Here is a 55,214-nt window from a genome sequence, read left to right as displayed (position 1 = left end):
TTCTCCGGCCGCGCGTAGACCCGTCGCTGGCGGTCGGCGAGCACCGCGTCGTCTTCCCAGCTGCCCTCCCAGAGCTTGTAGAGGACCTCCAGGTACTCGTCGGCGCGGTCGTAGCGGCGGTCGTGCTCGATCTGCGCGGACTGGCCCATGGCCTTGGCCGCGCTTTCCAGGTAGCCGGTGACGATGTTCCAGCCGATCCGCCCGTCGCTCAAATGGTCGAGGGTCGAGAGCCGCCGGGCGAACGGGTAGGGCGCCTCGTAGGTGAGGTTGGCGGTGACGCCGAAACCCAGGTGCTCGGTGACCCCGGCCATGGCCGAGACCAGCATCAGCGGGTCGTTCACCGGCAACTGGACGGCTTCGCGGGCGGTCACCTCGATGCCGCCCTGGTAGACGTCGTAGACGCCGAGGATATCGGCGATGAACAGGCCGTCGAACAGGCCGCGCTCCAGCAGCCGGGCCAGCTCGGTCCAGTGGCGCAGTTTGCGGTAGTCGCTGGAGCGGTCGCGTGGGTGGGTCCAGAGGCCGTGGTTGATATGGCCGACGCAATTCATGCTGAAGGCGTTTAGGAGAATCTGCTTCTTGCTCATGGCGGTTCCTTCGGCGTTCAGAGCGTGCCGCGGCGTGGCGGCAGGCGGCCGTTGAGGTAGTAGTCGCCGACCGCGTGGTACTTCCAGCGCACCGGGTCGTGCAGGGTGTGTACGCGGGCGTTGCGCCAGTGGCGGTCGAGACCGAGTTCGGCGAGACAGGCGCGGCTGCCGCCAAGCTCGATCAGCTTGCTGCCGGCCAGCAGGGCGACCTCGGTGGTCAGCGCGCGGGCTTCGGCGACGGCGATCGAGGCGGCCGCCACGCTTTCCGCGTCCGGCTCGGCGGTGGCCCGGTCGAGCACCCGCCCGGCACGCTCCAGCAGCGCTTCGGCGGCGTGCAGGCGGATCGCCAGGCGGCCGATCTCGTGGATGGTCAGTGGGTCGGCGCTGGCCTTGTCGACGCCGGAGTCGACCCAGGGCCGGGCGCGCTCGCGGACGAAACGCAGGGTGTCCTCGAAGGCGCCGCGGGCGATCCCGGCGTCGATCGCCGCGTGGAGGATCTGTGCCAGCGGGCCGACGGTGGTCGGGCGCTCGAAGGCGTCCTGGAACGAGACCACGTCCTCGGCGGCCACCGCTACCCGGTCGAACAGCGCCGAACCGCTGCCGGTGGTGCGTTGACCGAAGCCGGACCAGTCGTCGACGATTTCCAGCCCGGCGCTGTCGCGCGGGACGAAGGCCAGTTGCTGGCGGCCCTCGTCGTCCACCGCCAGGGTCGGCACCCGCTGCGCGTAGAGTGCGCCGGTGCAGTAGAACTTGCGCCCGTCCAGGCGGTAGCCGTCGCCGTCGGCGCGCAGGCGGGTACGGCGCTCGCTGGCGGTACGCGTGCCGATCTCGGCCAGGGCGTTGCCGAAACGCTCGCCGGCCAGGGCGGCGCCGAACAGGCGACCTTTCTGCGCCGGCGAGCCGTTCACCCGCAGCACTTCGAGGGCGTAGAAATGGTTCTGCGGAATCTGCCCCAGGGAACTGTCGGCGGCGCTGACGATCGCCACCACCTTCGCCAGGGTCACCCGCGAGACGCCGGCCCCGCCGTATTCGCGGGGCACCGCGATGCCCCACAGGCCGGAGCGGGAGAACAGTTCCAGTTCTTCCAGCGGCAGGCGCCGCTCGCGGTCGCGCTGGATGCTTTCGCGGGCGAACAGGGCGGCCAGCTCGCGGGCCGTTTCCAGGGCTTCGTCGTCGCTGCCGATGCGATGGGCAGCGGCCGTGGGATTGTCGCGCGTAGCGTGTGCGAGGCTCATCGGGCGCTCCTCAGATCCATGAGTGACGCGCCGGACGGGCGCCGTTCAGGTAGTAGTCGCCGACCGCGTGGACTTTCCAGCGCACCGGGTCGTGCAGGGTATGGGTGCGGGCGTTGCGCCAGTGCCGGTCGAGGTTGAACTCGGCGAGCGTGGCACGGCTGCCGGCCAGCTCGAAGAGCTTCTCGCTGGCGGCCAGGCTGATCTCGGTGCTCAGCACCTTGGCCTCGGCCACGGCGATCGAGGCGCGTGCCGCCGACTCGGCGTCCACCGGCCGCGCGGCCACTTCGTCGAGGACCTGGCCGGCCTTCTCCAGCAGGGCGTTGGCGGCGTGCAGCTCGATTTGCAGGCGGCCGACCTCGGCGATGCTGTAGAGCTCATCGCTGGCGCGTTCGACCTGGGCGTCGATCCAGGGCCGGCTGCGTTCGCGGACGAAAGCCTGGGCGTCGTCCAGCGCCGCCTGGGCGATGCCGGCGTCGATGGCGGCCTGGATCAGTTGCGAGACGGCGCCCTGGAGGCTCGGGATCTCGGCCAGCAGGCCGTTGTGGATCAGCATGTCGCCGGCTACCGGAACCTCGTCCAGCAGTACCGTGCCGCTGGCGGTGGTGCGCTGGCCGAAGCCGGACCAGTCGTCGACGATGCGCAGGCCAGGAGCGCCGCGCTCGACGAAGAGCATCACCGCGCGCTCTTCCTCGTCGATGGCCTTGACCGCCACCCAGTGGGCGAACAAGGCGCCGGTGGAGTAGAACTTCTCGCCGCTGACCCGGTAGCCGTCGCCGTCGCGACGGACCCGCGCCTTCAGCTCCAGGGTGTGGCGGGTATTGCGCTCCGGGCCGGCGTTGGCCAGCCGGCGGCCGTCGAGGGTGCCACGGAACAGCTTGCGTTTCTGCGCCGGGCTGGCGACGTTGTCGATCACGCTGAGCAGGCCGAACTGGTTCTGCGGAATCTGTCCGAGGGCCGGGTCGGCGGCACAGATGACACGGAACACCTCGGCCAGGGTCACATGGGAAACCTGCGCGCCGCCATGGGCGCGGGGAATGCCGATGCCGCCCAGGCCGAGGCGGGTGAAGAGTTCCAGTTCCTGCCAGGGCAGGCGTCGTTCGCGGTCGCGTAGCGCCGCTTCGCGACGGGCCAGTCCGGCTACCTCGTGGGCGGCCTGCAACGCCTGGGCGTCGTTCTCGATGAGGCGTGCCGGGAGTAGCCGGGGCGCCTGGTCACGAAGATCCTTGGGTGCGGTTTCGTCGGTCATGGTTCAGCCTTGCAGCGTGGTGGTTCCGCCAGCGGCATCGGTGTGGCGCGGCTCGCGGGTTCGGTGGTGCGGGTGGTACGCCTGGAGGAGGGAGGGGAAACAGGCGGTAACGACATGCTCGCTGGGCACCTCTGGCAGTTCGGATAGGTGGCTGGCGCGATCGCCAAGCCTCTGCCGGGTCTGTTTGCACAAGCCGTGCCGTTTGCTAATCCATAGAAAAATCAAAGATTTGGAGGTTTTCTCCAACAGTTTCTGCTGGTCCGCGGGCGCTGCCTGTTGCTCCGCTGTTGCCAGGGCAACAGTTACTGGCGGATTACAGCCGGATGCCGCGCGCCGGCGCCGTGCTGCTAGGGTGATAGGGTTTCGCGCGCGGCGGCCTGGCGCGCGTCCACCCACTCGGATCGTCGAAGGAACTCCCATGCAGAGCGCTAACGCTTCAGAACTCACCACCGACATCGCCGTGATCGGCGGCGGCGCGGCCGGCATCGGCGTGATCGCCAGCCTGCTGAAACGTTCGCCGGGGTTGCGTATCAGCCTGATCGAGCCGGCGGACACCCACTACTACCAACCGGGCTGGACCCTGGTCGGTGGCGGCGCCTACGCACAGGGCGACACCGCGCGGCCGATGGCCGGGCTGGTCCCGCCCGGCGTGGAGTGGTTGCGCACCCGCGTCGAGCGGGTCGACCCCGAGGCGCGCCGACTGTTGCTGGAGGGCGGCGACAGCCTGGAATACCGCAACCTGATCGTCTGCCCCGGCCTGCGCCTGGCCTGGGAGCGCATCGAGGGCCTGGAGGAGACCCTGGGGCGCAACGGCGTCACCTCCAACTACCGCTACGACCTGGCGCCCTACACCTGGGAGCTGGTGCGCGGCCTGCGCGGCGGCAAGGCGCTGTTCACCCAGCCGGCGATGCCGATCAAGTGCGCCGGGGCGCCGCAGAAGGCCATGTACCTGTCCTGCGACCACTGGCTGCGGGAGGGCGTGCTGCAGGACATCGAGGTCGAGTTCGACCTGGCCGGCGCGGCGTTGTTCGGTGTCGCCGATTTCGTTCCGCCGCTGATGGAGTACGTGCGCAAGTATTCGGCCGAGCTGGCGTTCAATTCCAACCTGGTGAAGGTCGACGGCGCGGCGCGCAAGGCCTGGTTCGAGGTGAAGGACGCCGACGGCAACACCAATCTGGCGGAAAAGGACTTCGACCTGCTGCACGTGGTGCCGCCGCAGCTGCCGCCGACCTTCGTCGCCGCCAGCGGCCTGGGCGACGCGGCCGGCTGGTGCGAAGTCGACCCGGCGACCCTGCAACATGTCCGCCATGGCGAGATCTTCGCCCTCGGCGATGTCTGCGGCACCGCCAACGCGAAGACCGCGGCGGCGGCGCGCAAGCAGATCGTGGTGGTGGCCGAGAACCTTCTCGGCCTGCGCAGCGGCCGTGGCCTGCCGCTGCGCTACGACGGCTACGGCGGTTGTCCGCTGACCGTCGAGCGCGGCCGGGTGGTGCTGGCGGAGTTCGGCTATGCCGGCAAGCTGCTGCCGACCTTCCCGCTGGAGCCCACCGCGGCCAGCCGCTTCGCCTGGCTGCTCAAGCGCCACGTACTGCCCTGGGTGTACTGGAACGCCATGCTCAAGGGCCGGGAGTGGCTGGCGCGGCCGGGGCGCTAGACCGGGCGGCAGCCCTCGGCCTGACCCTCCGCACGGCCGGCCTCAAAGCTCGTGGGCGAACGGCAGGTCCGGCCCCACCCGCGAGCAGGTGACCGCCGCCGCGCGGATGGCGAAGGCGAGCATCGCGTCGATCGCTTCCCGCGACAGCGCGGCTAGCCCGGCCGGGCTGTCGGCGTCGAGGCGGCGGAGGTAGGCGAGGGTCGCCGCCTGGAAGGTATCGCCGGCGCCGACCGTATCGCGCAGTGGCAGGGCGGTATCCGCCGGGCGACTCCAGCTGCCGTGGGTGCAGTGCACGCTGGCGCCGGCCCCGCCGTGGGTGACGAAGACCAGCCGGCAGCGCGGGTTCAGCCAGCCGCGGGCCACCTCGCCGGGGGCGCGGCCGGGGTAGAGCAGGGCCAGGTCTTCCTCGCTGGCCTTGATCAGGTGCGCATGACTGGCGAAGGCCTCGACCCGGCGCCGCCAGAGGTCGATGTCCGGCTGCGGGTCGAGGCGCACGTTGGGATCCAGGCTGACCAGGCGCCGGCCGCTCTCGCGCCGGACCAGCGCCAGCAGGGTGTCGGCCACCGGTGTCACCACCAGGGTATAGGAGCCGACGTGCAGCCCGCGTATCCGCCCATCCAGCGTCGGCAGGTGTTCCAGGCGCACCTGGCGGTCGGCGCAGTCGTCGCCGCGGAACTGGTATTGCGCCGAGCCGTTGGCGTCGAGGCCGACCATCGCCAGGGTGGTCGGGGCGTCGCTGGGCACCAGGAAGCCGCAGTCCACGCCTTCTTCTTCGAGCACCCGGCGCAGCCGCGTGCCCAGGTAGTCGCTGGACAGCCCGCCGAACAGCGCCGCCTCCACGCCCAGCCGGCGCAGGCCGACGGCGACGTTGAACGGCGAGCCGCCGGCGATCGCGGTGAAGCCCAGCTCGTTGCTGCGCGCAGCGCTTTCCAGGCTGAAGACATCGAAAAGGGCCTCGCCACACACCAGGTACATGCAGATCTCCAAAACGCCAGAAGAGGAAGGAAAGCGACCATTATCGCGGAGGCAGGTGCTCCAGGTAACGCCGGTAGGCCTGTTCGTAGGCCGCCTGTTGTCGCGCCTGGGGCTGGGTGCGGGTCGACTCGTCGAGCGCCACGCAGCGCCGGCACAGGGCTTCCAGGCTTTCACCGGCGCCGCTTTCGCGGCCCAGGCTCCAGGCCGCCTGGAGCGCCGCGCCAAGGGCGGCGGCCTCGGTCTGCCGCGGACAGACCAGCGGCAGGCCGAGCAGGTCGGCGAGCGTCCGCCGCCACAGCGGGTTCTTCGCCGCGCCGCCGACCAGGCGGATTTCCTCGCCCGGCAGGCCGCTGGCGCGCAGCAGGTCGAGGCCGTAGCGCAGGCCGAAGGCGGTGCCTTCGAGCACCGCCCGGCAAAGATTGGCGCGGCTCAGGTTGGCCGCGGTCATGCCATGCAGGCTGGCGCTGGCGTGCGGTAGCGCCGGAACCCGCTCGCCGTCGAAGAACGGCAGCATCAGCAGACCCTCGGCGCCGACCGGCGCCTGGGCGGCCAGCCGGGAGAATTCGTCGAGGTCGAGGTGCAGCAGGTCCTGTACCAGGCCGCAGGCGCCGGTGAGGTTCATCGTGCAGGCCAGCGGCAGCCAACCGCCGGACGAGGCGCAGAAGGTCGCCAGCTCGCCGTGCGGACTGACCAGCGGCCGCTCGGCATAGGCGGCCAGGGTGCCGGAGGTGCCCAGGCTGGCGGTGAGCAGGCCGGGGCGGATGTTGCCGGTGCCGATGGCGGCGAGCATGTTGTCGCCGCCGCCGCAGGCGACCCGCGTGTGGGGAGCCAGGCCGAGGGCGGCGGCCGCTTCGGGGCGCAGGTTGCCGATGCAGGCGCCGGGCTCGATCAGCTCCGGCAGCGCCGCCGCCAGGCGTCCGCCCGGCTCGACCAGCTCCAGCACGTCGCTGGCCCAGGTGCGCCGGCGCACGTCGAAGTAGCCGCTGCCGGAGGCGTCGCCCGCTTCGCTGCAGACGCGGCCGGTGAGCCAGTGGTTGAGGTAGTCGTGGGGCAGGAGGATGTGCGCGACGCGGGCGAACAGCTCGGGAAAGCGGCGCCTGCTCCAGAGCAGCTTGGACAGCGTGTAGCCCGGCGCGAGCACCAGTCCCAGGCGTTCCAGCGAGCCGGCCGGGCCGCCGAGGGCTTCCAGCAGCTCGCGGTTCTCCGCCGCGCTCTCGGTGTCGCACCAGAGCTTGGCCGGGCGCAGCGCCCGGCCCTCGGCGTCGAGCAGGAGCAGCCCATGCTGCTGGGCGGAAACCGCCAGGGCGCGGACCTCGCGGCCGTCCACCGCGGCTTCTTCCAGGGCCATGCGTACCGCGCTGGCCATGGCTTCCAGCCAGTCCGCCGGGTCCTGCTCGCGGCGTCCGTCGCGGCCTTCCGGCGGGCGCTGCGCGGCGCTGCCCAGGCCCAGCGTGCGGCCGCTGCCGGCGTCGAGCAGCAGCGCCTTGCTGCCTTGGGTGCCGCAATCGATGCCGAGGAACAATCCGTGCATGCGGCCCTCCGGAGTCATTCGCCGAGTACCTGGCGCAGGGTTTCGCTGACGCCGTGTCGGCGCAGGCTGTCGTAGAGCCGCTCGAAGGCCTCGACGAAGGCCGCCGAGGCCGGGATCGCCGGGCCGAACACGGTCTCCACGCCGAGCAGGCGCCGGCCCAGGCCGTGGCGTTCGGCAACCAGCGCCTGGCATTCGGCGGCGCGCGGATCGGGAATCGGGTAGCGTTCGCCATGCTCGTCGACCCCGCCCAGGTACAGCGCCCAGGCCGCCACCACCAGGGCCACCCGTTCCAGCGGCCGGCCGGCGGCGATCAGCCGATTGGCGGTGGGGACGATGAACTTGGGAAACTTCGACGAGCCGTCCGAGCAGACCCGTTCCAGTTGGTCGGCGATGGCGCGGTTGGCGAAGCGCTCGACCAGGCTGTCCTTGTAGCGTTCCAGGTCGATCCCCGGTACCGGTGCCAGCAGCGGGGCCACGTCGCGGTCCATGAAGGCCCGCACGTAGCGGCGCAGCAGCGGGTCGCCGAGGGTCTCGTGGACGAAGCGGTAGCCGCGCAGGAAGCCCAGGTAGGTGAGCGCCAGGTGGCTGCCGTTGAGCAGGCCGATCTTCATCTCCTCGTAGGGCGTGACGTCGTCGGTGAACTGCACGCCGACCTTTTCCCAGGCCGGGCGCCCAGCGCTGAAACGATCTTCCAGCACCCATTGCACGAAGGGTTCGCAGACCACCGGCCAGGCGTCTTCCACGTCGTGCCGTTGGGCCAGTTGGCGGCGGTGGGCGGGGCTGGTCATCGGGGTGATGCGGTCGACCATGGCGTTGGGAAAGCTGACGTGCGTCGCGATCCAGCGCGCCAGCCCCGGGTCGAGCCGTTCGGCGAAGGCCAGCAGCGCCTTGCGCGCCACCTCGCCGTTATGCGGGAGGTTGTCGCAGGACATCACGGTGAACGCCGGCACGCCTGTGTCGCGGCGCCGCCGCAGAGCCTCGCAGAGAAAGCCGAAGACCCCGCGCGGGGTCCGCGGGTTGGCCAGGTCGTGGCGCACCAGCGGCAACTCGGCGAGGAACTCGCCGCTGCCATCGTCGATGCAGTAGCCGCCTTCGGTGATGGTCAGCGAGACGATGCGGATGGCCGGCTCGGCAAGTTTTTCCAGCAGCGCCTCGGCGCCGTCCTCGGCGAGCAGCATGCCGCTGATGGCGCCGATCACGCGGACCTCGGTGTCCGGTTGGTCGCCCAGCTCGTAGAGGGTGTAGAGGTAGTCCTGGGCGGCCAGGGCGTCGTGCATGGCGCGGTCGTCGCTGCGCAGGCCGGCGCCGCAGATCGCCCAGTCGAGGGCTTCGCCGCGGTTCATCAGGGCGTCGGTGTAGGCCGCCTGGTGCGCGCGGTGGAAGCCGCCGACGCCGATGTGGACGATGCCCTGGCGCAGTTGCGCGGGGTCGTAGGACGGGCGGGCGACAGCGGTCGCCAGCAGGGGGAGGTGCTGCCGGTTGAGTTTCATCGGTGGGTTCCCGCTGGCGGCTTCAGGCCGCCTGTTGCAGTCGTTTGTCGAGGGCCTGGCCGTTGCTGTCGAACAGGTGGCAGTGCGCCGGATCGAAGCCCAGCTCCAGGGGGGCGCCGTAGTCCGGTGCGAAATCGCCGCGCACGCGCAGGGTGAGCATTTCCCCCGAGTCGGCGCGGACATGGCAGAAGCTGTCGCTGCCCAGGCGTTCGCTGACGTCGGCGGCGACCCGCAGCAGGCCCTGGAAGGCATGGCCCGGGCGGGCGATGTTCAGGTGTTCCGGGCGGATGCCGAGGGTCACCGGGCTGCCGGTGGCCAGCTCGCCGGCGCATAGCGGCAGGCCGACGCGCGCGCCGCATTCGAGGGCGACCTCGCAGCGCTCGCCCTGGTTGCGGCTGAGATGGCCGCGCAGGAAGCCCATCTTCGGCGTGCCGAGGAAGCCGGCGACGAACAGGTTGGCCGGATGGTGGTAAAGCTCCAGCGGCGAGCCGACCTGCTCGACGCGCCCGCCGTTGAGCACCACGACCTTGTCCGCCAGGGTCATCGCCTCGACCTGGTCATGGGTCACGTAGATCATGGTCGCCGCCAGTTCCTGGTGCAGCCGCGCCAGTTCCAGGCGCATCTGCACGCGCAGGGCGGCGTCGAGGTTGGACAGCGGTTCGTCGAAGAGGAATATCTTCGGGTTGCGCACGATCGCCCGGCCGATCGCCACCCGCTGCCGCTGGCCGCCGGAGAGCTGGCGCGGCTTGCGCTCCAGCAGCGCTTGCAGTTCGAGGATGCGTGCGGCGGCGTCGACCTTGGCGGCGACCTCGCGCTTGTCGACGCCGGCCAGGTCGAGGGCGAAGGAGAGGTTCCTGCGCACCGTCATGTGCGGGTACAGCGCGTAGGTCTGGAAGACCATCGCCAGGTCGCGTTTCGCCGGCGGGGTGTCGGTGATGTCCGTGCCGTCGAGGGCGATGCTGCCGCCGCTGGCCTCTTCGAGGCCGGCGATCAGGCGCAGCAGGGTCGACTTGCCGCAGCCGGAGGGGCCGACGAAGACTACGAACTCGCGGTCGCGGACGTCGAGGTCGATGCCCTTGATGATGGCCTGGCCGTCGAAGCCTTTCTGCAGGTTGCGGATCTTGAGATCAGCCATGGCGGAATACCTCCGTGGACGAAAGGATGGGGATGCGCTTCATTTCACGGCGCCGAAGGAAAGGCCGCGTACCAGCTGCTTCTGGCTGATCCAGCCGAAGACCAGGATCGGCGCGCAGGCGAGGGTGGAGACGGCCGAGAGCTTGGCCCAGAACAGTCCTTCGGGGCTGGAATAGGAGGCGACCAGGGCGGTCAGCGGGGCGGCGGCCGAGGAGGTCAGGTTGAGCGACCAGAAGGCCTCGTTCCAACACAGGATCAGCGACAGCAGCAGGGTCGAGGCGAGCCCGCCGCGGGCGATCGGCAGCAGTACGCGGACGATCTCCTGCCAGGTGCCGGCGCCGTCCAGGCGCGCTGCTTCGAGGATGTCCACGGGGATGTCCTTGAAGTAGGTGTACACCATCCAGACCACGATCGGCAGGTTGATCAGGGTGTAGACGATGATCAGCGCCAGCCGCGAATCGAGCAGGCCGAACTGCTTGGCCAGCAGGTAGATCGGCATCAGTACGCCGACCGGCGGAAGCATCTTGGTCGACAGCATCCAGAGCAGCGTGCGCTTGGTGTGGCGGGTCTCGAAGAAGGCCATGGAGTAGGCCGCCGGCACCGCGACGAGCATGCACAGGAGAGTCGCCGAGGAGGAGATCAGCAACGAGTTCCAGGCGTAGGCGAAGTAGTCGCTGCGCTCGTTGATGTGCAGGTAGTTCTCCAGGGTCGGCTGGAAGATGAACTGCGGCGGCGTGGCGAAGGCGTCGATCTCGCTCTTGAAGCTGGTCAGCAGCATCCAGAAGATCGGGAAGAACAGCAGCAGGGCGATGCCCCAGCAGAGCAGGCCGAGCAGGGCATTGCGCAGGCGGCGGGATTGCTTGAGTGTCAGCATGGCGGGTTCCTCAGCTGCGCTCGGTAAGGTTCTTGCCGATCATCCGCACCAGCACGATGGCGGCGATATTGGCGATCAGCACCGCGATCAGGCCCCCGGCCGAGGCCATGCCGACATCGAACTGCAGCAGCGCCTGGTTGTAGATCAGGTAGGCGAGGTTGGTCGATTCGTAGCCGGGGCCGCCGCTGGTGGTGGTGAAGATCTCGGCGAACACCGAGAGCAGGAAGATCGTCTCGATCATCAGCACCACCGCGATGGGCCGCGCCAGGTGCGGCAGGGTCAGGTGCCAGAAGATCGCCAGCGGACCGGCGCCGTCGAGGCGGGCAGCCTCCTTCTGCTCCTGGTCGAGGGACTGCATGGCGGTCATCAGGATCAGGATGGCGAAGGGCAGCCATTGCCAGGAGACGATGAGGATGATCGACAGCAGCGGATAGTGCGCCAGCCAATCCACCGGCTCGGCGCCGAACAGGCGCCAGACGGCGGCGAGGATGCCCGAGACCGGGTGGAAGATCAGGTTCTTCCAGAGCAGCGCGCTCACCGTCGGCATGATGAAGAACGGCGAGATCAGCAACACCCGCACCGCGCCGCGGCCGAAGAATTCGCCGGCCTCCAGCAGCGCGGCGATGAGCACGCCGAACGCCACGCTGATCGCCAGCACGCTGCCCACCAGCAGCAGGGTGTTCAGCGCGCCGGGCAGGAAGCCGGCGTCGGTGACGAAGAAGGTGAAGTTCTCCAGGCCGACGAAGGCATTCTCGCCGGGATACAGCAGGTTGTAGCGGATCAGCGAGAAATACAGGGTCATGCCCAGGGGCACGATCATCCACAACAGCAGCAGCGCCACCGAGGGGCTGACCAGGAGCCAGCCAGGGCCGCGCCGGCGGCGCTGGAGACGGCGGCGGGCGGGACGGGCCGGGAGCGGGGTATCGAGGGCCGAGGTGTTCATGGCGACTCCGTCTGGATCTTCAAGGACAAGCGCTCGAGCAGCGCCGCGCCGGGCGCGGCTGCGCCCGGCGGCGGACTACTTCGGATAGCCGGCGCGCTTCATCTCGCGGGCGGTGCTCTGCTGCGCGGCGGCGAGCGCCTGGTCGCTGCTCATCTGCCCGGTGAGGGCGGCGGAGAACAGCTTGCCGACCTGGGTGCCGATGGCCTGGAACTCGGGGATGGTGACCAACTGGATGCCGACATAGGGCACCGGCTTCAGCGTCGGATGGTTGGGATCGACGCGCTTCAGCGATTCCAGGGTGACCCGCGCGAACGGCGCGGCGGCCAGGTAGGCCTCGCTGTAGGTCGAGGCGCGGGTGCCGGGCGGCACGTTGGCCACGCCTTCCCTGTCCGCCACCAGCCTGCCGTACGCCTGCGAGGTGGCCCAGGTGGCGAAGGCCTTCGCCACGTCCTTGGCGCGCGAGCTGGCGGGAATCGCCAGGGCCCAGGAATACAGCCAGGAGGCGCCCTTGTCGGTGACTTCCCGGGGGGCGAAGGCGAAGCCGGTGGCGTCGGCGACCTTGCTCTGGCTCTTGTCGGTGACGAACGAACCGGCGACGCTGGCGTCCACCCAGATCGCGCACTTGCCGCTGTTGAACAGCGCCAGGTTCTCGTTGAATCCGTTGCTGGAGGCGCCGGGCGGGCCGTACCGCTTGAGGGTGGAGACATAGAAGTCGAGAGCCTTCTTCCATTCGCCGCCGCTGAATTCGGGCTGCCATCGCTCGTCGAACCAGCGTGCGCCGAAGGCGTTGGCCAGGGTGCCGATCAACGCCATGTTCTCGCCCCAGCCGGCCTTGCCGCGCAGGCAGATGCCGTATTGGCCCTGGTCCGGGCGGTTGAGCCTGGCGGCGAATTCGCCGAGCTGGGTCCAGGTCGGTTGCTCGGGCATCCGCAGCCCGGCCTGCTGGAACAGGTCCTTGCGGTAGTAGGTGATCGAGGCTTCGGCGTAGAACGGCAGGGCGTACAGCGTGCCCTTGACGGAGAGACCGTCGCGCACCGAGGGCAACAGGTCGTCCAGGGCGTAGTCGGCGGGCAGCCCGCTCATCGGCTCCAGCCAGCCCTTGGCGCCCCACAGCGCGGCTTCGTACATGCCGATGGTGAGCAGGTCGAACTGTCCGCCCTGGGTGGCGATGTCGGTGGTCAGGCGCTGGCGCAGGACGTTCTCTTCGAGCACCACCCATTTCAGCGAGATGTCCGGGTGGCTTTCCTCGAACACCTTGGACAGGCGTTGCATGCGGATCATGTCGTTGTTGTTGACCGTGGCGATGGTCAGGGTCTCGGCGCCCTGGGCCAGCAGGGGCAGGGCGAGGCAGGCGGCGGCCAGGCAGGCCTTGATCGAGTCGTTCATCGGTGAACTCCTCTTCCGGGCCGGCGGGCGGCGCGGAAGACATTATTGTTTTTGTGTCGCTCGCTGCCGATTACACAGGCGCGTCACGCAACCGACAAAGCCTCGACTGCACTTCGACCGATACTTTTTTGCACCGCCGGGGTGGGGCGCTGGAGGCTCAGAGCAGGTTCTGCTCGGTCAGCCGCTGGGTCACCAGGCGCCGGTAGCCGGTGGGCGTCATGCCCTTGAGCTGCTGGAAGCGCCGGTTGAAATTGGACAGGTTGCTGAAGCCCGACTCGAAGCACACCTCGGTCACCGGCAGCTCGCTGCGGGCCAGCAGCTCGCAGGACTTGCTGATACGCAAGCGGTTGACGAACTCGACGAAGCCGCGCCCGGCGGCCTGCTTGAAGAAGCGCGAGAAGTAGGTGGGGGTCATGCCCAGGTGGGCGGCGACCTGCTCCTGGGTGAGGTCCTGGGCGTAGTGCTGGAAGATGTAGTCCACCGCCCGGTTGATCCGTTCGACGTTGTGCTCGTCGGCCAGTTGCGAGGAAGTGACGGTAGAGAGCAACTGGTAGTCCTCGCATTCGGCGAGCTGTTCCATGAGGATAAAAAAGTATCCCAGGCGGGTCATGCCGCCGCTGTCGGCGATGCGTTGCAAGAGTCGCCGGCTTTCGCCGATCAGCGCCGGGTCGCGGAACTCGATGCCGTAGCGCGCCCGCGCCAGCAGCGGGGCCAGGCGGTTCAGCTCGGAGAATACGCCGCTGCCGTCCTCCAGCACCTCGTCGGTGAAGTTCACCAGCATGTCGCGCCGGGCCACCACCTCGTCGGGCTCCACCTGGCTGATCCAGTTGTGCGGCAGGTTGGGACCGGTGAGGAACAGGGTGTCGGGGGCGAAGTTGCCGATGTAGTCGCCGATGAATACCTTGCCGGAGCTGGCGACGATCAGGTGCAGCTCGTATTCCTTGTGGAAGTGCCAGCGCACCAGCGGGCTGGGGAAGCCGTGCTGGCGGTAGATCAGCGAATGGCCTTCGTGATCGTCCATCAGCTCGTAGGACGGATCGGTGACTTTGCTGGCTCTGGGCATGGGCGCGGGCCGACCGGGGGAACGAAGGCACATCCTAGCCCGAAGCGGCGGGGCTGTGCAGGGGACCACCCGCGAGCCTCGCTCCCCTGCGTGGCGCCGGGTGGCCGCAGGGGCGGGTAGCGGGCCGTGGCTCTATCCGCCGCCATCCGCTTCAACGCCGCGCCGTGACCTGCGGCGTGGCGCCGGGAACCGCCAGGTTCACCGCCTTCTCCTCGCGCGGCGTACCTTCGGGCACCCAGTCGTAGGCCACCGGCAGCGCGCGGTAGACCCAGTTGCTCCGGGCGTCGCCGCGCGGCGCCTTGCCGAAGTAGGGGCTGACGTACTCCCAGACGATCTCGCCGCCGGGCGTTACCTGGAAGAAGCGTCCGTTCTGCCCTTCGTCGATCAGCGTATTGCCGTTGGGCAGGCGCCGCGCGCTGCTGATGAAGGCGCTGTAGAAGGCCCAGCCGGGCTGCTGCGAGTCCTCGGCAGTGTATTGCCAGACGATCTGCTTCTTCAGCGGGTCGATTTCCAGTACCCGCGAGCCGGAGACCAGCCCGCGCTGTACCGAGGGGTAACCGGCGTCACCCTGGTTGTCGAACACCAGCAGGTTGCCGGCGCCCGGCAGGCCCTCGGGAATGAGGTGGGCGTCGTGCTGGCCACTGATCTGGTCCACCGGGCGCGGCAGCTTACGGGCGCTCTTCGGGTCGATCGGCGGAAGGTTCGGGCCGAGGCGCCAGACCACCTTGCCGCTGGCCTTGTCGACGATCGCTATGAAGTTGGCGTTGCGTGAGTCGAGCAGCAGGTTGTCCGGGGCGAAGCGCCGGTCGCCGGCAGCGTGCCAGCGGTTCTCGCCGAGCGGGGCGAGGTTGTTGATGTGCAGGTAGTCGGGGTTCTCGCTGGCCCGTACCCGCTTCAACTGGTCGGCGGTGAATCCGAATTCGTCGAGATGCTCCGAAGCGGTCCAGCTCCAGGCCAGCTTGCCCTGCGGCGTGACCTCGTAGATCACGTCATCGATTACCCGGGGCACGGCGAAGCCCTTCACCGCGTGGACCTTGTTCGCCAGCAGCAGGGTGTTGCCGTTGGCCAGCCGGCGCTGGTCGTGGTGCTGATGGGCGGCGCCGCCCGGCGCCTGGTCACCCCAGCGCCAGACCTCCTTGCCATCCCAGTCCAGCTCGCCGAGGGCCTGGTTGGCCAGGCCGTTGCCGGGCGAGGCCAGCTTGTCCGGAGCGGCCAGGTCGGCCAGTTGCAGCAGCACATGGCCGCGCTTGCCGCCGTTCAGGGCCGGGTCGATCACGGCGGCGGGGAAGCCGGGGTAGTCCCAGCGCTTCACCTCGTTGCCGTTCATGTCGATCAGGTGGGTCTTGCGGTCTGCGCCGCTGAAGATCACGTACTGGTTGAAGGCCTTCTGCGGGTCGTAGCGGGTCACTCCGGTGGGGTAGACGCTGGGCGCGGCATGGGCGCCGGCGGCGAGCAGCGCGGCGCTGAGCAGGAGCATCGGGAATCTGGGCATGGCGGGTTCCTCGGCGATCGGTTCAGAAGTCGTAGCGGGCGGTCACGCCCAGGGTGCGCGGCGTGCCGAGCACGCCGGCGTAGCCGCCGTTGGCGGAATTCCAGAGGCTGGTGAAGTAGGTCTTGTCGAAAGCGTTCTTCAGCCACAGGGACAGGTCCCACTGGCCGTCCCCGTAGTCGCCGCGCAGGCCGGCGGAGGCGTTGACCAGGGCGTAGCTGGGGATCTGTCCGTATGCGGAGTCGTCGATGGTGCCCACCGCCCTGGAGCGGAACGCGTAGCTGGCGGTGAGGTAGGGCTCCAGGCCATCGTCGAGCTTCCAGCGATACTCGCCATTGAAGTTGGCGATGTACTTCGAGGCACCGACCACCTGGTGCCCGCTGAGGTCGCAGGACGCCGGGGCGCCGGCCTGGAAGGCCACCTCGGGGGCGCACGGGGCGTTCTTGTAGGACAGGTAGCGAACGTCGTTGTAGGACGCATTGAAATTCAGGGTCAGGCCGCGGATCGGCAGGGCCGTCGCTTCGAACTCCAGGCCGCGCGAGCGCACATCGCCGGCATTGGTCAGGTACTGGGTGCGGTTGGCCTCGTCGTAGGCATTGGCCTGGTAGCCGTGGACCACGGTCCAGAACAGGTTGCCGTTGAGGATCAGGCGGTTGTCGAGGAGGGTGGTCTTCAACCCCAGCTCGGCATCGTTGGCGCGCTCGGTGCCAATCAGCAGCGAGTCGGCACCGGCGCTGGGAGCGCTGGCCACGGTCAGGTTGACGCCGCCGGATTTCTCGCCGTGGGACAGCGAGGCGTAGCCCAGAACCTGGTCGCTGAAGCGGTAGCTGAGGCTGAGCAGAGCGGACGGACTGACGCTGTGCAGGCCGATGTCGCCGCTGTCGTAGGCGCCGACCCTGCCGTTGCGCGCGGCCGCCGCCGCGCCGCTCACCGCGGCGCCGCCGAGCGGGGCGTAGCGTTCGACCCAGGCGGACTTTTCCTCGTAGGTGCCGCGCACGCCGGCGGTGAGGTCCAGGCGCTCGGTTAGGTGCCAGGTGCCCTGGGCGAACAGCGCGTAGCTGTCGGTGTCGATGTGCCCGCGACCGCGGGTGCTGACGTCGCTCAGGGCGCCGGCGGGGGTTCCGTTCCAGATGTCTGCCCTGGGCCCGTAGTCGGTGAAGGACTTGTTGTCGAGGTCCTGGCCGAAGTAGTAGGCGCCGAGCACGTAGTCGAAGAAGCCGCCGCTGGGCGAAGCCAGGCGGATTTCCTGCGACCACTGCTTGTCGCGCACCGAGACTCCGGCGTTATAGGCCGCCGGTACGTCCAGGCCGTCGTCGTTGCGCGGCGTGAAATCCCACCAGCGGTAGGCGCTGATGGAAGTGAGGGTGAAGTCGTTGGCCAGCTTCCAGTTGGCTTCCACCGAGGTTCCGCCCTGGAACACCGTGACCTGCTGGTCCGAGTCGAAGTTGACCTTGCGCCGATGGCCGTCCACCAGCGTCGCGCCGGCCGCGGCGGCGCGCTGTTCGTAGCGGTTCACGCCGTTCACCGTGGGGCCGCTGCTGAACAGGGTAAGGACACCATTGTCGGAGTCTTCCTCGTTGTAGTCGCCGATCCAGCGCAGGCTGAAGTCGTCGTTCGGCTTGAACAGCAACTGCCCGCGGAAACCCTGGCGTGCGCCGCCGTTGAGGGTGTTGCCGTCGTGGAGGTTCTTCACGTAGCCGTCGTCGCGGGTGCGGTAGGCCGACAGGCGCCCGGCGAGGGTCTCGCCGAGCGGTCCGGAAATCGTGCCCCTGGCCTGGAAGTAGCCGTCCTCGCCGCCGGATATCTCAACGCTGCGCTCCGGAGTGAAGCTCGGCGCACGGGTGCCGATGTTGATCACCCCGGCCGTGGTGTTCTTGCCGAACAGGGTGCCCTGCGGGCCGCGCAAGACCTCCAGCTGCTCGATGTCGAGAAGGTCGAACGAGGCCATGCCGGGGCGGCCGAGGTAGACGTTGTCGAGGTACAGCCCGACGCTGCCTTCCAGGCCGTCGCTGGCCGGGTTGTTGCCGAGGCCGCGGATCGACACGCTGGACTGGCGCGCGTGGACGTAGGCGACGTTGGTGCTCGGCACCAGTTGCTGCAGGTCCTGCACCCGGTAGATGCGCTGGCTCTCCAGGGTTTCGCCGCCGAGCACGCTCATCGCGGTGGGCACATCCTGGGAGTTTTCCACCCGTCGCCGCGAGGTCACCGTGACGGTCTGCAGGGTGGTGGCCGGCTGCGCCTGGCGCGCCTCTTCGGTGCCCGCGGGGGTGTCGTCGGCGCCGGCCAGTTGCGCCCCTCCGGCGCAGGCCAGGCAGATCGACAGGGGCAGCAGGCGACGGCGGAACGGTGCGCTGCGGGACGACGGGATGGAGCGGTACGCGGGTCGGCGATTCATGTGTGGGTCCTGGATGAAGGGGTGACTGCTAATTCCGTATGGTTATTTATTTATGTTTTATATTGCTTTTACGGAATAAGAGATTGCCTTTATAAAAAGCCCACGCCATCCCCGGCAATTGCATTCGCCCGATATTTTCCATGTAGAAAATGCATATCGATCTCCGCCAGCTCCGCCACTTCATCGCCCTTCACGAGCACCGCAGCTTCGTCGCCGCGGCGCTGGCGGTTAACCTTTCGCAATCGGCCTTCAGCCGCAGCATCCAGGCGCTCGAACACAGCGCTGGCTGCCGCCTGGTGGACCGCGCGGCCAAGGACCTGCGTCCGACCAAGCAGGGCCTGATCGTCCTCGAACATGCGCGCCGGCTGGTCAGCGGCGCGCACAACCTGGCCAACGAGATCGCCCTGTTCAACGGCCTGGAGGCCGGCGAACTGCGCTTCGGCGCCGGGCCGGCTCCCGCCACCTGGCTGGTGCCGCGTGCGGTGGGGCGCTTCAACGTGCGTTATCCGAAGGCGCGGGTGAGTTTCCAGGTCGAACACTGGCAGGCGCTGAACCGCCGCCTGCAGGCCGAGGAGTTCGAGTTCTTCGTCGCCGACACCCGGCATTTCGAGGCCGACCCGCAATACCGGACCTCGCGCCTGCGTCCCCGGCGCTGGCATTTCTGCTGCCGCGAGGGGCATCCACTGGCCGCTCGCGAGAGCGTTTCCGCCGAGGAGCTGTTGAGCTTCCCGCTGGCGACCAACATCAGCCCGCCGAACATCCGCAAGGTGCTGGTGGACCTCAGCGGGCGTCCCGACTTCCGCCCGGCCATCGAGTGCGAGAACGGCCATAGCCTGCTCGGCGTGGTTCTCGCCTCGGATGCCATCGGCATCAGCAGCGGCCTCGGCGACCTGGCGCCGCCGGGACAGGGAGGCCTGCGTCCGCTGCGGGTGCGCGAGCTGCCCGACGACCTCGACGAACTGCATACCCGCTACGGCATCGTCAGCCGCGCCGGCTACAGCCTGTCGCCGCTGGCGGAGGCGATGATCGACGAACTGAAGCGGGTCGACGACGCCACCTGAATTGCGTCGCACGCATGCCAACTATGTTCCGAATGCGCTTGCCGCCGGACGCGGCGGACCGCGAAATGAAGCGTCGTTTCCTTTTCGCGAGCCGTCATGAGCCAGCCCAAGCCGATCCGCAACGTCCTCTACATCATGTGCGACCAACTGCGTCGCGATTACCTGTCCTGCTACGGCCATCCCTATCTGCACACGCCGAACATCGACCGCCTGGCCGCGGAGGGCGTGCGCTTCGCCCGTGCCTATACCCAGGGCACCATCTGCGGGCCGTCGCGGATGTCCTCGTACACCGGGCGCTACGTCAGCAGCCACCAGGTGGCCTGGAACGCGGTGCCGCTGCCGCTGGAGGAGCTGACCCTGGGCGACTACCTGCGCGCCGCGGGAGTCCGCACCGCGCTGGTCGGCAAGACCCACGCCACGGCCAACCTGGAAGGCATGCGGCGGTTCGGCATCGATCCGGCCAGCGCGCGCGGCGCGGCCCTCGCCGAAGCCGGCTTCGAGCCCTACGACCGCAATGACGGGGTCTACCCGGATGACCCGGCCTTCGCCGACAAGCGCGAAAGCGCGCCCTACACCCACTACCTGCGGCGCCTCGGCTTCACCGGCGACAACCCCTGGCACGACTGGGCCAACGCCGCCGCCGGCGCCGACGGGGAAATCCTCAGCGGCTGGCGGATGCGCCATGCCGGATTGCCGACACGCTTGCCGGAGGCGCACAGCGAGACCGCCTATACCACCCGTCGCGCCATGGATTTCATCGACGAGCAGGGCGAGCGTCCCTGGTGCCTGCACCTGTCCTACATCAAGCCGCACTGGCCCTACATCGCGCCGGCGCCGTACCACGCGCTGTACCGCGCCGACCAGGTGCTCCCGGCGCTACGCGCGGCGCCCGGCGAAGAAAGCGACCACCCGGTGTACCGCGCCTTCCGCGAACATCGCGAGAGCCTCAATTTCTCCCGCGAAGACGTGCGCCGGCAGGTGATACCTACCTACATGGGGCTGATCCGCCAGGTCGACGACCAGCTCGGCCGGCTCTTCCAGCATATGCGCGCCAGCGGGCGCTGGGACGATACCCTGATCGTCTTCACCAGTGACCATGGCGATTTCCTCGGCGACCACGGCCTGGGCGAGAAGGAGTTCCTCCTCGAGTCGGCGGTGGGCGTGCCGTTGCTGATCCGCGATCCGCGCCCCGAGGCGGACGCCACCCGCGGCCGGGTGGAGGAGGCGCTGGTGCAGTCCATCGACGTACTGCCGAGCATTCTCGAAGCCTTCGCCGTCGAGCCCGCCAGCCATCGCATCGAGGGCCGTTCGCTGCTGCCCTTCGTCCATGGCGCGCCGCCGGCGGACTGGCGCCGCTACGCCATCGCCGAGTACGACTACGCCTTCCAGGCGCCGGCGCGGGAGCGCCTGGGCCGACCCATCGATGCCTGCCGCATGTACATGGTGCGCAGCGAGCGCTGGAAGTACATCGCCTACGACGGCTTCCGCGCCCAACTGTTCGACCTTGCCAGCGACCCCGGCGAATTGCGCGACCTCGGCGCCGACCCGGCGCATGCGGCGGTGCGCGAGGCCCATGCCGGGATGCTGTTCGACTGGCTGCGCGGGCTGAAGCGGCGGACTACCATCAGCAACGCGGAGATCGACCTGCGCGGCCAGGCGTTCCGCTACGGCGAGCCGGAAGGCGGGCGCCTGGTACCGATCGGTCTCTGGTGATCAGCGGCTGGCCTTGCGATAGGCCCCCGGCTGCTGTCCGGTGGCCTTGTGGAAGGCACGGGTGAAGGCGGCGGTGGACTGGTAGCCGACCGCCGCCGCGACCTCGGCGACGCTGGCGTCGGCGCGCAGCAGGGCGCAGGCGCGGTGCATGCGCAGGGCCAGCAGGACCTGCCCCGGCGACTGACCGCTGAGTTCGTTGAAGCGCTTGAAGAAGGCCGAGCGCGAGAGTCCGGTGCGTTCGGCCATTTGTTCCAGGCTCCAGGGCTGTTCGGGTGCCTCGATCAGCGCTTCCAGCAGGCCGGCGAACTGCGGCTGGCGTGCCAGTGCCACCAGGCCGCCGAGGGTCGGGTTGTCGAGCACCTGCTGGCGCAACACGTAGAGGAACAGCAGGTGGCTGAGGCGCTCCAGCAGAACCGGCGACGGCGCCGGCTGGCGGCGGCACTCGTCGACGATCAGGGCGAACAGGCGTCGCGCCGCGTCCAGCGCCGGATCGCCGGCGCGCAGGATCAGCCAGTCGGGCAGGGCGTCGACGATCAGCCCGGACAATCCCGAATGGAAGTGGAAGAACCCGCAGACCAGGCCGGCACCGTCCGCCGCGTTCCACTCCAGCGCCTGCATTTCGCCACGCGGCTGGCAGCGCGCGGCCTCGGCGGTGGCCTCGCTGGACAGGCGGAACTCGACGTCGCGCAGGAAGAACAGCGCGTCGCCGCTGTCCAGTCGCCAGCCCCGGGCGCTTCCGGCGACGTGCGCCCAGCAGTGTCCCTGCACCACCAGGTGGAAGCTGGCACGCGCCAGACCGTGGGTGGAGGCATGCCAGCCGCCGCAGTAGCGACCGACATGGAACAGGCTGGTGTCGACTTCGAGGCTGTCTAATAACCAATCGACAAGGGGGTTGGACGAATTCATCTAAGGGAAAGACTCAAGAGCAAGTGATAGCGACTTTAGAATATTGAATGGATTTCTTATTACCAAGAGACTTCTTCGACACCTCAACCACCGGAGTCGAAAGCATGTCACGCGTTCCCGTGCTCACCCTGGAAAACGCCCCCGAGGCGGCGCGTCCGTTCCTCCAGACCGCGCTGAACAACTCGGGTTATATCCCGAATCTGCTCGGCGTGCTGGCCAATGCGCCGGCCGCCCTGGAAACCTACCTCACCGTGTCCGGGCTGAACGCCAAGGCCAGCCTCGGCCTGCCCGAGCGGGAAGTGGTGCAACTGGTGGCGGCCACCACCCATGGCTGCGACTTCTGCGTTGCCGGGCACACCGCGGTGGCGCGCAACAAGGCGCGCCTGCCGGAGCCGGTGATCGAGGCCCTGCGCGCCCGCGGCGAACTGCCCGATGCCCGCTACGAAGCCCTGGCCGACTTCACCCGCGCGGTGATCGCCAGCCGCGGTGCGGTCACCGACGAGCAGTTCGAAGCCTTCCGCGCCGCCGGTTTCGACCAGGCCCAGGCCCTGGAAGTGATCCTCGGGGTGAGCCTGGCGACGCTCTGCAACTTCGCCAACGTGTTCGCCCGCACGCCGCTCAATGCCGAGCTGGAGCAATATCGCTGGACCAACCCGCAGGCCTGAGCCTGCGCTTGCCGGGCGGCATGCCGCGCCGGCGCAAGGAGTGACGACCATGCTTGACCCGACCCTGAGCGACTGGCTCGACCGCCAGGCCGACGCCCTCGACCGCGGCGACGCCGATCCCGCCGCGCTGCTGCCGCGCCTGGCCGCCGCCGGCGTGCTCGGCGTGGCGGTGGAGGAACGCCTCGGCGGCGCCGGCGGCACGCTCGCCGACGCGGTGGAGCGGGTGGCCGCAGTGGCGGCGCGCTCGCTGACCGCGGCGTTCGTCTTCTGGGGCCAGCGCGCCTTCATCGAGTACCTGTTGCAGAGTCCCAACCAGGAACTGCGCCAACGCCTGCTCGGCGACCTGCTGGCCGGCCGCCTGGCCGGCGCCACCGGGCTGTCCAACGCGATGAAGTTCCTCTCCGGGATCGAGGCGCTGCAGGTGGTGGCGCACGCGGAGGAGGCCGGCTGGCGCCTGGACGGTCGCCTGCCGTGGGTGACCAACCTGCGCAGCGGCGATTTCGTGGTGGCGGCGGCGATCGAACACGGGGAGGGCGGCAAGCCCTTCGTCCTGGCGATTCCCGAAGGACTCGCCGGCTTGCAGCGCTCGGCGGACCTGCGCCTGCTCGGCCTGCAATGCAGCAACACCGCCGCCCTCGATCTGCGCGCGGTGGCGGTCGGGCGCGACTGGCTGTTGCACGACGACGCCCGGCAGTTCCTGCCACGGGTGCGCCCGGCCTTCCTCGGCCTGCAATGCGGCATGGCCATCGGCCTGGCGCGCCGCGCACTGGACGAAGTGCAGCGGCACCTGGGCGGCAGTCGTTCGCTGCTGGATGGCGAGCTGGCGGCACAGCGCGAAACCCTCGACGGACACGTGGCGGCGCTGCACGCCGGACTGGCCAGCGGCGAGTTCGCCAGCCAGCCGGCACGCCTGTTCCGCATCCGCATCGGGCTCGCCGAAGCCGCCGCCAATGCCGTGCAACTGGAGTTGCAGGCCAGCGGCGGCAAGGCCTACCTGAGCGAGCACGGCGCCGGTTTCGCCCGCCGCTGGCGCGAGTCGGCGTTCGTCCCGATCGTTACGCCGAGCCTGGTGCAACTGCGCGCCGAACTGCAACGCCAGGCCGAGGCCAAGGCATGAGCGAGGCGCTCCTCGACGCTCGCGGGATCGCCCTCGGCTATCCGCGCGGTGCCGGCTGGCAGGCGGTGCTCGGCGATTTCGAATTGCGCCTGGGCGCCGGCGAGGTGGTCTCGATCCTCGGTCCCAGCGGCGTCGGCAAGTCCAGCCTGCTGCGCGTGCTGGCCGGCCTGCAGGAGCCGGCCGCCGGCAGCGTGCGGGTACTCGGCGAGCCCCTGCGCGGACCGCATCCGGGCGTCGCGGTGGCGTTCCAGGACCCCAGCCTGCTGCCCTGGCTGAACCTGGAGAAGAACGTCGCCTTCGGCCTCGATTTCGCCCGCCAGCCGCACCTCGACGCGGCCACCCGCCAGGCCCGCGTCGACCAGGCGATCGCCGCGGTCGGCCTGGAGCACGCCCGTGCCCGCTACCCGGCGCAACTCTCCGGCGGCATGGCCCAGCGCACCGCGCTGGCCCGCTGCCTGGCGCGGCAGCCGAAGGTGCTGCTGCTCGACGAACCTTTCGGCGCGCTGGACGAAGTGACCCGCGCCGACATGCAGCAGCTGCTGCTGCGGGCGATCCACGAGCGCGGCACCGCCGTGGTCCTGATCACCCACGATATCGACGAGGCCCTGCTGCTCTCCGAACGCATCCTGCTACTGGGTGACAGCCCGGCGCGGACCCTCGGCGAGTGGCGCATCGACCTGCCGCAGCCACGCGCGGAGCTGGTCGAGGAACTGGGCGCGTTGCGCATCGAGATCCTGAAAACCCTACGGCGGGCGAGCCGCACCCATGCCCATCCCATCGCTCAGCCGGAGGCCTCCCATGTGCCTGGACGACCCGACCCATTCCCGACGTGACATCCTCAAGCTCGCCGCGCTGCTCAGCGCTGCCGGCGCGTTGCCGCTGCTGAGCAGCCTGCAGGCGCGTGCCGCCGCCGAACCCGACGCGCCGGTGCGCATCGGCTACCTGCCGATCACCGACGCCACGCCCTTGCTGGTGGCCCATGCCAACGGCCTGTTCGAGGCCGAGGGCATCCAGGCCGAACGGCCGGTGCTGTTGCGTAGCTGGGCGCAGGTGATCGAGGCGTTCATCTCCGGCCAGGTCAACGTCATCCACCTGCTGTCGCCGATGACCGTCTGGGCCCGCTACGGCAGCAAGGTGCCGGCCAAGGTGGTGGCCTGGAACCACGTCGGCGGCTCGGGGCTCACGGTGGCTCCGGAGATCGCCGACGTGCGCCAGCTCGGCGGCAAGAGCGTGGCGATCCCGTTCTGGTACTCGATCCACAACGTGGTGTTGCAGCAACTGCTGCGCGACAACGGCCTGCGCGCGGTGAGCCGTGCGGTGGGCGCGGCGCTGGCCGCCGACGAGGTCAACCTGGTGGTGCTGCCGCCTTCGGACATGCCACCGGCGCTGGCCAGCAAGCGCATCCACGGCTACATCGTCGCCGAGCCGTTCAACGCCCTGGCGGAGAACCTCAAGGTCGGCCGGGTACAGCGCTTCACCGGCGATGTCTGGCGCAACCACGCCTGCTGCGTGGTGTTCATGCACGAACACGACCTGGAGCGGCGGCCGCAGTGGTCGCAAAAGGTGGTCAACGCCATCGTCAAGGCCCAGCTATGGACTCGCGAGCACCGCGCCGAGGCCGCACAGTTGCTGTCCAAGGCCGGAGCCAACCGCTATACGCCGCACGCACCGGAGGTCCTCGGCCGGGTGCTGGCGCCGGGCGCCGAGGAGCAGCAGGCCTATCTCGCCAGCGGCGCGATCCGCCACGCCGACTGGCAGGAGCGGCGCATCGACTTCCAGCCCTATCCCTATCCGAGCTATACCGAGGAACTGGTGCGGCGGCTGAAGGACACCCTGATCGAAGGCAATAATGCCTTCCTCGCCAGCCTCGATCCGCGCCAGGTGGCCAGTGACCTGGTGGACGACCGCTTCGTCCGCCAGGCCCTGGCAGAGGTCGGCGGGTTGCAGGCGTTCGGCCTCGCCGAGGGCTTCCAGCGCAGCGAGGAGATCAGCCCGTGAGGCAGACGCTGCGCCAGGGCGCGCTAGGCGTCGCCGGGCTGTTGACGCTGTTCGCCCTGTGGTGGCTCGGCGTGGCCCTGTTCGGCGCCGCCGACGGCCTTTCGGCACGCTTCTCGCCGCAGGCGACGTTGCTCAGCCTGGGTGAACTGCTGGAACGCCGCGAACTCTACGAGCACGTGCTGGTGAGCCTGAAACGGGTCCTGCTGGGCTTGTTCCTGGCGCTGCTGGTGGGAGTGCCGCTGGGGCTGCTGGTGGGCGCCTCGCGCAACCTGGAAGCGGCGACCACTCCGGCGTTCCAGTTCCTGCGGATGATCTCGCCGCTGTCGTGGATGCCCATCGCGGTGATGCTGATGGGCGTGGGCGACCAGCCGATCTATTTCCTGCTGGCCTTCGCCGCGCTCTGGCCGATCCTGCTGAATACCGCCGCCGGCGTGCGCCAGCTCGACCCGCGCTGGCTGCAACTGAGCCGCAGCCTCGCCGCCACGCCCTGGGAAACCCTGCGCCGGGTGATCCTGCCGGGCATCCTCGGCCATGTGCTGACCGGCGTGCGCCTGGCCATCGGCATCCTCTGGATCGTCCTGGTGCCCTGCGAGATGCTTGGCGTCAGCGCCGGGCTCGGCTACTACATCCTCGACACCCGCGACCGCCTGGCGTACTCCGAGCTGATGGCGATGGTGCTGCTGATCGGCCTGCTCGGCTACCTGCTCGACGCGGCGGCGCGCGGACTCTACCGGCGCTGGGCGCACGGGGCGCTCGGGTAGGACGAGGTACCGGTGCGCTGGCGGATAGCGCCGGGGCGCTATTCGCCCTACGGGGTTCGGGGCTCGGGGCTCGGGTGGGGCGGGCGAATGTGTTGATCCACCAACACTTGCCCAGCAGTTGCGCCCGCACAGCGACAGGGGCTTGCCACCTAGGCCTTGTCCGGCGCGGCCCCGCGGCCCGGCACGGGCTGTGCACGGGGTGCCGGATGCACAGGCAAGCCAAGGAGTCCCCATGCCGCGCGAAATCCGTCTCAACGCCTTCGAAATGAACTGTGTCGGCCACCAGTCGCCCGGCCTCTGGGCGCATCCGCGCGACCGCTCCTCGCAGTACAAGGACCTGGAGTACTGGACCGACCTGGCGCGGTTGCTCGAACGCGGCCGTTTCGACGGACTGTTCATCGCCGACGTGCTGGGCATCTACGATGTGCTCGACGGCAATGGCGACGCGGCGATCCGCCAGGCCGCCCAGGTACCGGTGAACGACCCGCTGGCGCTGATCACGCCGATGGCCGCGGTGACTCGCCACCTGGGCTTCGGCCTGACCGCCTCGCTGTCCTTCGAGCATCCCTATCCCTTCGCCCGCCGACTCTCGACCCTGGACCACCTGACCAAGGGCCGGATCGGCTGGAACGTAGTGACCTCCTACCTGGAAAGCGGCGCGCGCAACCTCGGTCAGCAGGCCCAGCTCGACCACGACCGCCGCTACGACTATGCCGACGAATACCTACAGGTGCTCTACAAGCTCTTCGAAGGCAGTTGGGAGGACGGCGCGGTGCTCCGCGACCGTCGCCGAAGGATCTTCAGCGACCCGGGCAAGATTCACGAGATCCGCCATGTCGGCGAGCACTTCCAGGTACCCGGCATCCATCTCTGCGAACCGTCGCCGCAGCGCACGCCGGTGCTCTACCAGGCCGGCGCGTCGAGTCGTGGCAAGCGCTTCGCCGCCGAGCACGCCGAGTGCGTGTTCGTCGCCGCGCCATCGAAGACCGTGCTCAAGCAGGCGGTCGCCGACATCCGCCAGCGCGTCGCCGAGGCCGGCCGCGATCCGCGCAAGGTACTGGTGTTCAACCTGCAGACGGTGGTGCTGGGCGAAACCGACGCCAAGGCCAGGGCCAAGTTCGACGAATACCGCGCCTTCGTCAGCTACGAAGGGGCCCTGGCGCTGATCTCCGGCTGGACCGGGATCGACTTCGGCCAGTATCGGCCGGATCAGGTGCTGCGGCACATCCACACCAACGCGATCCAATCGGCGGTGGAAGCGTTTTCCAGCGCCGATCCGACGCGCACCTGGACGGTCCGCGAGCTGGCCGACTGGGTCGGTATCGGCGGCTTCGGCCCGCTGTTCGTCGGCAGCCCGGCGACCGTCGCCGACCTGTTGCAGGAGTGGGTGGAGGACACCGACGTGGATGGCTTCAACCTGGCCTATGCGCTGGCCCACGAAACCTTCAGCGACGTGGTCGAATTGCTGGTGCCGGAGTTGCAGAAGCGCGGGGTGTACAAGACCGAATATGCGCCGGGGACTCTGCGCGAGAAGTTGTTCGGCGACGGCCCGCGTCTGCCGGATTCCCATCCGGCGGCCGGCTATCGCGACCTGCGGGCGCTCTGGGAGAAGGAGGCCGGGCGCAACGCGCTGCCGGCCTGACCTGGGCGGACGGCGGATGACGCCGGTGGCGATATCCGCCCCAGGGCCCGGGACGGCTCCTAGAGCCAGGCGTGCCGCGGTGGCTTCACCCCATTCAACTGGTAGTTGCCGATGGCATGGTATTTCCAGCGCACCGGGTCATGCAGGGTGTGGGTGCGGGCGTTGCGCCAGTGACGGTCGAGATTGAGTTCCTCCAGGGTCGAGCGCGTGCCGGCCAGTTCGAACAGCCGGTTGGCGGCGAGCAGGGCGGCTTCGGTGGTGAGCACCTTGGCCTCGGCCACCGCGATCGAGGCGGCGGCCACGCTCTCCTCGTCGGGGGCGGCGAGCGCCGCTTCGATGGCGTCGGCCGCCAGGTCGAGCACGGCTTCCGCGGCACGCACGCGGATGCGCAGGTCGCCGACCTGCTGGATGGTGTAGGGGTCTTCCCAGGCATGCTGCTGGTTGGCGTCTATCCATGGCCGCGCGTGGCGGCGCACCTGCTGCACGGTCTCGGCGAGGATGCCACGGGCGATGCCGGCGTCGATGGCGGCCTGGATGAACTGCGATACGGCGCCGGCGGCGGTGGGGCGGTCGAAGGCGCGGTGCACCGGGATGACGTGCTCGGCCGGCACCCGCACGTTGTCCAGGATGACGGTGCCGCTGGCGGTGGTGCGCTGGCCGAAGCCGGACCAGTCGTCGATCACCGTCAGCCCCGGCGCGTCGCGCGGGATGAACGCCAGGTGCGCGCGCTGCTCGGCGTCGAGGCCGACGGCCGGTACCCAGTGGGCGAGCAGGGCGCCGCTCGAATAGAACTTGCGGCCGTCGATGCGGAACCCGTCGCCATCCGCCAGCACTCGTGTCTGGAATTCGGCGACGGTACGGCTGTGGCGTTCGGAGAAGGCGTTGCCGAAGCGCACGCCGTCTAGCACCAGGCCGTAGAAGAAGCGTTTCTGCTCTTCGCTGCCGTCCAGGCGCAAATGGTCGAGCACCGCCAGGTGGTTCTGCGGTAACTGCGCCAGGGACGGGTCTACCGCGGCGATGGTCTTCAGTACTTCGGCCAGGGTCCGGTAGCCGACCTCGGCGCCGCCGTAGGCGCGCGGTACGCTGATGCCCCATAGGCCGCTCTGCGAGAAGGCTTCCAGTTCGGCCACCGGCAGCCGGCGCTGGCGGTCGCGCAGCGAGGCTTCCTCGGCGAACAGCCCGGCCAGTTCGCGGGCGACGCGGATCGCCTCGGCGTCGTCGGCGATGCGCCGGGCCGGGGTCCGTGGCAGCGGTTGCCGATAGGGATCGGCGGCGTTCTTTTCCAGTGCGCTCATGGCAACTCCTTGCGATGGGATGGGCGAGGTTCAGCGGGACGCCGTGGCCGGACCGCTGCCGATCTGCCAGACGTAGGGCGGCTCGCTGCCGTTGATCTCCCAGTCGCCGACGATCCGTTGCTTGTAGATCAGGGGATTGTGCGAGGCGGCGGTGCGCGCATTGCGCCAGTGGCGGTCGAGCTGCTTGCCGCGGCCGACGGCGGAAGCGCCGCTGGCGTCGAACAGCTCGCTGGTGGCCTGCAACACCAGTTCGGCGACGATCGCCTGGGCCTTGGCCGATTCGATCTCGGCGGCGATATTGGCCTCCTTCTCCGCCTGCGGGTCGCCTACGAAGCGCGCCAGGTAGGCGCGCTGGGCCGCTTCGGCGGCGCGCAGGGTGGCCGCCTCGGCGGCGTAGACGCGCGCGGCGATGCGCCCGACCACCTGCTGCACCTGGGGATCCTGGCTGACTCGCGGGGCATTGCCGTGGCTGTAGATACGGGTCCGCCCGCGCACCTCGGCGGCGACGTCGCGCAAGGCGGCGCGGCCGGTGCCGGCCAGCACCGCGAGCAGGACCAACTGGTAGAACGCGGTCTGGTACTTGAAGCGGCTGGCGAAGTCGATGAGGTTCTCTTCCTCCACCTCGGCGTCCTCGAACAGCGACGTGCCGCTGCCGGTGGTGCGCTGGCCGAAGCCGTCCCAGTCGTCGCTCTGGCGCACGCCGGGCTGGTCGGTGCGGATCGCCGCGATCACGTCGGCGCCGGTGTCGTCGCGCTGGGCATACAGATCGATCCAGTCGGAGAAGAGGCTGCCGGTGCTGTAGTACTTGCTGCCGTTCACCACCCAGCGACCGTCGTCCTTGCGCGAGACGCGGGTGAGCACTTCGCCCAGCCGTACCGAACCGACCTCGGTCCAGGCGCAGCCGACCAGGTCGCCCTCGACGAAGCGCCGCAGCCAACGGTCGCGGCCAGGGCCGGGCTCGGCATTGAGACGGTCCTCGACGAAGGCGAAGTGGCCGCGCAGGGCCTGGGTGATGTTGGAGTCGGCCTCGGCCAGTTCGATCAGCAACTGAACCAACTGCGGCAGCGAGGCGCCGGCGCCGCCGTGCTCGCGCGGCACGCGCACGGCGCCGAAGCCGGCCTGCTTGAGCCAGGCGATCGCCTCGTGGGGCAGTTCGCGTTGCCGTTCGCGCTCGACGGCGCCTTCGGCGATGCGCGCGAAGATCGGTCGGAAACGCTGGGCGAGCAGTTCGTAGTCGGCGCCTTCGGAGAGACTGGCGGCGGTGGCTTCGGGATGGACGCGGGCGTTCATGCGGACTCCTGGTAGGCAGCGGGGCCGTCCGGTCGACGGCTACCCTGGAGTCCGGGCCGTTGCACAGCCTGTGCCGACCCGCGCAGGCCACTGGTTGCGCGGGTTCGCGCGAGCAGGAGGTGTTGCCGGGGCGGCAGCCTGTTGCGCGGCTGCTGCCTGGCGGACAGTGGGTGAGGTGGCGGCAGGTCCCTCTCCCGGCGGGAGAGGGACAGGCGCTTCAGAAGATGTAGTCGGTGGTGAGGAAGTTCGACGCGCGGTTGCGGATGATCTCGCTGACCAGGGTCTTGTTCGCCTCGGTGTCGCGGGTCGCCACCAGGGTGCGGATGGAGAACACCCGCAGCGCGTCATGGACCGACAGGGTGCCTTCCGCCGAATTCTTCCGGCCGTTGAACGGGTAGCTGTCCGGGCCGCGCTGGCACTGGGCGTTGACGTTGATCCGGCCGACCTGGTTGGCGAAGGCGTCGACCAGCCGGCCGATCTGCGCCGGGTCGTTGCCGAACAGGCTCAACTGCTGGCCGTAGTCGGAGCGCAGGACGTAGTCGATCACCTCGTCCAGCTCGCGATAGGGCACCACCGGCACCAGCGGACCGAACTGCTCCTCGTGGTAGAGGCGCATGTCCGGGCTCACCGGACTCAGCAGAGCGGGGTAGAAGAAACTTTGCCGATGCTCGCCGCCGCCCGCATTGACCACTCGTGCGCCCTTGGCCAGGGCGTCGTTCAGCAGGCCTTCGAGGTAGTCGACCTTGCCCGGCTCCGGCAGCGGCGTCAGCGCCACTCCCGGTTCCCACGGCATGCCCGGCTTGAGGCTGGCCAGGCGCGCGCTGAACTTGTCGAGGAACGGTCGCAGCACGCTTTCGTGGACGAACAGGATCTTCAGCGCGGTGCAGCGCTGGCCGTTGAAGGACAGCGCGCCGGTGACCGCCTCGTTCACCGCGTTGTCCAGGTCGACCTGCGGCAGGACGATACCCGGGTTCTTCGCGTCCAGGCCGAGGGCGGCGCGCAGGCGGTGCGGGCGGGGGTGCAGCTTCTTCAGGTCGCTGGCGCCGGAATGGGTGCCGATGAAGGCGAACACGTCGACCTTGCCGCTGGCCATCAGCGCCGACACGGTTTCCCGGCCGCGCCCGTAGATGACGTTGATCACTCCTGGCGGGAAGCTGTCGCGGAAGGCTTCCAGCAACGGGCGGATCAGCAGCACGCCGAACTTGGCCGGCTTGAACACCACCGTATTGCCCATGATCAGCGCCGGGATCAGGGTGGTGAAGGTTTCGTTCAGCGGGTAGTTGTACGGCCCCATGCACAGCGCCACGCCCAGCGGAACCCGGCGGATCTGGCCGAGGGTGCCCTGTTCCAGTTCGAAACGGCTGGAGCGGCGGTCGAGTTCCTTCAGCGCTTCGATGGTATCGACGATGTAGTCGCAGGTGCGGTCGAACTCTTTCTCGGAGTCCTTGAGGTTCTTGCCGATTTCCCACATCAGCAGCTTGACCACCGCCTCGCGTTGCTCGCGCATCCGCGCCAGGAAGCGTTCGACGTGCTGGATGCGCTCGGCCACCCGCAGGTTCGGCCACAGGCCCTGGCCGTGGTCGTAGGCCCGCACCGCGGCGTCGAGCGCGGCGAGCGCCGCGTCGGCGTCGAGCAGCGGGGTGCTGCCGAGGATCACCTGGCGCTCGCCGTCGGCCTCGGCGAGGAATACCGGGCTGCGTACCGGCGCCAGCGGGCCGTCCCAATGTCGCAGTTGGCCGTCGACCAGGTAGTCGCGCTGCTCGATGGGGGCGTCGGGGCGGTACTGCTCGGGAATGGCGTCGAGGCTGGGAAACAGCGAATCGAGGTGGAGCGGGGCGGTCATGGCGGGTCCTCGAATGACGTGGATGAAAGGCGTGGGACTGTTGTAGCGCGGTCTGGATCGAAGGTAAATCGTTTCAGCAGGAAAACCGTCGCGCCCTTGCCGGAAATCAGCCTTTGCTCCCGCTTCGTGGGGGGCGGGAGCAAAGGCATGGCGCCGGCTGGCTTCAGGCGTCGGCGGTAGGCTCTTCGCGGGGCCGCGCCGGCGGTGGCTCAAGCAGTTCCTGCTGCTCGGCATAGCGCTGGCGGATATCGAAGTCGCGCGGCCAGCGCGAGGCTTCGTGGTCGGGGCGTTGCATTGGTTCGGTCATGGCTGAGCTCCGGTCGGGCTGGTGCTCAGAGCACCAGCGACAGCAACAGGATGAAGACCAGGCCGACCACGGAGAGGATGGTCTCCATCGCGGTCCAGGTCTTGAAGGTCTCGCTGACGCTCATGTTGAAGTACTGCTTGACCAGCCAGAACCCGGCGTCGTTGACATGGGAGAGGATCAGCGAGCCGGCGCCGGTGGCGAGCACCAGCAACTCGCGGTTGACGCCGGGAATCAGGTCGATCACCGGCACCACGATGCCGGCCCCGGTGATGGTGGCGACGGTGGCCGAGCCGGTGGCGATGCGGATCACCGCGGCCACCAGCCAGGCCAGCAGGATCGGCGAGATCTGCGCGTTCACCGCGAGATGGCCGATGACGTCGCCGACCCCGCTGGCCACCAGCATCTGCTTGAAGCCGCCGCCGGCGCCGATGATCATCACGATGGCGGCGGTCGGTGCCAGGCTCTGGTCGAGCAGCCTGAGGATCTTCTTCGAGTCGAAGCCACGGGCGTAGCCGAAGGTATAGAGCGCCACCAGCAGGGCCAGGAGCAGGGCGCTGATCGGATGGCCGATCATGTCCATCCAGGCGCGGAACGCGTGGCCATCGGGGAAGGCGACGTCGGCGAAGGTCTTCAGCAGCATCAGGAACACCGGCAGCAGCACGGTCGCCAGGGTCACGCCGAAGCTGGGCAGGTCCTGGGTCTCGGGCTCGTGGGCGATCTGCTCGACCAGTTCCGCCGATGGCGTGCCGGGTATGTAGCGCGAGACCAGCGCGCCGAACAGCGGGCCGGCGATGGCGGCGGTGGGCAGGGCGACGATCAGGCCGTAGAGGATGGTCTTGCCGATGTCGGCGCCGAACACGCCGATCGCCAGCAGCGGGCCGGGATGCGGCGGCACCAGACCGTGCACCGCGGAAAGGCCGGCGAGCAACGGGATGCCGATCTTGATCAGGGACACGCCGCTGCGCCGGGCGACGATGAACACCAGCGGGATCAGCAGGATGAAGCCGATCTCGAAGAACAGCGGGATGCCCACCAGGAACGCGGCGAGCATCATCGACCAGTGCACCCGCTCCTTGCCGAAGGCGCGGATCAGGGTGCGGGCGATCTGGTCGGCGCCGCCGGAATCGGCCATCAGCTTGCCGAGCATGGTGCCCAGGGCGAGGATCACGCCGACGAAGCCGAGCACGCCGCCGAAGCCGTCCTGGAAGGATTTGACGATCTTCTCCACCGGCATCCCCGAGGTCAGGCCGAGGAAGCCGGCGGCGATGATCAGGGCGATGAAGGGATGCACCTTGAAGCGGGTGATCAGCACGATCAGGCCGATGATGGTCACCAGGGCGTCGAGGAGCAGGTAGGCATCGTGTGACATGCCGAACATGGAGGGCTCTCCTTTTGTCGTTGTTCTACCGGAGTTGCTGTTTCATTGAAGCGCTTTTTCGGGGTAGCGCTATCTTTGTCGGACAAGCGAAAGACTTCAGGCGGCGGCGTGCTCCAGCCACCAGGCGTGGGCGGCCTGCGCCAGGCATTCCACCGGCAGGGTGGCGTCCAGGCGCAGGGTCAGGGGTTCGTCGAGCGGCGGCTCGAGGGCGGCGAACTGGCTGTCGATCAGGGTCGCCGGCATGAAGTGGCCGGGGCGCTGGGCGACGCGCTCGGCGGCGACCGCCGGGGTCAGTTCCAGGTAGACGATGCCGAGGCCGGGCACCGCGCGGCGCAATCGGTCGCGGTAGGCGCGCTTGAGGGCGGAACAGGTCAGTACCGGCAGCTTGCCGGCGGCCACCGCCTGGCGCAGCTGCTCGGCGAGGGTGTCCAGCCAGCCGGCGCGGTCGTCGTCGGTGAGGGGGATGCCGGCGCTCATCTTGCGGATGTTGGCGGCGGGATGGAAGCTGTCGCCTTCGATGCCGTGGGCGCCGCTGCGCTGGCAGAGGGCCTGGCTGACGCTGGACTTGCCGCAACCGGCGACACCCATGATGACCAGGGCTTGGAGGGGTGGATGCATGGAACACCTCAAGCGTGAGACAGCGCTGTCTTTGCGACCTGGAAAAAATCGCGCGAGCCTGGCTCCGCCTTCTTGTCGTTGTGGTCTGTCGAATCCCGCGCGGGCAGTGGCGGACAGGCCGCCTCAGGCGATTGCCCAGGTCGCGAGACAGCGCTACCTTAGTGCCTGGAATTTTGTTTGGCAAGCAGGCCACGATGAGCATCACCAAGAACGACAAGAACACGCGAACCACCGGACGTCCCACCCTCAACGAAGTCGCGCGCCGCGCCGGGGTCAGCCCGATCACCGCGTCGCGCGCGTTGCGCGGCGTCGCCAGCGTCGCCGAAGAACTGGCGCAGAAGGTCCGCGACGCCGCCCGCGAACTCGGCTACGTGGCCAACCCCGCGGCGCGCGCGCTGGCCTCGGCGCAAAGCCACAGCGTGGCGGTGCTGGTGCCGTCGCTGGCCAACCTGCTGTTCATCGAGACCCTCGAGGCGATCCACGCGGTACTGCGGCCGCAGGGCCTGGAAGTGCTGATCGGCAACTTCCACTACTCGCGCAACGAGGAAGAGGACCTGATCCGCAACTACCTGGCCTACCAGCCACGCGGCCTGCTGCTGACCGGCTTCGAGCGCACCGAGAGCGCCCGGCGGATGATCGAGGCCAGCGGCATTCCCTGCGTGTACATGATGGACCTGGACTCCGGCTCCGGGCTCAATTGCGTCGGCTTCTCCCAGTTGCGCGCCGGCGAGGCCGCCGCCGAGCACCTGCTGGCACGCGGCCGCAGGCGCCTGGCCTACATCGGCGCCCAGCTCGACCAGCGCACCCTGCTGCGCGGCGAGGGGTTCCGCCGCGCCTTGCAAAAGGCCGGCTGCTACGACCCGGGGCTGGAAATCCTTACGCCGCGGCCGTCCTCGGTGGCCCTCGGCGGCGAACTCTTCGTGCAGTTGCTGGCCAGCCAGCCGCAGGTCGACGGGGTGTTCTTCTGCAACGACGACCTGGCCCAGGGCGCGCTGCTGGAGGCCCTGCGCCGTGGGGTCAAGGTGCCGGAACAGATCGCCGTGCTCGGTTTCAACGACCTGCCGGGTTCGGACTGCACGGTCCCGCGCCTGAGCAGCATCCGCACCCCGCGCGAAGCCATCGGCCGGCGCGCGGCGGAGCAGTTGCTGGCGCTGATCGCCGGCAAGGAGGTGCGCGATAGCGCGCTGGACATGGGGTTCGAGCTGATGGCGCGGGAGAGCACCTGAACCCGCGGCCCGACGGTGCGGCCGTTCAGGGACATGTCGAGGGCTGGGCAGCGCCGCCGGGCGTAACGGCTTGCCGGGTAGGGCGGATAGCGCCGCAGGCGCTATCCGCCGTTACGCCGGGTTTCACGGCGGATAACCGCGAGCGGTTATTCGCCCTACGGGGGCGTGTCGAGGGCTGGGCAGCGCCGCCGGGCGTAACGGCTTGTCGGGTAGGGCGAATAGCGCCGCAGGCGCTATCCGCCGTTACGCCGGGTTTCACGGCGGATAACCGCGAGCGGTTATTCGCCCTACGGGGGCGTGTCGAGGGCTGGGTAGCGCCTCCGGGCGGAACGGCTTGCCGGTAGGGCGAATAGCGCCGCAGGCGCTATCCGCCGTTACGCCGGGTTCCACGGCGGATAACCGCGAGCGGTTATTCGCCCTACGGGACATGTCGAGGGCTGGGTAGCGCCGCCGGGCGGAACGGCTCGCCGGGTAGGGCGAATAGCGCCGTAGGCGCTATGCGCCGTTACGCCGGGTTTCACGGCGGATAACCGCGAGCGGTTATTCGCCCTACGGGGACATGTCGAGGGTTGGGCAGCGTCGCCGGGCGTAACGGCTTGCCGGTAGGGCGAATAGCGCCGCAGGCGCTATCCGCCGTTACGCCGGATTTCACGGCGGATAACCGCGAGCGGTTATTCGCCCTACGGGGGCGTGTCGAGGGTTGGGCAGCGCCGCAGGCGCACGCCTTGCGTAACGGCTCGCCGTCTCTGTAGCGCGGCGCGAAATTTGGCGCGAATTTGCGCAATAAATGACGCGCCTTAGCCGTTTCGTGTGTGGCAAAAGAATTTCAAAAGATCAGCACAGGACGACTATGTCGCCATCGGCCACCCGCTCAGACAGAGCTGTCAGCTTGCCGATGCCCTCCCGCAGGAATCGGCTGAGCTGCTCGATGCACTCGCGCTGGTCCTTAGTAAGGCTGAACTCAGCCTCCATGCTTTCCATGAGATCAAGGCAGCACTGGTTGAGAAAACCCACTTCCAGTAGTTCAGCCCGCAACCTTTGCCTCAATACCTCGTCCATCCCACCATTCCCATCTACTACGCGACATCAGACCGTCGGAACGTGGCAAAAACGAGAACGCCATCACAACTACCTATTCAGGTAGTGGATAGCGCTCTTTGATCGCCTGGACGGCTGCGACCCATGCCGCCAGGTCCGGCTCGGTGCCAGCGGCGATGGCGTCAAACTCGGCCTCCAGGCGCAGCGGGTCGGACTCCGCGCGATAGGCCTGGCGGCGAAGCTCCTGGACCTCTGCGAGGAGGTCGTCGGGATGGAACGCCAGGTCGCCGACCGGGACGCCAGCGAGTGCGGCGGCCTCGTCCAGCGTGCCATCCCATTCCGCGAAGAACTCGCCTTTCAGTAGAACTCGTTTCATGGTCATGCACTCTGTGAGTTGACGGTTGCAATGGGCGCGAAGTGGATTCCGGGGTCAACTAGCCCCCCGAAGAAAGCGGGACACGCCATAGCCGCAACCCCGCCTAGAGTCATGTAGAAGTACGGAAAACCGTTGTCGTACCCTTGCGCGGATCGCTTCGAAAGACGGACATGCTTCCACCCATCAGCGGGGGTTAGTACCTGCCCTGGTAGTACGGGTTCGCCGTTTAGCCATATCCGGTAATCTGTCGTCGGAACCCCCGCCGGCATGAAATGGAGCGATCCGGTTTCAGCGCGCACCCACATCACCGCCGTACTCCATCCATCGGCGATGAACAGCGCTCGCGATACGTTGGTCATTTGAAGATAGCGGGTAGTCCCGTCGAGCCCAGAGGAACCCGTTGTCGCGTTCGGCCCTGCTGTCACCAGGGCGGTATAGAACTCCACCCCGTAGCGGGCAAGGCTACCGCTCGGCCGTCCCATCGCCACTAGCAAATCTTGGACGCGCTGGTTGATGTTGCCCGCCGTCCCTCCGTTTGTGGTGTTGTCGTAAATATACTTCCCGCCGTCCGTAATCGTCGCCCCGTTCCACGGCGAGAGGAACGTGCTGGAAAACGACCCGGTGAAGCGCAGAATCAGCGGATTGATGATGCCGGCGAATCGTCCGCTGTCGGGCATCAGATTGAGAAACGGCATGCCGTTCAGGTCTGCCACGGCAGCGGTCCCAAGCTTGCCCCATGACCCGTTGTTGCGTGCGTAGTTGCTGCCGTCGCTCGGCGCGTCCGACATACCGCCCACCAGTTCCGTCCAGCCATCGGCCCCGAACTCATACGTCTTGACCTGGCCGCTCGGCGTCGTCTCGTTTGCGACCTGCACCCGCCAGCCCAGCCGTGGCGGCATGTACTCCCAAATTGCCGTGGTGGCGCCCGTTGCCCACCAGCGGGCCAGGCGGTTCTGGTTCGCCCCGGCCCCGGTGAAGATGTAAGTGTCGCCCTCGACCTGGCCGCTGGTCGGGAGCGCGGCGACGCGCCCCTTGACGACCGGTTGGCGCAGGAAGTCATCCCAGCGCAACATGCGGATCAGTTCGCTGTAATGCCCCTCACCGGGTGCGCCGTTGATCAGTAGGCCAGTGTTCGGCCCCATCGTCAGGCTCATGCGGAAACGCCTCCTAGTTCCTCGCCGAGGCGGAAGCCCAGGCCGTGTCGTTCGATGGTGATGTCGTGTTGCTGCCAGGATTGGATGCCGTCGCGGACGCTGCGCAGGACCAGGCGCACGTCCTGGAGCGGGCCGTCAGCGACGTCTTCGGCCAGCGGATAGGACCAGTTACTGGATGTGAGGCCGGCATAGGTGCGCTTTAGCGTCGTGCCGCTGTAGACCTGGAGCGTCACCGTCGCCCCATCTTCGGGCCCGATGTTGCCGACCGTGGTATCGATCAACTGGTCGGCCTGGCCGATCCGGTCGCGCTTCGCCCAGCTCACCGACAGCGCCCCGTAGACTTTCGTTGGGTACGCGCTGCCGTTGATGCGGAACTGGCCTGGCGGATACGGCTTGCCCTGGCGCCCGGTCAGGGTGAGGCTGTCGGTGGCAGCCAGCGCCGGGGCCAGTTGGCCCTCGCTGGTGTTCGTCAGCAGCCGGGCCTGGAGCGTCACGCCCTGGCTGTATACCGTTTCGTCCACCGCTTCGAACGTGTCGTAGAACCAGACCCGAGCCCCGGCCAAGTGCTTGGCCGGCACGGTATCGGCGCAGCCGCGCGCCAGGGTGACGGTGCCACTGGCATAGTTGACCGCATCGACCCGGACTATCTCGTCGTCCACCACAGCGGCCTGGCCGACAGTGACGTCCTCCAGCCGGGTGGCGTTGGTCAGCGTGACCACGTTCGGCCCGGCCGCCAGCGGCAGCTCGGCGGCGAGTAGCCCGGTCGGGCACCAGTCGCCGGTTCCGCGATCCACGAACGCGCCAGAACTGCCGACGCGGTCGGTCAAGGTGTAGCTCTGCGACAAGCTTGTCGGCGCCTCGGCCAGCGCAGCGAGGTAGGATGCGGACACGTCCAGGAGCTGGAGATTCGCCGGATCGATCACGCCGGCCAGTTCGCGATATGGCGCCTCGATCAGTCGGCGCACAGTGATCGCCCGAGGCGTCCGGTCGGGCGGAATCCAGCCCGGTGGCGGTGGCGCCACGCCGGTTGTCGCCGGCAGATTAAACTGGTCCTGGACGACGGTCAGGGTGATCTTGCCGTCGCCGAGGAAGTTGTCCTCGATCCGGCCGACCCTGACGACGGTTTCGGGGATGCCGCGCCGGGTCGAACGGATGCGAAACGGCTGGCCTGGGTTCAGGCTACGGGCGCGGCGGTCGAATACGCCTTTATAGCGCTTCAGGCCGGTTGTCTTCAGACGCATTTCCCGCTCACCGACTCGCCCGGCCAGCTCGCCAGTCGGCACGCCCAGGAACTCGACTTCCTCGGACGACCGCCGCCCCTGCGACGCGGCGACCGCGTTGTTGTTGACGATGACTTGGCGCTGCGCACCGTCAGTCTGGTCGATGTACTTCACGATAAGCTGGCTCGGCGCGAGCGACGTAGAGCCGGTCTTCTCCTGGGTGATCTCCAGGAGGCCGCTGTCTTCGTCGAACAGCGGCAGGTCAGCAACGTTGTAGTCGTCACGCAGGAGCCGGATGCTGATCTGCCCAGTCTGGCGGTTCGGGTAGACCTCGGCTCCGATATGCGATTTCACCGTCTCGCAGAAGTTGGCGAACGTGTCGGACCTGGTCCATTCAAAGCACAGCCCGAAACCCTCGGCATACAGCTTGTCGGCAGCGGCCCGCCAGCTCGCCTCGTCCATCCGCGTGCGGGCCAGCCCCCGGAAGTCCCGGCCGGTGTAGACGAGATAGAGGATATGCGCCGGGTTCATCGCTTTGATCTGACCGTCCGCGAGCCAGATAAATTGCTTTTCGGGATACCAGGGGTTGCCGTCCCACAGGCGGTTGCCGCCTCGGCGCAGAATCTCCCAGGTCTTCGGGTAGGGGTTCATGGCGGTGACCAGGCCGGAATAGAAGCACGTGGTGACGCCCCGGAACGCCGGTACCAGGCCGCCGAGCATCGCCGCCAGGCGCGGCAGGACGCCCTGGTCCTCCTCGCCAAACAGCACGTCAAGCGTTCCGTCGAGCCCGCCTTCGCCCTTCTTCCCGCCGAAGAGGTCCGGCGCATTGATGCGAACCTGGCCGTTACTGGTGATCGAGCCCTTCCATGCGGTCTTGCCGCTCGCCCGGATTGCACAGACCTCGTCGATCTTCTTACCCAGGGCGAAATGGATGTCAAAAAAGTACTCGAACCCGACCGTCTGTGCCTTCGGTTTAGCGCCCATCGGCTACCTCCTGGCATGCGTGCTCAACCAGCTTGAGCGCGAGCGCGTCGCCGGTCGCGACTAGCACGTCGGCCTCGATGCCGTCCCGTAGGAACGCCATCCAATCCAGGCCATGGCGCTTGAAGAAGTCCCGCGCCTGCCGGTGGCAGTAGCCCTGCCGAGTGGTCCAGGTCGGCACGGTATGCAGGTGCTGAGCCGTAACGATCATTTCTTGCTCCCTTTGGTCTTGATCGCCTTCGTTCTGTAGTTGCCCACGGTCAGCACCATCCAGCTCTTCGACCAGCACTGACCGAAGACGGCGACCTGTTCGTCACCCTCGTCGCAGCGCGGGAAATCGATGTCTTCAAAGGCGGTCGGCTTGGGCTTCTGCGGCTTCGGCGCCAAGACCTTGGATAGGATGAACGACGCCGCCAGGATGACGAGATTGATTGTGATCGGGTCCATGGCCTACCTCACCAGACCTGGTCGCCATCGAATGGCGACTTGCCTTGCATCGCGTTAAACCCCCTGAAGTTGGGGAGGTTGCTGAATTTGTCGTCGCAGGTCTGCGCGAGCCCGTCGCAACCTGGATAAACCCGCAGTTGGCCACCTGCCGGAATGCCCTCGGTGCCGCCCAGGATGTAAAGATCGGGTCCGGCGTGCCGCTCGATGTAGCGGCTATCGTAGTTGTCGCCGTCCACTTGCCACTCGACGTAGCCCCCGGTAAACCAGCCATCGACATAGCCGGCGACCACGCCGCTGGAGATCACCCAGCCGCTGATGCTCTGCGGCGTCAGCGTCACGCGATACGGAACGAGGTTGACCTTGCAGCGATGGTCGCCAACGACTGCCGTGCAGGTGCGGCAGTAGGTGTCGATCAAGCCGGGCTGGTCCATCAGTTCGTCTTCTGACACGCACGTTATGCGGCAGCTATCCACGGTCGGCCAGTCCACATCACCAATCTGGCCCACCCAGGAAACCGCTGCCTCGGTGTCGCCGTAGTGCATGTCGTAGACGACCAGGTCGATGGCACCGCTCGGCGACCGGGACTTGTACAGCAGCGCGACGTCGAGGTCGGCCGGCGCGGTGATGACGAACTGGTCGGACTGCGGATCGCCGGAACAGATGATCCCGTTGTCAGTGATGCCGCCCGGCACGGTGCGGAAAATCTGGTTTTGATAAGTGATGTCCCGGTCGCTGCTGTTGTAGCTCCAGCGGATGGCTCCACGGCTGAACTGGTACAGCCGCACCGGCTGCCCATCCGCGAGCGAGCTTTCGCGGCTGTTAAAACTCATCGTCACGAACCCCTTTGAACGTCAGGGCGGCAGTTGCGACGCCCTCGCTATCAGTGACGTGCTCAATCTCGACCACATCGGTGGCGGCGCTACAGAGCGCCATGAAACAGATGCGCGCTACATCGGTCGGCTCGACCAGGCGGCCCAGGGCGGCGTCGATGGCCAGGCGCTCGGTGTCGGCGTCCAACTCGGTGCTGGTGAGGATGCGGCGGTGATAGACCGTGCCGTCGTACAGCTCGATGCGGATGTCGCGACGGCCCGGCCGGCCGTTGGCGAAACGGGCATAGCCGATATTGCGCACGTCCAGCGCGGTGGCCAGCTGGGACACGGTTCCGACAAGCGTCAGGTCGTCGGCGTGGGTCGGCACCCAAAGCGCCTTCTGCTGGCCGCGTAGCGCATAGACCAGGCTGCGGAACGCCGACCGCTCGGCTCGGCCCATGCCGATCCACCGATGGCCGATGACGGGCAGCGCCGTGCTGGCGACGTCGGTGACGCGGGGAATGGCGCTGCCGTTGTCGAGGGTGGACAGCAGGCGCTGATAGCTGGAGGTGAGGTCTTCGCTTTCGTCCGGGCGCTGCTCCAGCACTGGCCGACCCCTGTAGGTCGTCGCCGGCATTACCTCGGGCCAGGCGCTGGGCTCCATTATCAGGAACGACACCCGCGCAGACTGCGCGGTATCGGTCAGCCGGGTCAGCGTGGGCTGTTCGGTCAGCTGCGCGGTGCGTACCGGGTACAGTCGCGAGCCAGTTACCCAGGTGGCCTGGACGGGGCGGACCAGGTCCAAGCCGCTGGCGGTCACCGTCTTGACCTCGACGACCTCATAAGTAAAAGCGTCCTCACCGCGCAGCATCGCTAGACCGCCGTCGCGGAAGTCGAGGCCGGCCGTGTCGCACGGAATGCCCAGCGACCCGGCCGCCAGCGGCTGGTGGAGCAGCTGGATATCAGGCCAGATCGGCAGCGCCCAAATGCGCGCGCCCCAGCCGAACAGCGTCATGTCCAGCAGCTGCCGCTCGCGATCCACCGCGTACATGTTCGCTTCGAACTCTCGGCGCGGCGCCAGGCGCATGGCTCGGCGCTGGGTCACGGCCGATTCGCTTTGCAGGATATTTGTCGATGCGCTCAGGCGTTCGACGATGCTGTCGCCCCAGTCCGGTGCGAACGTCCAGGCGATGATGCGATTGCCAGTGATGACCAGGACCAGGTCCGGCTCGCCCTGGAGTCTCCAGACGATCCGCGCATTGACGACGGGCGGGCCGTCCGTGCCAATGCTGACGGTCCAGGTGCGTTCCTCCAGGGCGGCGAAACCCAGCGGCGGCGACGCCTGGCCAGACAGCGTGATGCCGTCTGCGGCTTCGCGGTCGATTGCGGTCAGCGTGCGCGGACTGAAATATGCGTTCCAGACTGATGCCGGTCGTATCTGGGTGCTGACGACGTTGCCCAGTTCCATTGCGGTCGGAATCAACCAGAGGCGGTTGTAGTAGTTCTCTTCCAGAGCGCTTTGGTGGACAGCCTGGTAGGTCGAATGGATCACCTCTACCGGCTGATGCGCCCCATAGGCGCCGGCCCAGGTCGAGGCCGCGACCGCTGCAAGGCTGATGTCCTGGTTCAGCTCCAGGGCGTCGATATTCGGCGTGATGCCAGCAACGATCCCCTCCACAGGCTTCGGCACCTGGAACCCCGGAAACGTCGCCATCACTCGACCACCCGGAAGCAATAGCCGACCCAGGCGCTGGTGCTGTCGAAGTCGGTAGCGGTTCCGCGTTGGAGCAACGGATAGACGCGCCAAGTGTCGCTACCGACGACAAGCGGATCACCAGGCGCGAGGAAGGCCATGTTGCATATGCCAAAGTCCGGCACTTCGCCCACGTAGCGCGAGCGCTGCTGAGCGCCGAACGCATAGATGGCGCACGGCACAGTGGTGGTCGAGCTGTTCAGCTCGTTTGCGCTGGCGTCGATCAGTCCGACGTCAGGATGGTACTGACTTCTGTAGTTTCCACGGCCTGGCCCGATGACCCGCCGGGGGATGTTCGTCGTGTAGTCGAATGGCAGCCAGTCGGGCGAGGGGCCGCCATCCAGGCCATCCACACGCAGTACGCAACCACCGTCGCTATAGCGAACGTGATAGCCGTCGAACGGATGACAGGACCAGTTCGATGTCAGCATCTGGCCCGCCTGATAGATTACGGAGCCGCATACGTACTGGCCGCCGCTGTATTCGACTCCGCGCTTGTTGAGCGAGCCAATCATCACCGGCCGGAACTGACCGGCCGCAATCTCGACGTGCAGGTGCAGATAGGCCGCCGTGGCAAACAGGTGGTAGCGCGTGAACGGCCCACCGCTCAGCTGTGCGACGGTCGGTCCCTTCGACGAATAAGGGTTGTTCTGCACCGAGTTACCGGGCTGCGCGTTCCACGCCAGGCTGTTATCGAACCCCGTATTGCCCGCCATCTGGAACTGATTGGCTCCGGCATTGAATGACCAGTACCCATCAGCGTTGTGACAAAGCCATTCCGATGCCGAGGCGCGGTCGGTGACCCAGCCGAGCGATTCGGCGTGAACGCGCAGTTTGCCCAGCAGGTCGGATGGGTTGTTCGCAGTACCGGTGAAATACGCCATGTCAGTCCTTTCTGATTGCGTAGAGCCAGGGGTTGCCCGAGCGCCAGGCGGTTTGGAAAACAACGTGGTCCACTCCGTCCTCGACAATCACGTCCTCGGCGCCGGAGTTGAGCGTTGGCACGTAGAAAGCGCCGTCGAAGTCGCCCAGGTTTCGGCGACCCTCGGTTTCGCGGGTGACGAACGACAGCGCCTTGAGCGGGAACTTCCCGAATGAATCCCGCAGTTGTTTGACCACGGTGTCACTGCTGCCCGCATAACGGCCGCAGCCCAGCGGGAGGAGCGTCCGATTGTTGTAGTCGGACTCGTTGGCAGCCCCTCCGTCTACAGTGAAACCGAGCCAGCGCCCGGCGGGATCGCGGAGATAGCAGCTTCGCTCGTAGGGGCTGCTGATGCCTCGGTGCCGGTCACTCACATCGGACCAGCGCACAGCGACGTCCCCGCGATACGACCCGACTACAGCGAGTGGGTACGGGTACTGCGACGGTGGACAGGGTGGCAGGATGAAGCCTGCGCCGGCCGACTCGTAGATCGTCGAGACTTTCACGACGACCCAGAAGCGTCGGCCGCTGGCGAAGAACCAGTACGGCATGGGCTGGTTCCAGGCCAGTAGTTGCACCCGCGGACTGTAGTTGGCGAACGCGGTCCAGTAGTCGCCACCGGGCGGGATCGCTCCAGGATTGAACGCCGTGCCGCCCATCAGGCGCAGGTTGTAGTAGTCCAGGGCGGTATCGCCGTAGCTCTGAATCCCCATGTAGATGCTATCGGTGCCGCCCAGGCCTGGGGCGCGCAGTGTCACCTGGCGCACGGCGATGGCCGTGCCGGACGCGGGGATGGTGTTGTCGAAAACCTTCTCGTAGGCCTGGCCAGCCGCGACCAGGTCGGGGCTGGCAGTGAGGAACTGGACGAGGCGCTCGACAAGGTCAGCATGGTTCGTGGCGGTGCCGAATTCGGTGGCCATGGGACTCCTAGATAATCTGCTTGACGGCCTGGCGGTTCTTGTTCAGCCAGACCAAGAAGTGTTCGCCGCCTTTGCCGGCCCACATCTCGGCCGCCATCTGGTCGGGGTCTTGAACGGCATGGAGGTGGACCGCGTTGTTCACTGCGGTGCTGAAATTCTTGGACGGCTCCTGTATCTGAGCGGCGCCCATGCTTGGGCGTGGCAGGGATGGCGCGGGAATGCCGGCGACGCCTCCGGTGGCGTGGCGGACGGCTCCCGCCCAGTCATGGAGCGCAGCCCATCCGCGTTGGTTGATGTCCAGCAGCAGCGGAGTAAGCCCTGGCTGCATAGCGGATGCCGACCGGATTACGACCTCATTGTTGGATAGCCAGGCCGGTATGCTGTCGCTGGTGGGTGTGCCTGGTCCCTGGACCTGGCCGCCACCCGCGAAGCCGAAAATGCTGGTGATCGAAGACAACCAGCCACTCCCGCCACCAGCCACTCCAGCGGCCCCAGCAGCTCCCGCAGCGCCGCTCACCCCACTGACACCATTGGCGGCGGCCAGCGAGGCGGCAGCGGCCTGGATAGCGGCGGCGCCGCTCAGGAGCGTGCCGCCAGCAGTCGCCAGGGCGCCGGCCGAAGCGGATACAGCCGAGGCGCCGACCGTCAGCCCCTGGGCGCCGCCATCGGTGCCACCGCCCAGGCCAAGCCCGGAAAGCAGAGACGCCCCCAACTGGCGGGTCGCCATCCTGGCCACGTCGCCAATCATGGTGCGGACGAAGTCATCCAGCGACGCCTTGCCAGTCATCACGAAATTAACGACGGCATCCTCCAGACCGGAGAAGGCGTTACTAAACAGTTCGTAGGTCTGGCCCGCAACGTCCCTGGCGGAGTCGATGTAGTCAGCGAACGCCGACGTCGCCCCGTTGACCCAGTTGCCCTGGGCGGACTGAAGGTCGGCGTAGTTGCGTTGCAGCTGCTGGGTCATCGCGGCATGGTTCGCTTCCAGCGCCCTGAGCTTGTCGTTGTACTCGTCTAGGCTCATGCCTCGCGAGCCGTCACCATACTGGCTCGCCAGGTCCAGGCGCTGCTGCGCGAATCGGTCGTCAAGGCTGCCACGCTGATCGAACAGGCGGCGCTGTTGCGCGCCCATGCCCACTGCAGCGGCGGCACGTTGACCCTGGAGGGCCAGCGCATCCTGTTGTTGCTGGAGCGCATCGCTGTAGGCCTTGACTGCCTGGGCCTGCTTCTTCAGGCGCCCCTGTTCGTTGAGCTGGAGGACTTCCAGGTCGGCGTCGGCCTTCTTCTGCGCCTTGACCATGTTGTTCCTGGCCTCGGCGATCTTCTGGTCCAAACTGATGCGCTGGGCCGCCGTGGTGGAACTTTTGTCGCGCAGCGCCTCCAGCGCCTGGATTTCCCCCTCATAGGCTGCGGTGACCTGGTCCTTGTTCTGGCTGATCAGCTCGCCGCGCTGCGCGACATAGTCCGCATAGCTCAGCAGGCCGGCGCGCTGCTGCGCCTGGAGCTTCTGCTCGGCGTTCCTGAAATCGGTTTGCAACTGGTCCAGGCGGTTCTTCGCCTCGGTGACGCTGGACTGGTCGAGAGGCGTAGACGGTCCTTTCGGGGTTTTCGGGTCTTTGTACTTCTGATCGATGGCCTTGCGAGCGGCGGCGATATTTTCCGGCCGCAGGCGTTCGTCGTTCGGGTTAGCCGCCTGGATCGCGGCAATGCTCCGGTCCAGCTCCCTGTTGAGCTTGTCGCGCTTTTCCTTGTTGGTGCGCACCGACTCCAGCAGCTTGTCCATGCTCTGCTGGCCGCGTATTGCCTCGTCCTCCAGGTAGCGATCCAGGCGCGCCTTCTGCGCCTTCTCGCCCTCGTCCTGGATTTCCTGGAGGGCATCGGTGAATTGCTTCCCGCGCTCGTCGTCCGACATCGAGCTGCGCTGATACGCCTTGCGTAACTCGTTGAACCAGCCCAACGGGCCGAAGATAGCCCCGCTGGCCACAGCGCGCCCCGGCTGGAAGGCCTGCCCCTTGGTCAGTTGCTCCAGGCGTTCCTCGGGTGTCTCCGTCCGGCCCACGCCGAGCATTTCGTCCCAGGCGCCCTTGGCCACCCCGGCAACGGTCTTCCAAGCGGTTTCCAGGGTGCCCAGGTTCTCGACGATCTGGCTCGCCCGCTCGTCCATTGCCTGGCTATAGGCATCCATGGCCAGCTGGGCGGCACCCAGCGAATCGCCTTGCTGATCGAGGGCGGCTATCTGCTCGTAAACCGAGGCGGTCAGGTAGTGATATTTCTCGTTGAGCTGCTGCGAGGCTTTGACCGGTTCGTCGGCCAGCTTGGAGAACTCGGCGACCGTATCCGAAACAGCCTTGCCGGTCGCTTCCTGCATCGCGATGGAGGTAGTGGCAACCTGCTCGATCTGGTCAACCGTGAACTTGCCGGTCGCGGTGATTTCCGACAGTACCGCCACGGCCTCATACTGAGTGCCGTTCGCCCTGGCGAGTGACGCCGCCATGGCGGACAGTTGCCCGGCGGTGGTGCCGGCATAGTTGCCGGTCAGGACGATGGCCTTGTTCAGCTCGTCCGCCTCTGAGCTGCCTTTCTCATATGCCAGAGCCAGCGCCACGCCCGCAGCGGCCACCGCCGCGCCGATGACTATAAAGGCGCTACCTGCTCCGCTGAGGCCTACCATAGCCGTCTTGGCGTTGTTGGCCGACGCTGCGGCAGCGTCCGCCCCTCGGGCGATGTCGTCCAGGCCGTCGCTAGCGTTACTCGCGATCCCGAAGAACGATTTGACCTGGTCGCCCAGCGCTTGGAACGTCGCGCCGACGCCACCGAAACTGTCCTTGATCTGCCCGCCTTGCTGGATGGCAACCATCCACAGCGGCATCCCGCTAGCCAGGCTGGTGACAACGTCGGTGATCTGCGCCGGCAACTGCCGCATGGCCTGGCGGTACTGACCTGCCGAAATGCCGGCCACGGCCATGGCGTCAGACGTGCCGAGCAGGCGGTCCCGTTGCTCCTGGAGCTTGGCGTTGTAGGTCGTAAAGACGTCCGGGTCGATACCTCGACCCTTGGCAGCATTCAGGCGCGCCTGGAGGCTGTCGAGCTTCTCCAGCTCGCGAGTGACCGGGTCGATGGCCGCGAGCAGTTTGCCCAGCTCGGCCTGCTGCCGGTCGAACTCGGCGGTCGCTTTCGCCGCTGCCTCGGCCGCTCGTTGCTCGGCTGCAACCTGCTGTTCGCGGGCGCGCTCGGCGTTGTGGTAGGCATTCATCGACGCCGATTGAGCGCGGGCGCTTTCCTGCCATCCGCTGGTGGCTGCCCGCGTGGCGGTGTTCATCCGATCTGAACTTTCCGCCAGCGCGTCCAGCGCTTCCCGCTGTTGCAGGGACGCGGCGACCATCGCCTTGATCCGGGCCGCCTGCTGGTCGGCCGTCTCCCCCAAACCGGACAGCTCCCGGCCAGCCTGGCTGGCATGGTCACCAGCGGCCTGGATCGAGTTGGACAGTTCCTCGACCTGGTCCGCACCCTGCTGAAGGTCAGCGCGGATGCGCAGGGCTAATACAAGGTCCTGGTCGGCCACGTTCAATTACTCATGAGCTGATCATAGGCGGCAATCGCTACAGAGCCCCCGGCGAAGCCATGGTTGACCGCCATCAGCTCGCGGGCTTGCTGGCGGCCCTTTTCTGCCTCGGCTTCGCGGAAGAACAGCATTAGCTGTCGCTCGGTGTAGCGGCCGAGCTGGTCGCGCTGGTGTCCTGCTGCGACGAGGCAGGCGAAGACTCGACCCCACGTTGTTGGCGGGCTTGAGCCACTACTATCGGGCGCCACAGGCGGCGGGCGAAAAAACCCTGGTTGGCTGCCCACCAGACCAGCATCAGGGACTCACCGTCGCTTGGACGGAGCGACCGGACCCAGCCATCCGCCTTGCCACAGCTCACGGCAATCAACGGTAGAACGAGCTTCCAGTGCTCCGTCAGCACGTCCAGCGCAATGGTCGCGCCCTCGACTCCTTCGAGGTGTTCACGCGGCACCTGGAGAAACGCCTCGGCAATGGCCTTGAGGGCCGCGTGGTGGGTGAGCTGCTCTTCGAAGGTCAGCTCGCGGACAACCAGGTCCTCGCCCCCGACCGTCAAACGGCGGTCGGGGAACAGAACTTCCAGGCTGTCATCGACGGGGGTGTCGTTCGGCTTCTTCATGACTCACCCCAGCTGAATAATGCGGCCGAAGCGGCCAAGGTCGCCGGTATCCGGCTTGCTGGTGTCCAGCAGGATTCCGCCGCTGATCTGCATGCCGGCGACGGTGTTGCCGTCGCTGATCAATGCCAGCTCCTGGAGCGGGTCGGTCGCGACCTTGTACAGCTCGACGATGACCGGCGCGCCGCCTTCGGCCAAGTTGATGCCCTTATAGCGCAGGGCAACGGTCGGCTGCGGCGCGGTGAACATGCCCACCTGCTTGGTGGCGGCGTACTCATAGGCCGCTTTGAACGGCTGGGTCGGGGCCGGCGTCGGCAGACCCAGCAGTTGGACCTCGCCGTAGGCGCCATCGGCTCGCAGGGCGTAATACTGCGGGTCGAGGGGCGCCGGGCTGCTCGCGCTGTCGGTGATGACCAGTTCGCTGACGCCGAAATTGGCCAAGCGGATCACATCGCCAGCCACCAGGTCGGCGGGGAGTACCTCGCCCGTCACGGAGCCCGCCGCCTTGGCCACGACCTTGCCATAGAGGGTAAGCGCCAGGTTGTCCGGGCCGATGCTGTGCAGGGTGATGTTGACGGTGGCGGTCTTGCCGATAGGGAAGCTGCGTACCAGGGCTTTCTGGCCACTGTAGCTTTCCTTGTGCTCGACCTTCTCGACTGCGAGCTGGATGCTCATGGCCGAGACATCTTGAATCCAGCGCCATTTGCCGAGAACGCCGTTGACGATAGGCGCGGCGTCAATCTCACCTTGCCCGTAGAAATACGTTTCCTGTGCCATGTGAGGCCTCCGTAGGAATCAGATGTTGCGCGTTACTTGTCGCGTTTCTCGTCGGCCTTGGGCTCGGCGGGAATCTTGGTGATCAATTGACGGCGCAGCAGAAACTCGGCATCGGCGCGACTGACTTCGATCTCGTCGCCCTGCGCCACCGGCTTGCCGGCATGGGTGTGATTGGGTTTCTCGGCGGTGATGGTGACTTTTACGGTTTCCATGACTTGAGCCTCGGGAAGACAAAGTTGGCGGTGAACACCAGCGGGAAATAGAAGAACCCGTTGCTGTAGCTGACTGGCGAAGCCTGCGGGCTGCGGGCCAGCGGGCTGACGCCCTGATCAGGAACCCAGCCGGTCAGTGCCTTGAGCAGCTGGCCGAGCAGCGGGCCGGCTTCGCGCCGGGCGCCCTGGCCGTCGCCCTGGGCGTCGGCGTAGTACAACGTCAGCACGGCTGCCCAGTGCTGGGTGACCGTCTGAATCGCCCGACTGCCGCCCTGGTGCGACGCCCCGGTGCCGATCTCGTCGCCCAGGTAGACGACATAGACGCAAGGCGAGCCCTGGCGCTGTTCGTCGAGGGTGGCCAGATCGGGGATGCCCGAAACGTCCTGAAGGCCGGGCACCTCGGCGCGGATGCGCTCGACCAGGAGCGTCTCCAGGAACAGGTAATCGAACGGCTCGGCAGTGCTCACCAGGTGCCCCCGAAATCGTTGCGTTGCGAACTGATTTGAACGGTATTGGCAATGGGCGCCGGGGTGCCGGAGCTGGTCAAGGCCAGGCTGAGCTTCCCGGAGGAAATGCCGCCCAGCAGCTTCCGCTTGCGCTCGGCATCCAGGATCGCGGGGTGGTCGTCCTTGACCTGGGTGTGCAGGTTGGCAAATGCCAGCACGCACGCTACGCGCTTCAGCACCACAGGCACCTGGGCCAGCGGCAGCTGGTAGCGGGCGTGCAGGTGGAGATCGATCTCCGCGTCCGCATCGGCGATAGCCTGGGCCACGACCGCCGGATCGATGGTCGTGGCGGGTTTATTGACGCGGTCGCTCAGCTGGCGGATGGACGCCTCGCCGTACTGCTCGACCAGGTCGGCCTGGGTGCAATAGCTCACTGTTGCTGCTCCTGGTGCTCCAGGACGTCGATGGCGCTATGGCACTCGGCAGCGACCCGGCGATCCAGCTCGGCCTGGGCGAGGTCGCCCTGGGCTTCGATGATCGGAGCATTGTGCTCGGCGTTCTGCGCGGCGATGGTCAGTTGACTGATGGCCAGGGTGTGGTCGCTCATGTCGAACTCCTGATGAATAGGTGGCCATCCGTGGCCAGGGGCGGTCCCTCTGCTGGGGTGGGTTATTCCTGGGTGTCGTTGTCCGACGCGGGCGGCTCACCCTCGCCGCCGACGTCGTCCGGCAGGAACTCGCAGGACTCGACGCGCAGCTGGGGCTCTTCCTTGAGGGCCTTGAGCTGCGCCTCGGTCAGGGCGGACAGGGCGATTCCGATTCCTTCGCTGGTGAACGCGAAGCCAGCACGCCGGAAGGTCGGCGGATAGCTGCGCACGAAGATGCCCTCGACGCTCTGCTGGGCTTCATCGCCCGCCGCCTGGCGGGCCAGCCTGGCGGTCGGCTTGGCGGTAGTTGCGGCTTTGCGTGCCATGAGCTGCCCCCTTATGCGCCAGTGCCGGTGGAGCCATAGGCCAGCTGCCAGAAGCCGTAACCGGCAGCAGCGCGGGCTTCGGCGCCGAACTTCAGCTTGCGCAGGTTGAAGACGTCATCCGAATCCAGGTTGACCTGGGAAACGAATTCCGGCTGCTTCCTGGGCTGGAAGATGAACGGTTTTACCGGCTTGGTGGTGTCCAGCAGGAACCAGGCGGTGTCGGACTCGATACGCCCGTCCACTACCAGCTCAGCAGTGCCGACGTAGGGGTTCGGGGTGTTGTCCGCGAGCTTCGGGTTGGTGAGCAGCATCTTCGCCACGTCTTCCAGCGCCGGGCCGACCAGGAGCACGTTGGGGGAGACGTTGAGGGAACGTCCTTCCTCGTCTTTGAACTTCTTCATCGCAGTGCGAGCAGCGCCATAACCTGCCTTCGCCGCCGCCTGGCTGGCGTTGGAAAGCGGAGCGGTGCCCTTGTTGCTCACCGAGGCATCACCGACAGGGTGATCCGTGTCGATGAAATACTGGCCGTCGAAACAGGGCTTGGTGAAGGCGCCGTTGACCGCTTCATAGACCAGCTCGTCCGGGAGCTGAGCCGCCGAGTAACCGGCCATCTTCGCCTGGGGCGAGTAGATGCCGATTTGGTCGTCCTCGATGTCGTTGCGGTCCACCTCGACGGTGGCCTCGAAGTCCTCGTTCTCGACAACGTACTTGTAGGCTTTCAGGTTCTTGATCACCTTCGCGCCGATCCAGCGGCGCATCTTCGGAAAGGTGCTCAACCACTTGTAATCGTTGCTGCTGGTGTTGCTCGGCACTTCCATGGCGATCTTCTGCCAGGTGGTGGGGGCCGCCGCGAAGGCGTTGTTGAAGATGGTTTTGATCGCGACGAATGCCGCGTTGAGACTCTGCTTGTTGATCAGCATGTGTCCGGTTCTCCGTTGGTGAGCCTGTTATTCCACCCACACGCCGTCCGGTTCGACGCCGATGATGCGGCCGGCCGGGGAGCGGGTTTCGGTGCCGTCCGTGGCGGCGACGGTCTGGTCGTCCACGATGTAGGCGGGTTTCATCAGGTGCGCCTGGGTGACGCTGCCGTCGTTCGCCCACTTGAAGGCGTTCAGGCGGCGCACACGGACGACCTTGGCGCCGTCCGCGCCATTGCGGTTGTCCACGTATTCCTCAGCGCGACCCAGGTAGGTCAGGCCGGTGGCGGTGCTGCCGCCTACGGCGAACCCGGTAGCGTTCGCCACGACGATGGCGCCGGCGAAGACCTGGACGTTAGCCGCTACCGGCACGCCAATGACTTCGGCGTCCTGGAGCGGGGTGTTGCGGTCGGTGGTCAGGGCGGTCATAGCGCCTCCTTACTGGCCTTTCAGGGTCTTGAGGTAATCCTCCGGCTTGATCTGCATAGCCGAGCAAACCGCGAGGGCGGCCTCGTCCAGCTGGTCAACCGAGGTAGGCACCGAGGTACGCCCGGCGCTCTGCTGTTGGGTCAGGGCGGCGATGGGCTTGGCCTGGCCCAGGTAGTTCTTCAAGCCAGCCAAGTCCTTGGCGCCGTATTCACGCGCCCAGGGCTCCATGGACGGAATGAGTCGGCCCTCCTGGATGGCGCTGTTGATCAGGCCGTCCAGCTCGCCGCCGTTGATGCGAGAGGTCAGCTCCGCGACCTGGCCCTGGAGCTGGGCGACGGCCTCAACGGGCACATACTTCGCCGGGTCAGGGTTACCGGGAGCGGCGACCTTCAGTTGGGCGGTGGCGGCGGCGATCTGCTCGACGTCGGCGTCCTTGGCCAGGCCGAGGGTTTCGCGCAGCTTGGCCAGGTTGGTGGCCTGGGCGTCCAGGGCCGGCTTAAGGGCGGTCAGGGCCGCAATGGCCTCTGCCTCGGTCGTGCCTTCTTTCAGCGACAGGGCCGCGATGATGGCTTTCAGGAGTTCATCCACAGGGGTTTCCTCGTCGGGGTGGTAGAGGCCAAAGGTCGCGGCCGCTCGGCGTGCGAGGGGCTCCAGACCGTCGATGGCGGGGTCATTTGTCATTGCGCCCATGAGGATGGAGAGGACCGTGCCGTCCGGGGCGTAGCTGAAGACGGGGCTGAAGTAGAGGTACTCGCCGTCCTCGATCAGCTTCGCGGCGCGGGCGGTGTATTCGACACGCCCCCACAGGCCGGAGCCTTCGCGCCATTCGAAGTCCAGGAAGCGGCCGGCAGCGGGCGCAGGCTGGCCGTTCTGCTCTTTCTTGAGGGTCTGGTGCTCGTAGTCCAGGACGGGCGGGGTCTTGCGCGACCGTGCGCGCTCGATCACTGCGGCGGCACTGGCGGCATCGATCCGCCAGCCCGGCACATCCATAGGGCGCCCATCCATGGGCCAGAACTCACCGGCAGGCGTAACTTGAATCCAGGCGCTGCCGTCCTCCAGCTTGGGGAGCTGGAACGAGCAGGCGGCGATGGCAACGTGTAGGCGGTTCTTCTTCATGCCGCCATGGTGGCGACGGTCGAGCGCGGCGGTTACGGGAAGGGGTTCAACGACTGCGGAAACCGTCCGGCGCCATCTTTTGGCCAATCCCTGGCACGCGGATGGCGATGGAACGATTTCTAACGGGGTTCTAACGGGGTTAACGCACCGACTCTGATGCGAGGTAGCGGCTAACCCCGTTTCGGCGCGTGTAGCGCGTTTGCGGGCGGATCAGGTGATCACGCAGATGGCGGGTCGTTCGCCAGGCACTCCAGGGCGAACTGGACGGTATACGGCGCGGGACGGTAGCCCTCCTTGACGTCCTCGCTCAGGTAATAGCGCATCACCCTGTCACTGAGGCCGAGCAGCTCGGCTGCGCGCCGCTGGCTGATGCCAGCTTTCTTGAGCAGCCCGCGCAGGTAGCGCGGGTCTGGATTGTGGTTGGAGGCGTCAGGCTTCAGCACCGAATGCCTCGACTTGCATGGCGACCTTCTCCTCGGTGGAGAGGGCCTGGAATTCCTCTTCGGTCATTTCTGCGTTGGGGTCCATGTACTCGCCCCACAGGCGGAAGTCTTCAGCGATTTGTTCGTATGTGTGCTGGGTGCTCATGACTTTCACTCCTCCTCGACCGATTCAAGCAGACGCTCGATCTCCGACGCTTCGGCGGAGCGAGCTTCGTCGTCCAGCCAGTCCGCATAGCCTTTGATGCTGTCTGCGTCGTCGGCATCCATCGCGTACTGGGTAGTGCC

55 protein-coding genes (2 of these 55 only partly in view) are annotated in these 55,214 nt (G+C 67.5%); 10 read left to right on the top strand and 45 right to left on the bottom strand.

Annotated features, from left to right (window positions below; genetic code table 11):
- The 3 genes in view from LJF27_RS25095 to LJF27_RS25085 are tightly spaced (at most 17 nt apart) and all read right to left on the bottom strand, a layout consistent with a single transcriptional unit that may run on beyond the window.
- Positions 1-587: the 5' portion of an LLM class flavin-dependent oxidoreductase gene (locus LJF27_RS25095; RefSeq protein ID WP_023116877.1), read on the bottom strand. Its footprint begins 802 nt before the window's first position; only the first 587 of its 1,389 coding nucleotides appear in the window; the start codon lies at positions 585-587; its stop codon lies off the left edge, out of view.
- Between the two features lie 17 nt (positions 588-604).
- Complete coding sequence (locus LJF27_RS25090) at positions 605-1,822, bottom strand: SfnB family sulfur acquisition oxidoreductase (protein ID WP_012614156.1); 1,218 nt, start codon at positions 1,820-1,822, stop codon at positions 605-607.
- 10 nt (positions 1,823-1,832) lie between these two features.
- Positions 1,833-3,068, bottom strand: coding sequence for an SfnB family sulfur acquisition oxidoreductase (locus LJF27_RS25085; RefSeq protein ID WP_229601893.1), 1,236 nt, complete (start codon positions 3,066-3,068; stop codon positions 1,833-1,835).
- A 418-nt stretch (positions 3,069-3,486) separates the two neighbouring features.
- Between LJF27_RS25085 and LJF27_RS25080 the strand changes: the two genes are divergently transcribed.
- Positions 3,487-4,722: an NAD(P)/FAD-dependent oxidoreductase gene (locus tag LJF27_RS25080; RefSeq protein ID WP_003106867.1), complete on the top strand. Its 1,236-nt coding sequence runs from the start codon at positions 3,487-3,489 to the stop codon at positions 4,720-4,722.
- A 42-nt stretch (positions 4,723-4,764) separates the two neighbouring features.
- Here the strand turns inward: LJF27_RS25080 and LJF27_RS25075 are convergent, their stop codons facing one another.
- The 10 genes from LJF27_RS25075 to LJF27_RS25030 all read right to left on the bottom strand — a co-directional run bounded on the left by LJF27_RS25075 (position 4,765) and on the right by LJF27_RS25030 (position 18,002).
- On the bottom strand, positions 4,765-5,697 hold the full coding sequence (locus LJF27_RS25075) for a carbohydrate kinase family protein (protein WP_023116876.1): 933 nt from the start codon (positions 5,695-5,697) through the stop codon (positions 4,765-4,767).
- A gap of 40 nt (positions 5,698-5,737) precedes the next feature.
- A complete protein-coding gene (xylB, locus tag LJF27_RS25070) occupies positions 5,738-7,246 on the bottom strand; it encodes a xylulokinase (RefSeq protein WP_078465425.1) in 1,509 nt (502 codons plus the stop codon).
- Positions 7,243-8,718: a mannitol dehydrogenase family protein gene (locus tag LJF27_RS25065; protein WP_003105368.1), complete on the bottom strand. Its 1,476-nt coding sequence runs from the start codon at positions 8,716-8,718 to the stop codon at positions 7,243-7,245. The genes xylB and LJF27_RS25065 overlap by 4 nt, the downstream gene beginning before the upstream one ends.
- Positions 8,719-8,740: 22 nt before the next feature.
- Positions 8,741-9,853 carry an ABC transporter ATP-binding protein gene (locus LJF27_RS25060; RefSeq protein WP_003089446.1) on the bottom strand — a complete coding sequence of 371 codons (1,113 nt, stop codon included), beginning with the start codon at positions 9,851-9,853 and terminating at the stop codon, positions 8,741-8,743.
- A gap of 39 nt (positions 9,854-9,892) precedes the next feature.
- Positions 9,893-10,726: a carbohydrate ABC transporter permease gene (locus LJF27_RS25055; protein ID WP_003105365.1), complete on the bottom strand. Its 834-nt coding sequence runs from the start codon at positions 10,724-10,726 to the stop codon at positions 9,893-9,895.
- Positions 10,727-10,736: 10 nt separating this feature from the next.
- Positions 10,737-11,669: a carbohydrate ABC transporter permease gene (locus tag LJF27_RS25050; protein ID WP_003105364.1), complete on the bottom strand. Its 933-nt coding sequence runs from the start codon at positions 11,667-11,669 to the stop codon at positions 10,737-10,739.
- Between the two features lie 75 nt (positions 11,670-11,744).
- Entirely contained in the window at positions 11,745-13,055 is a 1,311-nt protein-coding gene (locus LJF27_RS25045; protein WP_023116874.1) for an ABC transporter substrate-binding protein, read from the bottom strand.
- A 157-nt stretch (positions 13,056-13,212) separates the two neighbouring features.
- A complete protein-coding gene (locus tag LJF27_RS25040; protein ID WP_003089438.1) occupies positions 13,213-14,118 on the bottom strand; it encodes an AraC family transcriptional regulator in 906 nt (301 codons plus the stop codon).
- A 151-nt stretch (positions 14,119-14,269) separates the two neighbouring features.
- Positions 14,270-15,610 (bottom strand): aryl-sulfate sulfotransferase, encoded by a 1,341-nt coding sequence (locus LJF27_RS25035; RefSeq protein ID WP_003124602.1) that lies wholly within the window; start codon positions 15,608-15,610, stop codon positions 14,270-14,272.
- 22 nt (positions 15,611-15,632) lie between these two features.
- The gene (locus LJF27_RS25030; RefSeq protein WP_003114997.1) at positions 15,633-18,002 is read right to left on the bottom strand and encodes a TonB-dependent receptor; all 2,370 of its coding nucleotides are present in this window, start codon (positions 18,000-18,002) and stop codon (positions 15,633-15,635) included.
- 149 nt (positions 18,003-18,151) lie between these two features.
- On the opposite strand from LJF27_RS25030, the gene LJF27_RS25025 reads away from it, so the two are divergent.
- Positions 18,152-19,063, top strand: coding sequence for a LysR family transcriptional regulator (locus tag LJF27_RS25025; RefSeq protein ID WP_003105356.1), 912 nt, complete (start codon positions 18,152-18,154; stop codon positions 19,061-19,063).
- Positions 19,064-19,159: 96 nt separating this feature from the next.
- Positions 19,160-20,776 carry an alkaline phosphatase family protein gene (locus LJF27_RS25020; RefSeq protein ID WP_003117848.1) on the top strand — a complete coding sequence of 539 codons (1,617 nt, stop codon included), beginning with the start codon at positions 19,160-19,162 and terminating at the stop codon, positions 20,774-20,776.
- Here the strand turns inward: LJF27_RS25020 and LJF27_RS25015 are convergent, their stop codons facing one another.
- The gene (locus LJF27_RS25015) at positions 20,777-21,682 is read right to left on the bottom strand and encodes an AraC family transcriptional regulator (protein WP_003089436.1); all 906 of its coding nucleotides are present in this window, start codon (positions 21,680-21,682) and stop codon (positions 20,777-20,779) included.
- Between the two features lie 104 nt (positions 21,683-21,786).
- Here LJF27_RS25015 and LJF27_RS25010 point away from each other — a divergent pair, with 104 nt between their 5' ends.
- The 6 genes from LJF27_RS25010 to LJF27_RS24985 all read left to right on the top strand — a co-directional run bounded on the left by LJF27_RS25010 (position 21,787) and on the right by LJF27_RS24985 (position 27,865).
- Positions 21,787-22,347 (top strand): carboxymuconolactone decarboxylase family protein, encoded by a 561-nt coding sequence (locus tag LJF27_RS25010; protein ID WP_003089433.1) that lies wholly within the window; start codon positions 21,787-21,789, stop codon positions 22,345-22,347.
- A gap of 49 nt (positions 22,348-22,396) precedes the next feature.
- Positions 22,397-23,464: an acyl-CoA dehydrogenase family protein gene (locus LJF27_RS25005; protein ID WP_003117847.1), complete on the top strand. Its 1,068-nt coding sequence runs from the start codon at positions 22,397-22,399 to the stop codon at positions 23,462-23,464.
- The gene (locus LJF27_RS25000; protein ID WP_003115101.1) at positions 23,461-24,297 is read left to right on the top strand and encodes an ABC transporter ATP-binding protein; all 837 of its coding nucleotides are present in this window, start codon (positions 23,461-23,463) and stop codon (positions 24,295-24,297) included. Before LJF27_RS25005 ends, LJF27_RS25000 begins: the two co-directional genes overlap by 4 nt.
- Complete coding sequence (locus LJF27_RS24995) at positions 24,263-25,462, top strand: ABC transporter substrate-binding protein (protein WP_003107732.1); 1,200 nt, start codon at positions 24,263-24,265, stop codon at positions 25,460-25,462. Before LJF27_RS25000 ends, LJF27_RS24995 begins: the two co-directional genes overlap by 35 nt.
- Complete coding sequence (locus tag LJF27_RS24990) at positions 25,459-26,223, top strand: ABC transporter permease (protein ID WP_003107734.1); 765 nt, start codon at positions 25,459-25,461, stop codon at positions 26,221-26,223. Before LJF27_RS24995 ends, LJF27_RS24990 begins: the two co-directional genes overlap by 4 nt.
- A 232-nt stretch (positions 26,224-26,455) precedes the next feature.
- A complete protein-coding gene (locus LJF27_RS24985; RefSeq protein WP_003107490.1) occupies positions 26,456-27,865 on the top strand; it encodes an LLM class flavin-dependent oxidoreductase in 1,410 nt (469 codons plus the stop codon).
- 59 nt (positions 27,866-27,924) lie between these two features.
- Here LJF27_RS24985 and LJF27_RS24980 read toward each other — a convergent pair whose 3' ends face one another.
- The 6 genes from LJF27_RS24980 to LJF27_RS24955 form a co-directional block, all read right to left on the bottom strand.
- Positions 27,925-29,160, bottom strand: coding sequence for an SfnB family sulfur acquisition oxidoreductase (locus LJF27_RS24980; RefSeq protein WP_003107493.1), 1,236 nt, complete (start codon positions 29,158-29,160; stop codon positions 27,925-27,927).
- Between the two features lie 30 nt (positions 29,161-29,190).
- Positions 29,191-30,450 (bottom strand): acyl-CoA dehydrogenase family protein, encoded by a 1,260-nt coding sequence (locus tag LJF27_RS24975; protein WP_003117845.1) that lies wholly within the window; start codon positions 30,448-30,450, stop codon positions 29,191-29,193.
- Positions 30,451-30,667: 217 nt separating this feature from the next.
- Positions 30,668-32,293, bottom strand: a complete 1,626-nt coding sequence (locus LJF27_RS24970) for an NADP-dependent glyceraldehyde-3-phosphate dehydrogenase (RefSeq protein WP_003117844.1) — start codon at positions 32,291-32,293, stop codon at positions 30,668-30,670.
- 163 nt (positions 32,294-32,456) lie between these two features.
- Positions 32,457-32,600, bottom strand: coding sequence for a hypothetical protein (locus LJF27_RS24965; protein WP_003089416.1), 144 nt, complete (start codon positions 32,598-32,600; stop codon positions 32,457-32,459).
- A 25-nt stretch (positions 32,601-32,625) separates the two neighbouring features.
- Positions 32,626-33,978, bottom strand: coding sequence for a GntP family permease (locus LJF27_RS24960; RefSeq protein ID WP_003107128.1), 1,353 nt, complete (start codon positions 33,976-33,978; stop codon positions 32,626-32,628).
- Between the two features lie 96 nt (positions 33,979-34,074).
- Positions 34,075-34,596 (bottom strand): gluconokinase, GntK/IdnK-type, encoded by a 522-nt coding sequence (locus tag LJF27_RS24955; protein ID WP_003107130.1) that lies wholly within the window; start codon positions 34,594-34,596, stop codon positions 34,075-34,077.
- A gap of 194 nt (positions 34,597-34,790) precedes the next feature.
- On the opposite strand from LJF27_RS24955, the gene gntR reads away from it, so the two are divergent.
- The gene (gene gntR, locus LJF27_RS24950) at positions 34,791-35,822 is read left to right on the top strand and encodes a LacI family DNA-binding transcriptional regulator GntR (protein WP_003107131.1); all 1,032 of its coding nucleotides are present in this window, start codon (positions 34,791-34,793) and stop codon (positions 35,820-35,822) included.
- 834 nt (positions 35,823-36,656) lie between these two features.
- On the opposite strand, the gene LJF27_RS24945 is transcribed toward gntR, so the two are convergent.
- The 25 genes from LJF27_RS24945 to acrF2 form a co-directional block, all read right to left on the bottom strand.
- Positions 36,657-36,881 (bottom strand): DUF7364 domain-containing protein, encoded by a 225-nt coding sequence (locus LJF27_RS24945; RefSeq protein ID WP_003121473.1) that lies wholly within the window; start codon positions 36,879-36,881, stop codon positions 36,657-36,659.
- Between the two features lie 73 nt (positions 36,882-36,954).
- Complete coding sequence (locus tag LJF27_RS24940; protein ID WP_016068576.1) at positions 36,955-37,242, bottom strand: hypothetical protein; 288 nt, start codon at positions 37,240-37,242, stop codon at positions 36,955-36,957.
- Positions 37,239-38,390: a hypothetical protein gene (locus LJF27_RS24935; protein ID WP_147719730.1), complete on the bottom strand. Its 1,152-nt coding sequence runs from the start codon at positions 38,388-38,390 to the stop codon at positions 37,239-37,241. The genes LJF27_RS24940 and LJF27_RS24935 overlap by 4 nt, the downstream gene beginning before the upstream one ends.
- Entirely contained in the window at positions 38,387-40,594 is a 2,208-nt protein-coding gene (locus LJF27_RS24930; protein ID WP_147719729.1) for a phage tail protein, read from the bottom strand. The genes LJF27_RS24935 and LJF27_RS24930 overlap by 4 nt, the downstream gene beginning before the upstream one ends.
- On the bottom strand, positions 40,584-40,802 hold the full coding sequence (locus tag LJF27_RS24925) for a hypothetical protein (RefSeq protein WP_003117240.1): 219 nt from the start codon (positions 40,800-40,802) through the stop codon (positions 40,584-40,586). Before LJF27_RS24925 ends, LJF27_RS24930 begins: the two co-directional genes overlap by 11 nt.
- Positions 40,799-41,038, bottom strand: a complete 240-nt coding sequence (locus LJF27_RS24920; protein ID WP_003094581.1) for a hypothetical protein — start codon at positions 41,036-41,038, stop codon at positions 40,799-40,801. The genes LJF27_RS24925 and LJF27_RS24920 overlap by 4 nt, the downstream gene beginning before the upstream one ends.
- An 8-nt stretch (positions 41,039-41,046) precedes the next feature.
- Complete coding sequence (locus tag LJF27_RS24915) at positions 41,047-41,868, bottom strand: phage BR0599 family protein (protein ID WP_023126635.1); 822 nt, start codon at positions 41,866-41,868, stop codon at positions 41,047-41,049.
- The gene (locus LJF27_RS24910) at positions 41,858-43,561 is read right to left on the bottom strand and encodes a hypothetical protein (RefSeq protein ID WP_229601892.1); all 1,704 of its coding nucleotides are present in this window, start codon (positions 43,559-43,561) and stop codon (positions 41,858-41,860) included. Before LJF27_RS24910 ends, LJF27_RS24915 begins: the two co-directional genes overlap by 11 nt.
- The gene (locus tag LJF27_RS24905) at positions 43,561-44,484 is read right to left on the bottom strand and encodes a hypothetical protein (RefSeq protein ID WP_229601891.1); all 924 of its coding nucleotides are present in this window, start codon (positions 44,482-44,484) and stop codon (positions 43,561-43,563) included. Before LJF27_RS24905 ends, LJF27_RS24910 begins: the two co-directional genes overlap by 1 nt.
- A gap of 1 nt (position 44,485) precedes the next feature.
- On the bottom strand, positions 44,486-45,442 hold the full coding sequence (locus LJF27_RS24900; protein WP_147719725.1) for a hypothetical protein: 957 nt from the start codon (positions 45,440-45,442) through the stop codon (positions 44,486-44,488).
- Between the two features lie 7 nt (positions 45,443-45,449).
- A complete protein-coding gene (locus LJF27_RS24895; RefSeq protein WP_147719724.1) occupies positions 45,450-49,004 on the bottom strand; it encodes a phage tail length tape measure family protein in 3,555 nt (1,184 codons plus the stop codon).
- A gap of 2 nt (positions 49,005-49,006) precedes the next feature.
- Positions 49,007-49,135, bottom strand: coding sequence for a hypothetical protein (locus LJF27_RS30405; protein ID WP_015972878.1), 129 nt, complete (start codon positions 49,133-49,135; stop codon positions 49,007-49,009).
- A complete protein-coding gene (locus LJF27_RS24890; RefSeq protein WP_015994832.1) occupies positions 49,135-49,620 on the bottom strand; it encodes a DUF6631 family protein in 486 nt (161 codons plus the stop codon). Before LJF27_RS24890 ends, LJF27_RS30405 begins: the two co-directional genes overlap by 1 nt.
- A 3-nt stretch (positions 49,621-49,623) precedes the next feature.
- Positions 49,624-50,394 (bottom strand): hypothetical protein, encoded by a 771-nt coding sequence (locus LJF27_RS24885; protein WP_003137261.1) that lies wholly within the window; start codon positions 50,392-50,394, stop codon positions 49,624-49,626.
- Positions 50,395-50,426: 32 nt separating this feature from the next.
- Positions 50,427-50,606, bottom strand: a complete 180-nt coding sequence (locus LJF27_RS24880) for a DUF7210 family protein (RefSeq protein WP_003099460.1) — start codon at positions 50,604-50,606, stop codon at positions 50,427-50,429.
- Positions 50,594-51,073, bottom strand: a complete 480-nt coding sequence (locus tag LJF27_RS24875; RefSeq protein ID WP_012613797.1) for a phage tail terminator protein — start codon at positions 51,071-51,073, stop codon at positions 50,594-50,596. The genes LJF27_RS24880 and LJF27_RS24875 overlap by 13 nt, the downstream gene beginning before the upstream one ends.
- A complete protein-coding gene (locus LJF27_RS24870) occupies positions 51,070-51,486 on the bottom strand; it encodes a gp436 family protein (protein ID WP_015972874.1) in 417 nt (138 codons plus the stop codon). The genes LJF27_RS24875 and LJF27_RS24870 overlap by 4 nt, the downstream gene beginning before the upstream one ends.
- Complete coding sequence (locus LJF27_RS24865) at positions 51,483-51,659, bottom strand: hypothetical protein (protein ID WP_012613796.1); 177 nt, start codon at positions 51,657-51,659, stop codon at positions 51,483-51,485. Before LJF27_RS24865 ends, LJF27_RS24870 begins: the two co-directional genes overlap by 4 nt.
- Before the next feature lie 62 nt (positions 51,660-51,721).
- Positions 51,722-52,024, bottom strand: coding sequence for an HI1506-related protein (locus tag LJF27_RS24860; protein WP_015994824.1), 303 nt, complete (start codon positions 52,022-52,024; stop codon positions 51,722-51,724).
- An 11-nt stretch (positions 52,025-52,035) separates the two neighbouring features.
- Entirely contained in the window at positions 52,036-52,944 is a 909-nt protein-coding gene (locus tag LJF27_RS24855) for a Mu-like prophage major head subunit gpT family protein (RefSeq protein ID WP_015994823.1), read from the bottom strand.
- Positions 52,945-52,971: 27 nt separating this feature from the next.
- Positions 52,972-53,370: a hypothetical protein gene (locus tag LJF27_RS24850; protein ID WP_012613793.1), complete on the bottom strand. Its 399-nt coding sequence runs from the start codon at positions 53,368-53,370 to the stop codon at positions 52,972-52,974.
- Positions 53,371-53,379: 9 nt separating this feature from the next.
- A complete protein-coding gene (locus tag LJF27_RS24845) occupies positions 53,380-54,486 on the bottom strand; it encodes a phage protease (protein WP_050396499.1) in 1,107 nt (368 codons plus the stop codon).
- Between the two features lie 218 nt (positions 54,487-54,704).
- Entirely contained in the window at positions 54,705-54,926 is a 222-nt protein-coding gene (locus LJF27_RS24840) for a winged helix-turn-helix domain-containing protein (RefSeq protein WP_039026731.1), read from the bottom strand.
- Complete coding sequence (locus LJF27_RS24835) at positions 54,916-55,074, bottom strand: hypothetical protein (RefSeq protein WP_162836647.1); 159 nt, start codon at positions 55,072-55,074, stop codon at positions 54,916-54,918. The genes LJF27_RS24840 and LJF27_RS24835 overlap by 11 nt, the downstream gene beginning before the upstream one ends.
- 5 nt (positions 55,075-55,079) lie before the next feature.
- Positions 55,080-55,214, bottom strand: partial view of an anti-CRISPR protein AcrF2 gene (gene acrF2, locus LJF27_RS24830; protein ID WP_015972868.1) — the 3' end only. It continues 138 nt past the right edge of the window; 135 of the gene's 273 nt are visible here — the last part of the coding sequence; its start codon lies off the right edge, out of view — the gene reads right to left on this strand; it ends in the stop codon at positions 55,080-55,082.

The organism is Pseudomonas sp. 203-8, assembly GCF_020708595.1.
Lineage (GTDB): Bacteria > Pseudomonadota > Gammaproteobacteria > Pseudomonadales > Pseudomonadaceae > Pseudomonas > Pseudomonas aeruginosa.
The sequence above is the reverse complement of the archived record's forward strand: the minus strand, read 5'-3'. Positions and strand labels throughout refer to the sequence as shown.

Bases quoted from the DNA above. Each gene is read 5' to 3' on its own strand.
- LJF27_RS24985 (WP_003107490.1), top strand. From the start codon at position 26,456: ATGCCGCGCGAAATCCGTCTCAACGCCTTCGAAATGAACTGTGTCGGC.
- LJF27_RS25000 (WP_003115101.1), top strand. From the start codon at position 23,461: ATGAGCGAGGCGCTCCTCGACGCTCGCGGGATCGCCCTCGGCTATCCG.
- LJF27_RS25035 (WP_003124602.1), bottom strand. From the start codon at position 15,610: ATGCCCAGATTCCCGATGCTCCTGCTCAGCGCCGCGCTGCTCGCCGCC.
- LJF27_RS24960 (WP_003107128.1), bottom strand. From the start codon at position 33,978: ATGTTCGGCATGTCACACGATGCCTACCTGCTCCTCGACGCCCTGGTG.
- LJF27_RS24980 (WP_003107493.1), bottom strand. From the start codon at position 29,160: ATGAGCGCACTGGAAAAGAACGCCGCCGATCCCTATCGGCAACCGCTG.
- LJF27_RS24915 (WP_023126635.1), bottom strand. From the start codon at position 41,868: ATGAGTTTTAACAGCCGCGAAAGCTCGCTCGCGGATGGGCAGCCGGTG.
- LJF27_RS25075 (WP_023116876.1), bottom strand. From the start codon at position 5,697: ATGTACCTGGTGTGTGGCGAGGCCCTTTTCGATGTCTTCAGCCTGGAA.
- LJF27_RS24995 (WP_003107732.1), top strand. From the start codon at position 24,263: ATGTGCCTGGACGACCCGACCCATTCCCGACGTGACATCCTCAAGCTC.
- LJF27_RS24850 (WP_012613793.1), bottom strand. From the start codon at position 53,370: ATGACCGCCCTGACCACCGACCGCAACACCCCGCTCCAGGACGCCGAA.
- LJF27_RS24965 (WP_003089416.1), bottom strand. From the start codon at position 32,600: ATGACCGAACCAATGCAACGCCCCGACCACGAAGCCTCGCGCTGGCCG.
- LJF27_RS24865 (WP_012613796.1), bottom strand. From the start codon at position 51,659: ATGAGCGACCACACCCTGGCCATCAGTCAACTGACCATCGCCGCGCAG.
- LJF27_RS25080 (WP_003106867.1), top strand. From the start codon at position 3,487: ATGCAGAGCGCTAACGCTTCAGAACTCACCACCGACATCGCCGTGATC.
- LJF27_RS24890 (WP_015994832.1), bottom strand. From the start codon at position 49,620: ATGAAGAAGCCGAACGACACCCCCGTCGATGACAGCCTGGAAGTTCTG.
- LJF27_RS25090 (WP_012614156.1), bottom strand. From the start codon at position 1,822: ATGAGCCTCGCACACGCTACGCGCGACAATCCCACGGCCGCTGCCCAT.
- LJF27_RS24925 (WP_003117240.1), bottom strand. From the start codon at position 40,802: ATGATCGTTACGGCTCAGCACCTGCATACCGTGCCGACCTGGACCACT.
- LJF27_RS25055 (WP_003105365.1), bottom strand. From the start codon at position 10,726: ATGCTGACACTCAAGCAATCCCGCCGCCTGCGCAATGCCCTGCTCGGC.
- LJF27_RS24930 (WP_147719729.1), bottom strand. From the start codon at position 40,594: ATGGGCGCTAAACCGAAGGCACAGACGGTCGGGTTCGAGTACTTTTTT.
- xylB (WP_078465425.1), bottom strand. From the start codon at position 7,246: ATGACTCCGGAGGGCCGCATGCACGGATTGTTCCTCGGCATCGATTGC.
- LJF27_RS25020 (WP_003117848.1), top strand. From the start codon at position 19,160: ATGAGCCAGCCCAAGCCGATCCGCAACGTCCTCTACATCATGTGCGAC.
- LJF27_RS24940 (WP_016068576.1), bottom strand. From the start codon at position 37,242: ATGACCATGAAACGAGTTCTACTGAAAGGCGAGTTCTTCGCGGAATGG.
- LJF27_RS25045 (WP_023116874.1), bottom strand. From the start codon at position 13,055: ATGAACGACTCGATCAAGGCCTGCCTGGCCGCCGCCTGCCTCGCCCTG.
- LJF27_RS24970 (WP_003117844.1), bottom strand. From the start codon at position 32,293: ATGACCGCCCCGCTCCACCTCGATTCGCTGTTTCCCAGCCTCGACGCC.
- LJF27_RS25050 (WP_003105364.1), bottom strand. From the start codon at position 11,669: ATGAACACCTCGGCCCTCGATACCCCGCTCCCGGCCCGTCCCGCCCGC.
- LJF27_RS24910 (WP_229601892.1), bottom strand. From the start codon at position 43,561: ATGGCGACGTTTCCGGGGTTCCAGGTGCCGAAGCCTGTGGAGGGGATC.
- LJF27_RS30405 (WP_015972878.1), bottom strand. From the start codon at position 49,135: ATGCTGTTCTTCCGCGAAGCCGAGGCAGAAAAGGGCCGCCAGCAAGCC.
- LJF27_RS24920 (WP_003094581.1), bottom strand. From the start codon at position 41,038: ATGGACCCGATCACAATCAATCTCGTCATCCTGGCGGCGTCGTTCATC.
- LJF27_RS25040 (WP_003089438.1), bottom strand. From the start codon at position 14,118: ATGCCCAGAGCCAGCAAAGTCACCGATCCGTCCTACGAGCTGATGGAC.
- LJF27_RS25030 (WP_003114997.1), bottom strand. From the start codon at position 18,002: ATGAATCGCCGACCCGCGTACCGCTCCATCCCGTCGTCCCGCAGCGCA.
- LJF27_RS24855 (WP_015994823.1), bottom strand. From the start codon at position 52,944: ATGCTGATCAACAAGCAGAGTCTCAACGCGGCATTCGTCGCGATCAAA.
- LJF27_RS24860 (WP_015994824.1), bottom strand. From the start codon at position 52,024: ATGGCACGCAAAGCCGCAACTACCGCCAAGCCGACCGCCAGGCTGGCC.
- LJF27_RS24905 (WP_229601891.1), bottom strand. From the start codon at position 44,484: ATGGCGTATTTCACCGGTACTGCGAACAACCCATCCGACCTGCTGGGC.
- LJF27_RS25025 (WP_003105356.1), top strand. From the start codon at position 18,152: ATGCATATCGATCTCCGCCAGCTCCGCCACTTCATCGCCCTTCACGAG.
- LJF27_RS24835 (WP_162836647.1), bottom strand. From the start codon at position 55,074: ATGAGCACCCAGCACACATACGAACAAATCGCTGAAGACTTCCGCCTG.
- LJF27_RS24945 (WP_003121473.1), bottom strand. From the start codon at position 36,881: ATGGACGAGGTATTGAGGCAAAGGTTGCGGGCTGAACTACTGGAAGTG.
- LJF27_RS25065 (WP_003105368.1), bottom strand. From the start codon at position 8,718: ATGAAACTCAACCGGCAGCACCTCCCCCTGCTGGCGACCGCTGTCGCC.
- LJF27_RS24975 (WP_003117845.1), bottom strand. From the start codon at position 30,450: ATGAACGCCCGCGTCCATCCCGAAGCCACCGCCGCCAGTCTCTCCGAA.
- LJF27_RS25005 (WP_003117847.1), top strand. From the start codon at position 22,397: ATGCTTGACCCGACCCTGAGCGACTGGCTCGACCGCCAGGCCGACGCC.
- LJF27_RS25015 (WP_003089436.1), bottom strand. From the start codon at position 21,682: ATGAATTCGTCCAACCCCCTTGTCGATTGGTTATTAGACAGCCTCGAA.
- LJF27_RS24845 (WP_050396499.1), bottom strand. From the start codon at position 54,486: ATGAAGAAGAACCGCCTACACGTTGCCATCGCCGCCTGCTCGTTCCAG.
- gntR (WP_003107131.1), top strand. From the start codon at position 34,791: ATGAGCATCACCAAGAACGACAAGAACACGCGAACCACCGGACGTCCC.
- LJF27_RS24935 (WP_147719730.1), bottom strand. From the start codon at position 38,390: ATGAGCCTGACGATGGGGCCGAACACTGGCCTACTGATCAACGGCGCA.
- LJF27_RS25010 (WP_003089433.1), top strand. From the start codon at position 21,787: ATGTCACGCGTTCCCGTGCTCACCCTGGAAAACGCCCCCGAGGCGGCG.
- LJF27_RS25085 (WP_229601893.1), bottom strand. From the start codon at position 3,068: ATGACCGACGAAACCGCACCCAAGGATCTTCGTGACCAGGCGCCCCGG.
- LJF27_RS25060 (WP_003089446.1), bottom strand. From the start codon at position 9,853: ATGGCTGATCTCAAGATCCGCAACCTGCAGAAAGGCTTCGACGGCCAG.
- LJF27_RS24880 (WP_003099460.1), bottom strand. From the start codon at position 50,606: ATGGAAACCGTAAAAGTCACCATCACCGCCGAGAAACCCAATCACACC.
- LJF27_RS24955 (WP_003107130.1), bottom strand. From the start codon at position 34,596: ATGCATCCACCCCTCCAAGCCCTGGTCATCATGGGTGTCGCCGGTTGC.
- LJF27_RS24900 (WP_147719725.1), bottom strand. From the start codon at position 45,442: ATGGCCACCGAATTCGGCACCGCCACGAACCATGCTGACCTTGTCGAG.
- LJF27_RS24885 (WP_003137261.1), bottom strand. From the start codon at position 50,394: ATGGCACAGGAAACGTATTTCTACGGGCAAGGTGAGATTGACGCCGCG.